This window comes from Streptomyces sp. MMG1533 (assembly GCF_001279775.1).
GTDB lineage: Bacteria > Actinomycetota > Actinomycetes > Streptomycetales > Streptomycetaceae > Streptomyces.
The window spans coordinates 1-57,671 of sequence record NZ_LGDG01000226.1; the positions used below are offsets into that span (position 1 = coordinate 1).

Below are 57,671 nucleotides of genomic sequence, written 5' to 3' on the forward strand. Positions count from 1 at the left end.
GGCGCCCCGCCCCGCCCCGCACGACCCGCACGACCCGCATCACCGACGCCCCGCCCCTCCCGCCCCGCACGACCACCATCACCCGCACCCCGCCCTTCCCGCTCCCACGCCCCGGCCGACCTGGACTCTCGCGTATGCCCCCGCGCGGTTCGGGCATGGTTCGTGGGTCTGGGCGGGGATTCACTTGGGGTGACGGGTGGTGCCGGGCGGGAGTTCGGCCGGATGCGGGAGTTGGTGTCGGGATGATCGAGGGACCGTATTTTGTACTGACCGTGCTGGGTGTGCTGGGGACCGGGCTGGTGGCCGGGGTCTTCTGCGGGTTCTCGACGTTCGTGATGCGTGGGCTCGCCGCGCTGCCGCCCGCGCAGGGCGTCGCCGCGATGAACGCGATCAATGTGAGCGCGGTGCGGCCGGCGTTCATGGTCGTGTTCGCCGGGACGGCGGTGCTGAGCGCGGTGATCGCGGTGGTGACGTTCGTGCTGTGGCCGGACGAGGGGACGGTGGAGCTGTTGGTGGGCAGCGCGCTGTACCTGTTCGGCGTCTTCGGGCTGACCATGGTGGCGAACGTGCCGCGCAACGACGCGCTCGCGAAGCTGGATCCGGGCACCCGGGAGGCGGCGGCGTACTGGCCGACGTACGTCCGCGAGTGGACGCTGTGGAACCACGTCCGCATGGTCGCCTCGGCCGCCTCGGCGGTGGCGTACATGCTGGCCCTCACCTGACGGCGGGCCCCTTGCCGGACGGGTACCGGTCGGCGAGAAAGCGCTGTCAGCCCCTCTGCGCGAGTGACCGATGGGACGTATCGTGGCCGAAAGACGTTCGTAAGAGTGCCGCCCGATGACGCACGGCCACGTCGGACGCGCACGCGTAAGCGTCGCACGCGCAAGCAAGGAAGACGCCCATGGCCGATCCCAAGGGATTCATGACCACGCCTCGCCAGGACTGGCCGCGCAGGCCGGTCGAGGAGCGGGTCCGGGACTGGGACGAGGTGTACGTCCCCGGGGCGCTGCTGCCCATCATCAGCAAACAGGCGGACCGCTGCATGGACTGCGGCATCCCCTTCTGCCACGACGCCTGTCCGCTCGGCAACCTGATACCCGAGTGGAACGACCTGGTGTCCCGGGACGACTGGCGTGCGGCCGCCGACCGACTGCACGCCACCAACAACTTCCCGGAGTTCACGGGCCGGTTGTGCCCGGCGCCCTGCGAGGCGGGGTGTGTGCTGGCCATCAACCAGCCGGCGGTCACCATCAAGAACGTCGAGGTCGCCATCGCCGACCGGGCGTGGGAGCTCGGATTCGCGCCGCCGCGGCCGCCGGAGCGGTTGTCCGGGCGGACGGTCGCGGTGATCGGATCGGGGCCCAGCGGGCTTGCCGCGGCACAGCAGTTGACCCGCGCCGGGCACACGGTCGCCGTGTACGAGAAGGACGACCGGCTCGGCGGTCTGATGCGGTACGGCATCCCCGAGTTCAAGATGGAGAAGCACCATCTGGAGCGGCGGATCGAGCAGATGCGGGCGGAGGGCACGAAGTTCCGTACGTCGACCGCGGTCGGGCGGGACATCGGCGCCGCGGAACTGCGTTCGCGCTACGACGCCGTGGTGATCGCCACCGGTGCGACGGCATGGCGTGAACTGGACGTACCGGGACGGGAGTTGACCGGTATCCAGCAGGCGATGGAGTACCTGCCGCTGGCCAACCGGGTGCGCGAGGGGGACCTGGAGGTCTCGCCGATGTCCGCCGCCGGGAAGCACGTCGTCATCGTCGGCGGCGGCGACACGGGGGCGGACTGCCTGGGCACGGCGGTGCGGGAAGGCGCCGCGTCCGTCACGCAGTTGGACATCTACACGCAGCCCGGTGGCGAGCGGGACGAGGACACCGATCCCTGGCCGACGTACCCGAAGATCTACCGGCTGTCGGCGGCGCACCAGGAGGCCGGCGAGCTGCGGACGGCCCCGGCTGCGAACGCCGACGCACGGCTGTTCGCGGCGTCCACGCTCCGTTTCACCGGGGACGCCGACGGGCACGTACGGTCGCTCCACCTCGTCGAGGTCGACGCGCGGCGGCGGCCCGTGCCGGACACCGGGCGGACCCTGCCCGCCGACCTCGTGCTCCTCGCCCTCGGCTTCTCGGGCCCCGACAAGGAGGACGGGCTCGTCGACCAGTTGGGGCTGGGGCTGGATCCCCGCGGGACGCTCACGCGGGACGCCGGCTTCGCGACGAACGTCCCCGGCGTGTTCGCCGCCGGTGATGCCGCGCGCGGGCAGTCGCTCATCGTGTGGGCCATCGCCGAGGGGCGGGCGGTGGCGGCGGCCGTCGACCGCCATCTGACGGGGACTTCGCGACTGCCGGCGCCGATCGGGCCGTACGACCGCCCCATGGCCGTTTAGAGCAGGAACGACTGCCCGGGCCGCCAGAGAACGGCTGTCGGGGCCGCCAGGGAACGACTAGCGGCGCTCGTCCGTCCCCGCCACCTTCCCCGTCGCCAGTGCCACCCGGTTCCACGTGTTGATCGTGAGGATCAGGGCGAGGACATGGGCCAGTTCCTCCTCGTCGAAGTGGGCTGCGGCGCGGGCGTAGACCTCGTCGGGGACACCGCCGTCGGCCACCAGGGTCACCGCCTCCGTGAGGGCGAGGGCCGCCTGTTCCTTCTCGGTGAAGAAGTGGCGGGCCTCGCGCCACACGGCGACCATGTGCAGCCGGTCCTCGCTCTCGCCGGCCTTGCGCGCATCGCCCGTGTGCATGTGCAGGCAGTACGCGCAGTGGTTGAGGTGCGAGGCACGGATCTGGATCAGCTCGACGAGGGCGGGGTCGAGGCCCTGGCGGGCGGCGGCGTCGAAGCCGACGAGGGCGCGGAAGACCTTCGGGGCGGACTTCGCGAAGTCCAGGCGGGTCCGCCGGGCCTCCGCCCCGGCGATCACGGCAGTGGGGTCAGCGGTCGTGGTGCCGACGGTCGTGGTGCCGGCGGTCGTGGTGTCGATCGTGTTCGTCGTCATGTGCACCAACCTACGAGCCGGATAGACCCGCTGTAGGGTGCATTTCCATGGACAAAACGTGGGTCAATTCCGCGGAGCGGATCGGCGCCGACCTGCATCTGGAGCTGTCCGGGCCGGGCGGGCGGCGGGCGGCCCTCATCCGGGCGCTGCGTGAGGCCGTGCGCAGCGGGCGGCTTGCTCCCGGCACCCGGCTGCCGCCGTACCGCTCGCTCGCCGCCGACCTCGGTGTCGCCCGCAACACGGTGGCCGACGCGTACGCGGAGCTCGTCGCGGAGGGCTGGCTCACCGCCCGGCAGGGCTCGGGCACGCGGGTCGCGGACCGTGCCGAGCCGCTGCGACACGCCGCGCGGGTGCCCCGGAAGGCACCTCCACGCGCGCGTGGACCACGGCACGACCTGCGTCAGGGGTCCCCGGACGCGTCCTCCTTCCCGCGTGCGGCGTGGCTCGCCTCCTATCGGCGGGCCCTGCAGCGGGCACCCAACGAGGTGTTCGGGCCGGGCGACCCCGCCGGGCGCGTCGAGCTGCGGGAGGCGCTCACGGAATACCTGGCACGCGTGCGCGGCGTACGCACCGAGCCGGGCCGGATCGTGATCTGCTCCGGCTTCGCGCACGCGCTGCGGCTGCTGTTCGGCCAGGACAGAGGCGGGGGCGGCGGGGTGCTGCGCGGCCCGCTGGCGGTGGAGGCGTACGGGCTGGGATTCCACCGGGGACTGCTCGACGCCGCGGGTGTGCGGACCGTACCGCTCCCGCTGGACGAACACGGCGCGCAGGTCGAGCGGTTGGGCCGCGAGCGGGCCGTGCTGCTCACGCCCGCGCATCAGTTTCCGACCGGCGGGCCGCTGGATCCCGCGCGCCGGGCCGCGGTGGTCGACTGGGCACGCGCGCGTGCAGGCGTGATCGTCGAGGACGACTACGACGGGGAGTTCCGCTACGACCGCAAGCCGGTCGGCGCGGTCCAGGGACTCGATCCCGAGCGCGTGATCTTCGTCGGCTCGGTCAGCAAGAGCCTGTCCCCGGCGGTACGGCTGGGGTGGATGGTCCTTCCGGAGCGGTATGTCGACGACGTGCTCGCGGCCAAGGGCGAGCGGGAGGCCTGGGCGAGCGTCCTGGATCAGCTGAGCCTCGCCGACTTCATCTCGCGTGGGTCCTACGACCGTCACGTGCGGCGTATGCGGCAGCGGTACCGGAGCCGCCGGGACCGTCTCGCCGCGACGCTCGCCGCCCACGCGCCGCACGTCGAGGTCACCGGTGTCGCGGCCGGGCTGCACGCCGTTCTGCGACTGCCTCCCGGCACCGAGCGCTCCACGGTCAAGGCCGCCGCCTGGCAGGGGATCGCCCTGGACGGCCTCGCCGAGTTCCGACACCCGGACACCGGCATGGCGGCCCGCGACGGCCTGGTCGTGGGGTACGCGACGCCCTCGGAGCACGCGTACGGAGCGGCGCTGGACGCGCTGTGCGGGGTGCTGCCACCGGGTGAGTGAGCCCCGGTCTCCTCGGTCTCCTCGGGGCGACGGGCAGACGCCGAAGCCCGAGCAGGTGCAGCGCTTCCTCGACGTGGTCGCCAAGTCGACCGGGCCGGTGTTCGTGCACTGCGGCGCCGGAGTCGGCCGTACGGGCGCGATGGCGGCCGCGTATCTCGTGCAGACCGGGGAGCAGTCGTCGGCGGCGGCGGTCCGGCGCAACCTCGCGGTCGGACCACCGTCGATCGAGCAGATCTACTACGGGCTGAACCTCAGCCCCGGCGAGGCGGAGCAGCCGCCGCTCCCGGTGGTGGTCGTGAGCCGTCTCGTGGACGCCCCCCGGCGGATCTGGTCCTCGCTGTAAGACCCCGCGAGGCTGTAAGACCCTACGCGGCCGTAGGGCCCCGCGAGGCTGCAAGCGCCCCGCGGTGGTCAGGGCTTGCGCCCCACCGCCCCGTACCCGGGAATGACCCCGTCGCCCTGACCGGGGACGGGCTCACCCAGCTCGGGATGCCACCGGTGCGGCACCTCGACGCCCGGCTCGACGAGTTCCAGGCCGTCGAAGAAGCGGCTGAACTCCTCGCGGGAGCGCAGCGCCAGGGTGACACCGGCGGCCTTGAGCTTCTCGGTGGCCGCCTTCGACTCCTCGGGCGTGAAGTCGGCGGTCGCGTGACTGACCACCAGGTAGCTGCCCGAGGGCAGTTCGGACAGCAGTCGGCCGACCAGTTCGTGCGCGCCGTCCTCGTCGGAGACGAAGTGCAGCAGCGCGACGAGCGAGAGGGCGATCGGCCTGCCGAAGTCCAGGACCTTCTTCGCGCCTTCGATGATGGCGTCGGAATCCCGCACGTCCGCCTGGAGGTACTCGGTCACCCCCTGGTCCGTGCCGCGCAGCAGGGCGGCCGCGTGGGCCAGGACGATCGGGTCGTTGTCGCAGTAGACGACACGCGCGTCGGGCGCGGCCCGCTGGGCGATCTGGTGGAGGTTCGGCTCGGTGGGGATTCCGGTGCCGATGTCCAGGAACTGGCGTACGCCGTGCTCGGCGAGCCAGCGTGTGGAGCGGTGCATGAACGCCCGGTTGACGCGTGCCATCACGGGCACCCGCGGGTCGAGGGCGAGCATCTGCCGGCCCATGGCCTCGTCGACGGGGTAGTTGTCCTTGCCGCCGAGGTACCAGTCGTACATCCGCGCGGGGTGCGGTCTGCCGGTGTCGATCTCAACCATTAATCCAGTACCCATCAATATCCATCAATTCAGTACCAACACAAGTAAGTTGACTGAGAGTCAGCAATCACGTCACGACAGGAGAAAGTCGGCCTCCCCCGCTTTCGCGCCTTCGATGAACGCGGTCATCTCGGCCGGGCTGTAGATCAGCGCCGGACCGTCCGGGTCGGTGGACTGCCGGACGGCGATCCGGCCGTCGGCGAGCTTCATCGCCTCCAGGCAGTTCCCTCCGTTGCCGCCGCTCCACGGCTTGTGCCAGCCTTCGCTGCCCAAGTCCCGCGCGGGCATACCGTTGTAGACCTGTATGCGCGGCTTGATGCGATCCATTCACAGCTCCTTGCGGAGATCCCTGAGGATCTCCTTCGTGCGATGTGCCGTAGCGGCCTGCGCCGCCATGCGGTCCATGACCTCGAGGTGGGTCGCCACCTCGGCTCGCGCGTCCAGATAGACGGCGCCGGTCAGGTACTCGCTGTAAACCATGTCCGGGAGTTCCGGCACGGCGAATCGGAACAGCACGAAGGGCCCGTACGTGCCGGGGTGCGGCCCGTTGGCGAACGGGGCGACCTGCAGCGTGACGTTGGGCAGCTTCGTGGCGTCGAGCAGTTTGTCGATCTGGGCACGCATCACCTCCGGGCCGCCGACGGGGCGGCGCAGCACGGTCTCGTCCATCACGACCCACAGCCGCGGGGCCTCCTGACGGGTGAGCAGTTCCTGGCGTTGCATGCGCAGGGCGACATGGCGCTCGATGTCGTCGGGGCTGGTCTGGCCGATGGCACCGGACCGCAGGACACCACGCGCGTAGTCCTCGGTCTGGAGCAGGCCGGGCACGAAGTGCGGCTCGTACTGGCGGATGAGGGCGGCCGCGCCCTCCAGGCTGACGTGCATCGAGAACCAGCCGGGCAGGACGTCGTGGAACCGCTGCCACCACCCGGGCTGGTTGGCCTCCTCGGCCAGTTGAACGAAGCCCTCGGCCTCCAGGTCGGAAACCCCATAGGCCTTCAGGAGAAGTTGGAGGTACGGGATCTTGAGCCCGACCTCGGCCATCTCCATACGCCGGACCGTGGCGGGGGCGACGCGGAGAATGCGGGCGGCCTCCTCGCGCTTGAGGCCGGCGCGTTCCCGCAGGTCCAGCAAGCGCCGACCGAGGACGACCTGGCCGACCGTCGGCGCGGACCGCGGTTCGCTCACCCTCCACCTCCACAAATCGGGCCGGCCACAAAAACATGCTGACAGCCCTGCGGCGCCATTCGAAGACCCATTCGAAGATCCGTACGAATCTCCGTTGATCCCAACTGGCGCCGCTCGACGTGCTGTTGCGAGCAGTGTGCCACGGCACTTCACCGCGTCATACAGCACTCTGCATTTTTCAGAGTGACACTTGCCAAGTGTTCACGGCGGGGCGATAGTGGCAAGCGTGATTCCGTCCCCGCCCTTAGGAACAGACGCCGCTGCGGACCGCCCCACCGGTCTCGGCGCTGCCACGGGAGTGAGCCCCGCCAGGGCCGCTGCCGCGCGCCGGTTCCGATTCGAGCTGGCCGCCCATCCGGGTTCTCCCGCGCAGGCCAGACAGCTGACACGGGCGCGGCTGACCCACTGGTCGGTCGGCGAGGACACCTGCGACTCGGCGGCCCTGGTGGTCTCCGAGCTGGTCACCAACGCCATCGTGCACACCGCGAGCAGCCGTGTCGTCTGCGAGCTGCACGACGGTGACGACCTGGTGCGCATAGCCGTACGTGACGAGGGCTGCGCGCCGGGTGAGCCGCACCCGTCCCCGCAGCGGGCCGAGGAGGAGCACGGGAGGGGACTGCTCCTCGTCGACGCTCTGTGTCACAGCTGGGGTGCCCACGAGCACGGCCCCGGCCTGCTGGTCTGGGCGGAGCTGCCGCGCAAGGGCGACACCCCCCGCAACGACGCGGCCGTCCCGCGCAACGACCTGGGCTGGGGAGCCCGCCCGAAGCCCGGGCCGTCCGGCGGTTCGGGCGAGGAGGACGAGGCGGAGGCGCACCACCGAGCGGCAGGCCCGGCACACGCAGAAACGGCACACCAGCACGCGGCACCCGCAGGGACAGCACACCACCACGCGGCACCCGCAGAAACGGCACACCACCGCCTGGCACCCGCAGAAACAGCACACAACCACCCGGCGCCAGCAGAAACGACACATCACCGAGCAGCGCCCGACGCGGACGCACGTCATCACGAGACGGGGACCCTGAGGGTCCCCCCGATCGAGCGGAACCGAGATCGGGGGAGGGCGTGAGGGCCGGCTCCGGTGGCGGCCAGGTCCTGAGCCTGGACACTCTGGTCCGCCTCCGGCGCGGGCTGCGGACAACGGGAACCCCGCGGCCTCTGGCCCTGCCCGAGGGCATGACGGCCCCGCTGGGCTGTGACGCGGTGGCGGTGCCCGCCCGGTTCGGCCCGCTGCTGATGCCCCGGCTGCGGCAGGTGGGGTGCGTCTACGCCGACGAGACGCACTGGTGGTGGATCGTTCCGTCCGACTCGGACTACGCCCTGGAGTGGCCCGCCCCCGCGCGGTACGTCACCGGGGCGATGGCCCCCGAGGCGCCGACCGCCCCCGACCTGATCCACAAGCCGGACGGCACGCTTCCGTACACCCCGCCGATACCGTTCTTCCTGGCTCTGTGCCGGCTCACCGGCACGACTCCCACCTGGTCCCGGCCGGTCAGCGCGTAAGACACCGGTCGTGCGCCCGCGCGCTCCCGTCTCTTCGGCATGCGCCCTGCCCGCACTGATGCCCGCCCCGCGATAGTGGCCGTTCGTCCAGGTTCGCGGGAGGTCGACGGTGGGAACGAGGCGCGACGAGGGCGACACGGACAAGCCCGAGGTCTCCGAGTCGGAGCAGCTGCTCTTCGGCGGCCCGTTGCGCTACGACATGGGCTGGAACTCGCACGCGGACGCCTTCCTGGAGCTGAACTTCCGGGCCATGCTCACCCGCCTCCCGTCCCTGCTGACGGCCAGCTTCCGGCTCGCCTGGCAGGCCGACCGACGGGCCGCCCGGACCGTGGTGGCCGCCGAGGTGGGCCGGGGCCTGGCGCAGGCGGTGAGTCTGCTCGCGGTCAACAGCGTGCTGGGCCGGCTGATCGGCGGCGGCACCCTGGAGGACCGGCTGCGCGGCGCCGTGCCCGCCCTGGTCGTGATGGCCGCCGTGATGCTGGTCGGGGCGCTGCTGCGGGCCGCGTCGACGTACGCCACCGGGCGCCTGGAGCCCAAGGTGGAGCGGGTGGCGACCGAGCGGTATCTGGAGCGGGCGGCGACCGTGGAGCTGTCCGCGATCGAGGACCACGCCTTCCACAAGCTGCTGGACACCGCGCAGTACGGCGCCACGTCCGCCCGGCGGATGATCTCGTACGCCACGCGCGTGGTGAACGCGATGATCTCGCTGATCGCGGCGGCGAGCGTACTGACCGTGCTGCACCCGGCGCTGCTGCCGCTGCTGGTGACCATGACCCTGCCGAGCGCCTGGAGCGCGCTGACCAACGCGCGGCGCCGATACGAGTCCTTCCACACCTGGGTGCAGCACGCGCGCGCGGGACGACTGCTCGGCGCCCTGCTGATCGAACCCGAGGCGGCTCCCGAGATCCGCGTGCACGGTGTGGGCCCGTTCCTGCTCCGCCATTTCCGCGAGATGTCCGAGACGGCGGAGGCGGAGCAGGCCCGCCTGGCCCGGCTGGCGGCCCGTACGGGCCTGATCGCGGCCGCCTGGACGGGCCTCGCGACGGCGGCGACGTACGCGACGCTGGGCGGGCTGCTGCTGGCGGGCGCGATGGCACTGTCGGTCGCGGGGACGGCCGTGATCGCCATCCGCACCGGCTCGCAGAGTCTCGCCACACTGGTCGTGGAGATGAACGCCCTGCACGAGGAGGCGCTGTTCGTCGGCGACCTCCAGCGGCTCTACGTGGAGGCGGCCGAGCGGGCGATCCCGGTGGGCGGAGCGGCCCTGCCGGACGATCCGCGCGAGATCAGATTCGAGAACGTCACCTTCACCTATCCGGGGGACGCGGCCCGCCCCGCCCTCGACGACGTGACGCTCACCGTCCCGCTCGGCAGGATCGTCGCGCTGGTCGGCGAGAACGGCTCCGGCAAGACCACGCTGGTGAAGCTGCTGGCCGGGCTGTACGCCCCCGACCGGGGCCGGATCCTGTGGGACGACGTGGACGCGGCGGGCGCGGACCGGCATCTGCTCGCGGAGCGCGTCGCGATGGTGGCCCAGGACTTCAAGCGATGGCCGTTCACGGCCCGCGTCAACGTGGCGGTCGGCCGCTCCTCTTCGCCGCTCACCGACGAACGCGTGGCCGGGGCGGTCGGGGAGGCCGGGGCCGAGGACGTGCTGGCGGACCTGCCGCGCGGCCTGGACACCCTGCTGGCCCGCAACTTCAGCGGGGGGCACGAGCTGTCGGGCGGTCAGTGGCAGCGGCTGGGGATCGCCCGGGCCGCGTACCGGCGCGGCCGCATCCTGATCGTGGACGAGCCGACGGCGGCCCTGGACGCCCGGGCCGAGCTGGAGGTGTTCGAGAAGATCCGTGCCCTGGCCGGCACCGGGCAGACGGTCATCCTCATCACCCACCGGCTGGCGTCCGTACGCCACGCGGACCTGGTGCACGTCCTGGACCAGGGGCGCCTTGTGGAGTCCGGCACGCCCGACGAGCTGCTGGCGACGGGCGGGGTCTATGCGGAGCTGTACTCGCTCCAGGCGGAGCAGTTCACGGCGAAGGTGCCCGCTTCCCGCAAGACGGCGAAGGTGCCCGCCCCGAAGGCGGGCTGACCTCACGCGACAGCGTCGACCGCCGCCTCCCCGCTACGCACGATCACCAGGAACGTGTCCGTCGCGAGGTCCATCACGACCTCCGCGGGCATGCCTTCAAGTCGTCGCGCCTGCGCGAACTCCTCCGCCGGCCACGAGCCTCGCGGCCCACCTGCGGGAAAGCGTTCGAGCACGGTTCGCCCGTTCACCACCCTGCACCTCCAGAAAGCGTCGTACTTGTAGGAGTTAACGCCTTCCGGGGGCCTGACGCCTCGCTCAGTTGCGGGACTGAGACGTAGTTGACACGCATTCAGCGCGCAGCGTGAGGAAGTGGTTACCGAACGGTCATTTTCACTACTGTTCGTGTCATTCCTCGTACTCATCGTGATATCGGACGCGCTCGCTGCCCGCGGGCGCCCCGAGAGACGACGCGCGCCCCTTGGGTTCCTCCCACTCCTCCTGTCGTCCCAGCGCGGTGAGGTCCAGCAGGCTGGTGGTCGAGCCGAGCCCGTCGAGACCGCGTTCGTACGTCGAGTAGGTGTGGAAGACCCTCCCCCGGTCCCGCAGGAAGCAGCTGACGCCCGGCCGCTCGACCAGCTCCCCCGCATGTTTCAGGGTCACCTCGAAGTCGTAATTGAAATCGCTCGCGTACGACGAGTACCAGGGCACCGTCCACCCCATCCGCGCCTTGAACGGCAGGATCTTCGTGTACGGCGCTCTCGACACGGCGACGAACGTCGTGCCGCGTGCGTTCAGATGCGCGAGGTGCCCGATCTGGTCCAGGAAGCCCGAGCAGCTGCGGCAGCCGGCGTCCCACTCGGGCGCGAACATGAAGTGGTGGACGACGAGTTGGCCGCGTCCCTCGAAGAGGTCGAGCAGCGTGGCCTTGCCGTCGCCGCCCTCGAAGACGTACTCCGTGTCGATCTCGACCATCGGCAGTCCGCGCCGTTCGGCGTTGAGCGCGTCCCGCGCGCGCGTGAGGACCTTCTCCTTCAGCAGTAACTCCGCACGCGCCGCGCGCCACTCGGCACGCGGGACGATCTCCGGAAGCGACATGGCTCCTCCTGGGCAACGGTCCGTTCCGAGTGGTGACCGACGGGAGGGTCGGAACTCATCGCCGCCCCGGGGATTTTCCTTCCGGTCCTGCTCAGGTGTCGTAGTCCTGGATCCGCTTGCCGTGGCTCCGGTCGACCAGTGCGGGCAGCCGCTCCCCCAGCTCCGACACCACCGCGGGGACGTCGATCGTCAGCAGCTCGCGGTCGCGCATGAGGATCCGGCCGTCGACGATGGTCGTGCAGACGTCGGAGGAGCGGGCGCTGTGCACGAGGGTCGCGGCGAGGTCGTGGACGGGCTGGGTGTGCGGGCCGGTGAGGTCGACGAGGACGAGGTCGGCCCGCCGTCCGGGCGCGACGGTGCCGACGGCCTCGCCGAGCCCGACGGCCCGGGCGCTCTGCAGCGTGGCGTGGTGCAGGGCCTGACGGGACGTCAGCCAACGCGGGTCGCCCGTCGTGGACTTCTGGATCAGGGCGGTGAGCGCCATCGACTCCCACACGTCGAGGGAGTTGTTGGAGGCGGCGCCGTCGGTGGCGAGTCCGACGGGGATGCCGATGCCGTGCAGGGCGCGCACCGGTGTGGTGGTGGGCCAGGCGAACTTGAGATATCCGCGGGGTGCGGTGGCGACGGCCGTACGGCCCGTGGCGCCTTCCAGGACGGGCAGGTCGCGCTCGACGATGCCGCTGCCGTGCGCGAGCAGGACGTCCGTGTCGAGGATCCCGGTGCGCCCCAGGACCTCGATCGGGGTGACGCCGTGCCGGGCGAGGCTGGTGTCGGTCTGGTCGCGGTTCTCGGCGGCGTGGATGTGCACGGGGAGGCCGTACTCGCGGGCGAGTTCGGCGGTGGCGGCGAGGTCGGCGTCGTCCACGGTGTAGGGGGCGTGCGGGGCGAGAGCGGTGGTGATGCGGCCGTCGGCGGCACCCCGGTGTCGTAGGGCGAACTCCAGGGACTTCTCCCGCCCCTGGGGACCCTGCGAGGAGAAGTACGCCTCGCCGAGATGGGCCCGCATCCCGCACTCGGCGACGACCGAGGCGACCGCGTCCATGGTGAAGTAGTGGTCCGCGAAGCAGGTGACCCCGCCGCGGATCATCTCGGCGCAGGCGAGCCAGGCCCCCAACTCCACGTCTCTGCCGGTGAGATTGGACTCCACGGGCCAGACCACGTCGTTGAACCACTCCTCGGTGGGAAGGTCCTCGGCGAGGCCGCGCAGGGCGACCATGGGCGCGTGGGTGTGACAGTTGATCAGCCCGGGCAGGGCGACCTGGCCACGCGCGTCGATGCGCTCGGCGGCGGCGCGGTCCCGGACGGCGGCGGCGGTCGTGACGGCCTCGACGACGCCGTCCCGTACGACGATCGCGGCGTCCTCCTCGAAACCGATCCGCTCCTGCTCGTCGTGCACGAGGACGGTGCAGCCGGTGATGACGAGATCGGCGGGTTCGCCAAGGGCGGTGTGCTCGGCGGGAGAGTCACTCATTGCGCCAACGTACGACGGCGTACTCGCCCCGCGTGAGCCGAACCGCGCATCCCGTCGGGGCACTGTCCCAGGGCGCCCCTGGCGGGCACCCTGACGTCACCACCACCCGCCGCCCGACGGCTTCTGGAAGGGGCCCGGCATGCTCCTCGGCACCTGGAACCTGGAGAACCTCTACCGTCCCGGCGGGCCGTTCGGTCCCAAGGACAAGGCGGCGTACGAGACGAAGCTCGCCGCGCTGGCCGCCGTGATCATGGAGCTGGACCCGGCGCTGCTGGGCCTGCAGGAGGTCGGCGAGCCCGAGGCGCTGCGGGACCTGGCCGGGATGCTGGACGGCGAGTGGCATCTCGCGCTCTCCCGGCGCCCGGACAGCCGGGGCATCCGGGTCGGCTTCATCGGCCGTACGCCGTTCGAGGTGCTGTCCGACACGAGCGCGTTCCCGGCGAAGCTGCGGCCCGTGCAGGCGGACGACGAGGGCGTGTCGGTGACGGAGGCGGGCCGCGGCTTCCTGGCGGTGGAGGCGGCGACCGGGGACGGGCCGCTGCGGGTGGCGGTCGCCCATCTCAAGTCGAAGCTGCTGTCGTATCCCGGCGGGCGGTTCCAGCCGCGTGACGAGGGCGAGCGGGCACGGTACGGCGCGTACGCCCTGTACCGGCGGGCGGCCGAGGCGGCGACGCTGCGCGCGCTGGCCGACGAGTTGCTCTCCGGTGAAGGGCGCGAGCGGGACGTGGCCGTCCTCGGCGACCTGAACGACGAGGTGCAGGCGGCCACCACCCAGATGCTGCTCGGCCCGCCCGGATCCGAGATCGGCACGCCCGGCTACGAGGTGGCCGACAAGGGCGACGCGACCCGCCTGTGGAACGTGGCCCCCCTCATCCCCGCCGAGCAGCGCCACTCCCGCATCAACTCCGGGCGCCGCGAGCTCATCGACCACATCCTGGTCAGCCACCGTCTGGTCCACCGCGTGACGGACGCGGGGACGGGCCTCCCCGGTGACGGCACGCTGCGACTGCCGTCGGTGGGTCCGGATCCGGCGGAGCGGCGGGGCGCCCCGGGTTCGGATCATGCGCCGGTGTGGGTGCGGGTGGGGATGGGGGCGCGGGTGGAGTAGCAGCCGCTGCAGCGGACGGACCGCCTGTCACACGGCGAGCGGAATGTCCGGCGACCGCAGCCCCAACCGCTCCCGGTGTCCGGCGAGTTCGTCGAGCAGGGCGACCAGGCGCTCGGCGTGCTCGGGCGTGAGCCGCCCGGTGTCGTCGAGGTACACGGCGCAGGCGGTGGTCGTGTCGACGAGCCGTTCGAGGGTGTCCGCGGCCTCGTCCGCGCCCTCGGCGTGCCGGGCGAGCGCGGGGAGTTCGGCGGCGGCGAGGGAGATGGCCGTACGGGCGTCGGCGAGCGTGCGGTAGGCCTCGCGGCGGAGGGTCCAGCGGCGGGCACGGGCGTCGGTGGTGCGGGCGGTGTCGGCCCGGGCGAACTTGGTCAGGGCCGTGTTGGTGCGGGCGGCCTTGGTGAGGGCGCGAGCCTGGGCGTTGCCCGCAAGGTGCGCGTCGGACTCGCACAGGACGTGCGCCAGGTACGCGTGCGCCGCGGCCCCCGCCCGCGCGAGCCGCGCACGTACCCCGCCGGCCCGCTGGCCCGGCATCGGCAGGTGACCCACGATCAGCACGATCGCGCAGGCCAGCAGGGTCTCGCCGATCCGCCCGGCGGACGCCTGCGGCTCGCCGCCCACCATCACGAGCGACAGCACGAGCACGGTGACGACGGCGGTCTGCGCGGCGAAGTGCCGTGTGGCGACGGGAATCAGGGCGCCGCTGAGGGCGACCAGCGCGATGAGTCCTTCCGGCCGGGGCAGCACCGCGGCGAACCCGGCGAAGACGAGGGCCCCCAGCACGGTCCCGGCCGCACGGCACAGCACACGGGAGACGAGCGGCCCGAGGTCGGGCTTGACGAGGAAGACGGTGGTGGCGGGCAGCCAGTACCAGTGCGGGTGATCGCCGTACCAGCGGGCGTGGTGCAGCGCCTGCGCCACGCCGACGCTGGTCCCGAAGCAGAGCGCGACCCGCAGCCCGTACTCCCGGCCGCCGGCCCCGAAGGCGGTGCGCAGCACGTCCCCGACCCCACGCCGACGCGTGTGCAGGTCACTCCCCTTGCCCCGGTCGAAGGCCTCGGCGGCGTGCAGGAGGGCGTCGTCGAGCGCGCGCAGCCCCGGCGCCGAGCGGGAGGGCGCGGGCAGCGGCCCGGTGTGCGTGTTGTCCCGTACGGCGGCGGCGAGGCGCCGGGGCCCTTCGGAGGCCCGCCCGGGCACGGCCTCCCCGGTCCAGGCCAGCGCGGTCGCGGCCTCGGCGAGCGGCAGCGCGGCGGCGTACTGCGCGTGCAGCCGCCGCTCGGTCGCGGAGCTGGCGTACCGCCGCAGCCGGGGCCCGGCGAGGGCGTCCTGCGCGTGATCGAGCGCCGCGGTCAGCCCGGCCCGCCGCGCCCCGGCATCCGCCGTGCCCACCGCGTCGAGAAGCCCGGCCACGGCGTCGTACACGGCGGCGACGGCCTCCCGCTCCCCGTCGAACCGGAAGTCCCCGGCGAGCGCGCCGGGCGTGGGGAGAACGAGCCGCAGCCCGAGCAGCCACCCGGCCCCCGCGAGGTACGCGAGCGCCCGCAGCCAACCCTCCTCGGGCACCGGCATCCCGGCCCCGATGGCGGAGGCCACGAGCAACTGCGTCCCGGCCGCGGAGGCGACGGGCCCTATGGCACTGACGCTGCCGGCGACCAGCCCGACGAGCGTGAGGAGCACGGTCAGCGCCACAGCCCCGACCTGCTCCCCGGCATACGTCCCCGCGAGCAGCCCCGCGGCCCCCGCGAGCGCGGGCATCCCGAGCCGCTTCACCGAGGTCCGCCGGCTGCCGGGCCGGTCGTTGATCCCGGCCAGCATGGCGGCGATGGCCGCGACCACCCCGAGAGACGCCCGACCGCCGACAACGGCCGCGAGCAGCAGCGGCCCGGAGGCCAGCGCACCCCGCACCACCGCGTTCCAGGGCACGGGTCCCCGCTGCGCACGAAGGGCGTGGGCGAGCCAGGGCGGAAGGGGCAGTGCGGCGGGGCGGGACACGGGGCTCCTGTCGTCTGGGCGAGGCGGGGGTGTGCCTTCGGGCGACGGTGGCCGGGCTGTGGACTGTGGTGTCCACGGTAAATCGCGTTGTTGGAGGAGATGGGACCGTCGTATTTCGGGGATGTGACGATCGGCCGGAGACGCGGTTTCTTTATGTACTCAATTCCCGTCAGGCTGGGCGCCACATGCCGCGGAGCCGAACGCTCGGTCAGCCACTCGGCTCACGCAGCTGGCCCGCCACGAAGGTGATGTGCTGGACGTGCCCCTTCTCTACCCACACTTCGGGATTCCCCGGGCTGACAGGCATGTCCGGATCAGCCTGGTCCTGGAGCCAGAGCTCACCCGCACTGGACCCCCTGCGGAATTCGGGGTCGCCGACGATACGTGCCGCGAGTTGCTGCATCCGGCTCTCTTCCCCGCTTCCCCATAGCCTTCCCTTGCCGACCAGGAAGTTCTCGGCCGTCGTGTAGCGAGGCTTCTCGTAGATTCTGGGCCACCGCGTAGGCGGCGCGTCACCACTCAACGGGTGGATGGTCGAGTAGTCCCCGTACACGACACGGCTGTCGCCTCCGAGACGGTGACGCACTTCTCGCCACACCTCCCACTCCGCACGCGGCACCACCGTCAGGTCGTGATCCTTGAGCTGCTTGGCGCCCCACGGGAAGGAACCACCGAGCAGCACCACGGTGCGCCATGCGGCGAGCGTGCCGATTTCTCGCCAGGCACGGAGGGCGCGTGCCACTCCCTCATCGGCACTGCCGACCTCGTACAAGTCCAGGAGAAGGTCCAGTTCCTCATGGTCACCGCCCACCCGGACAAGCATGCGTCGGCACTGGTCACGCAAATCGTCTCCCCCTCCGGGAACGCGAACGCCTAGACCGTTGCCCCACTCCCGGGCGGCCTCGGCCGCGGCACCCTGCTGCATCGGGTCGCGCTCAGGGCCGGTGACCGGCCGCAGCTCGCACCCGAGGAGCCCTGAGCAGATCTCTCGCCAGACATGCTCCACGACGAGTTCCAGCGCGTCCTCCGCATTCCGGGCGTCGACCCAACCAGGGTGGAGTCCGTGCTTGGTGCGGATGTCTCCCGCGGTTTTCGCCAGGTACCGGGCCAACAGCACCGCGTCGTCCGGTACGGCATCTCCCCCGCCGTCCGTCGACTCCTTCCGTTCGACGCGCGGCGGAATCGTCCACAACGCTGAACCCGCTGCTTCTCGCGTATGTCCGCCCGCTGAAGCGCGTTGTATGCAGCTCGCTTCGCGGGCAGCCCCGGCACGTACAAAGGTGTCGCCATACCCACCCCCGGTGTCCGTTTCCTGACGAAACGGTGACAACAGGAGGGCATACGCGAAAGAACACCTATTCGGTCACGACCGGTTTACGTTCAACGATGACCGCTTCGCAGCGGCTCCAGAAAGCGACTCGGCTCCCCGTGCCAGGAGATGGCGAGAGCGTCCCGGGCCCGGGTCGCCGCGACGAACAGCAGCGAGCGAGCGCGCTGCAGTTCGCGCCGGTGGCGTGGCGGGTCGGTGCGCTCCCATGCGTCGACGGACGATCGGGGCACCCGGCCTTCTGAAACCCCGGCGATGATCATGCAGCGGTATTCGAGTCCCTTGAAGCGGTACATCGTGCCGATGTGCACACCCTCGTCGCTCCTCGGACCGTCCCGGGTGATCTCGGTCGCGACAATGCCCCTGCGGCCGAGCCGCTGCACGACGTCGCCGACCATCTCGTTGGTCGGTACGCAGATCGCGACGGATTCCCGGGGTACGTCACTCCAGGTGTTCAACTGCTCGACGACGAGGTCGAGTTCTTCGTCCCAGCTCTCGGCCTCTCGCAGTGTCGGGCGGAGCCCGTGCAGCACGGAGCGGTAGCCGCCCAGTGTGTCCTGGTCGCCGTCGAGGTCGTCGTAGTCGACGCCCTCCAGGACTCCCATCGCGGAGCGGAGGATCTCCCAGGTGGTTCGGTAGCTGAGCGTGAGGCGCGCCGACCTGCCGCGGATGTTGACGCCGAGGCTGCCGAGGGTGACCTGATGGTCGTAGATCCTCTGGTGGGTGTCGCCGACCAGGAAGATGTCGTTGGGCCCCGCCGGGACCATCGCGCGCAGCATCTTCCAGTGCGCGGCGCTGAGGTCCTGGGCCTCGTCGACCACGATGTGCCGGTAGCGGTAGCGCAGAAAGGCCCCTGATCCGGACTCCACGTGAATGTTTCCGATTCCGCCGCGGTCGTCCTTCTGCTGCTGCCTGTTGTCGATCTTGATCTTGCGGTCGATCTCCAGACGGGCGGCGCGCTCGGCCACCTGTCGGTGCGTCTCCAGTCCCTTGAGTTCCAGCCGCTGGGTGAAGCGTTCGGCGAGCTGCCAGATCTCCGCCCGTTCGGCGCGGGTGACGCTGCGGCCACGGCCGGCCCTGCGCACCTTGAAGTAGTCGGACCGGGAGTGGACGGCCTGCCCCAGGATGACCTGGTTCCACTCGTCGCTCAGGAACTCCGCGTCCCAGCGGTTCTCGCCCGCCTCGACCAGCAGCTGGCGCCATTCGCGCAGGGCTTGGGAGTCCTCGATGCGTCGCTTGGCGTTGCCGGGGTCCGACTCCCGCACGACGCGGGTCGCCAGCTGGTCGACGTGCACGATGTCGACGCGGGCCAGGGTCTCCGGCCCGCCGAGCGACAGCAGCCGCGCTCGCAGGTCGGCGGCGAGGTTCTTGTTGAACGTGGTCAGCAGCACCGGCTTGGTGTGACCGGGAGGGAGCCGGTCCACCAGGTGCTTGACCCGGTGGAGCGCCACGATGGTCTTCCCGGTTCCCGGTCCGCCGCTCACCCTGGCGGGGCCGGAGTACTCCCGGCGCACGAGTTTCTCCTGGGTGGGGTGCAGGAAGACCTTCCAGCGGCCGAAGTCGCCTTCCTCGATGATGCTCTGCAGTGTCTCGTCGTCGGTGATGACAACGGCTTGGGAGCGGTCCGCGGCCGACTGCCAGTCGTCGGCGTCGAGTTCCTCCGGCTTCTCGACGGCGACAGGCTCGGTGACCTGTTCCTTGACCTGCGCGAACGAGAATCCGTCCCGCAGCCGCAGCAGCACCTCACCGGTGTGACGGGGCGCGTACTCGGCGAGGCCGAGCAGTTCGTCGTCCGTGGTGAGCTTGAGGACGATCGGGATGAGCGGCTCGGCGACGCCGAGTTCGGCGAGCTGGTCCGCGCTGTACTGCGCGAACAGCGGCTGTTCCACCGGCTGTTGGGGAACAGCGGGAACCGCCGCTTCGGGAGCCCGGCGCAGCACGTCCTCTTCGACGACCTGGAGGTCGACGTAGTCGATGGCCCCGGTGATCTGGTTGATGCCGTAGGAGAGCCGGTCCAGGTTCTGGTGGACATGGCCCCGATGCTTGACCGAAACGAGCAGCCAGTCGTTGCCGCCGAGATGCAGGAGCAGCGCGCGGTACTCGCGGTTGACGCGGGCAGACCAGAGACGGCCGTCGCCCTTGAGCTGCTTGAGGTCGAATCCCCCGGCGTTCGGGTTCTTCCGGAAATCGTGCTGGAACTTGTAGACCGCCCCGACGATCGCCCGGTCCAGCTTGACGATTTCCTTGTCGGCCTTGTCCAGCAGGCGCAGAGTGGCCCCCGTGCTCGGCGCGGCAGGACTGGTCATCCGTCGTGCTCCTCGTCGTTTTCGTCACCACTGAGCAACGCGGCCAGCTCCGCCGCGTCCCACTCCTTTGCCGTGCGCACCTGCCAGCCCGCCTCGGCGTAGGCCTTGTCACGGGCCTCGGCGTCACTGTCCGGTGTGCCGTCGGCATGCTGCTCGTGGGCCAGTACGACGCCTAGGCGCCGGTCCGGCCAGGCCAGTTCGGCGGACCAGGCCGCGTCGCCCAGTTCGTAGCCAGCCCCGGGTGCCGGCGCTCCCAGGTCTGCCAGGGCCACGGCGAGTTCGGCCAGGCCGGGTTCCTCCACCAGGTACTCGATGACCTCGTCCCAGGCGGGATCGCGCACCGCGGCAGCGGGTTTGACCCCCGTGTCAGGGGCTGCCACCCGCCGCTGCGAGGTCAGCCAGCCCACTCCACCGGTGACGGCCAGCTCCGCGGCGTCGAACCCGGAGAGCAGACTCGCCGTCAACTGAACACCGTCCCCCTCACCCTCGTTGAGGAACTGCAGGAGATTCGTCCAGAACAGCCAGGCCTGCCAGCGCCGCCGGTGCGCGGGCTCGTCGGCACTGATCAGGGCCGGGCTGTCCTCCAGCACGGTGAGCGCCGACCAGACGGCACCCGACTGCCCCTTGCGCAGGTCCAGAGTGATGGTCAGCGGGCACCCGCTCGCGTCCTTCGTCGTCATCACCTGTACGGCTCCCTGCCCGCCGGACAGCCGCTCGCCCCGCAGCGCTTCAGTGAGGCGTACGGCGATCGCCGGACCGTCGGCGAGCGCCCGGCTGGTCGCGGACACGGTGGCGAAACCGGCGAGCGCGCTCTGCGTGCGGCGCCGCCACAACTCCGGCTCCGGGCGAGTCAGATAGCCGATCAGCGTGTCGACGGGGTTGGCCCAGACGAAGCGCGGCAGATCCCGGGTGTCCCCGGCGTGCAGTCGCCGGTGGATGTCGAGCGCGGTCTTCTGCGCGGTGTTCTGGTATGGCATCCAGACCGGATCGGCGACGGGCCTGCGGCGTCCCGTCCATGCCTCGACGTCGTCCCACGTCAGCTGGAAGACCTGCCAGCCGGAGGCGCGCAGCCGGGTGCGCTTGGCCGCGTCGTCGGCCGCCCGGTTGCACTCGGGGCTCGCGTGGTAGCGGTATCCGTCGAGATAGACGGCGACCCTCAGCTCCTCCGCGTCGAGCCTGCGGAAGACCACGTCCGGGCGGGTGAAGCCCAGGTCGGTCTGTGTCTCCATCTGCCAGCGTGCGACGGAGCCGTCGGGCGCGGTCAGGCGGAGTTCTGTACTGCGTTCACCGTCCGGGGTGAGGGCCGTGCGGACGCTGGCCTCGTCGACGTCGTCGCGGTTCGCCCAGTCCAGCAGGCCCTGCCGGAACAGTGCTTCGAGCTCGCTCTCGACCTGCGGCGCGAGGTTGATGTCCCGCGTGGTGCCGACGGGCTCGGCGCCCCAGTTCTCGCCCTCGGTGCCGAACAGTTCCCCGAGCATGTCCAGGGCGTGCTCGCGCGAGACCAGTTCGTACTCGCTGTCGGTGACGTGCCGCAGCAGGCAGCGGTGGCAGGCGGGCCGTCCCTCCTCGACGCAGGAGCACTCCTCGATGATCCGACGGGCCGCGGCCAGCACCTCCCGCAGGCCGCCCGGTCCGGCGAGCCGCTGCAGATAACCGGTGCCGCGGGGCAGCGTGTCGTAGAGGACGAGGAAGTGCCGGCGTACGTCCGGGTCGCCGCTGTCCGGGTCGGGCATGGAGTCGGTGACGACGGCCAGGTGGTCGGGGTCGCCGCCGTAGTTCTGGGCGATGCCCGCGAGCAGGGCGGCCTTGAAGGAGACCAGCCGTTCCTGGGTGTGGGCGGTGACGGCCGGGATGAGGATGCGCAGCGCCTCGGTCTCCAGCACATGGGCCAGCAGCACCTTCACGCCCGTCTGCTGGGCCTTCGACTCGGTCAGGCCGGTCCGCACCTTGGGGCACCAGGGCCGGTGGTACTGGGTGGCCTTCACCTGTACCAGGGCGTCCTGGTGCAGGACGGGCCCGCCGTCCGCGTCGGCCTGTCCGCAGGAGTCGCAGACCCAGAAGGGGTTGAGTCGTACGCGACGGCCCGCGAAGGCGTCGTCCGCGACGGCGTCCACGCGCGAGGCACCGACGTTGATGTGCCGGACGGTGGCCTGCCGGGTGAACTCCCAGCCGAAGGTGACTCGCCGGCCTCCGGGCAGGCCCGGCGTGTGACGCCAGGCCTCGACCACGCTGTCGTGGGGGATGTCCACGGCGGGTACGACGGTGTAGTGCCGCCGCTCGCGCTCGTCGGTGTCGTCCCGTACCCGGGCGTCGTCGCGCTGGTCCCTGGAGTGGACGCGGTGCGGCACGAGCACCTTGTGCAGGCAGCCGACGTCGCCGATGGCGGCGGAGTGGCAGCGCGGGCAGGCGGAGGAGTCCTGCTGGGCACGGTGGGTACGGACGTGACCGCAGTCGGGGCAGACCCGCCACCAAAGCCAGGCCGGACGGCCGGGGCTGCCGATGTCGAGACCACTGATCCGGTGCTTGTAGCCCTGGATGTAGAAGTGGTTTCCGGGTGCGAGGTCCTGCAGGGCGAGGCGTGCGGACCGCTCGTACCGGAGGACTTTGCTGTGGTGTCCGATCTCGCCGTCGGCTGCCTCCTCCCGCCAGGTGAGGGTGGCTTCCAGCTCGGTGGTCGAGTCGACGAGGCTGTAGTTGGGCAGCAGTCCGAGATCGACGAGTGCCGCGTGCGCGGTGCCACGGCTGATCTCGCCGGCGCTGCGGGCGACGGCCCGCCGCTCGGCCCGCAGTTCGCGCCCCTGCCGTTCGTGCTCGGGGTCACCGGAGACGAGCCGTCCGATCGCGTCGTCGATGGCGACGATGCGCCGCTGCAGCTCTCCCCGGCGGCTCTCCCACTCCCTGCTCGCGTCCGCGAGGGATGCGGCGATCCCCTCGACGGCGAACTTCCGCAGCGCGTCGGCGGCTTCCGCGCTGACGCCGGTGCCACGCTTCTCGTCGTACGGCGGGAAGAGCCGGAGGAAGTCCGTGACCAGTTCGGCCCCGTTCTCCAGTGCGGCAGCCGTGAAGTCGGACAGCCAGCCGGACGGCCCGAACAGAGCGGTCGCCAGGCGCGGCAGGGCGAGTACGGGAGTTCCGTCCGGCGACGTCAGCCGTCCGGCTCCGGCGAGGTCCAACAGGTGGGCCAGGTACTGGCGTTGGAGGATCTCGACGGCGGAGAGGAAGCAGCCCGGCGGCTGGATGTCACCCGCGATCATCCGCAGCGGATCTTCCAGGTAGTACCGGTCGCGCGGGCCTCGGTCGACCATGGTGAGCAGATAGGCGTTGCCGGTCGTCCGCCCCGCCCGGCCCACCCGCTGAACGTAGTTGGCCGGACCCTTGGGCAGCGAGGCGAGCACCACGGCCGACAGGTCGCCGATGTCGATGCCGAGTTCGAGAGTCGGCGTGCAGGACAGGACCTGTGGGTTGGCGTAGTGGACGTCGGTGCCGTCCCGGAACGCCTTCTCGACGGCTTCCCGCTTGCGCCGGTCGAGGGTGCCCGTGTGCTCGGCGGTGTTGATGGTGAAGACTCCGGCGTCGCGGTACATCCGCCGGTAGAAGTCGTCGGTGAAGTCCCGTCGGCGCAGGCTGCCTTCGCCGTCGCGGCCCGCCTGGAGATGGCCCTTGCACCGGTAGCGCGGACAGGGCTGGCCGTGCCACTGGTGGGCGAGCTCTGGGTGGACGGTCTGCTGCCAGGAGCAGTCCGGGCAGCGCACACCGGCGTCCGCGACGACCTCGTCCGCGAGCTTGCGCACCTGTACATGGCCGGGCTGGAGCCCGTACAGGCGCGTGGCCCCGTCCTTGGCGGTGCGGACCGAGACCACACCGGCCTCGGCGAGGGCCGGGAACAGCCGGACGAGGAAGGCGTTCGCCGCGTCGGGCTGTCGCAGGCCGAGGCTGCGGCGCGTCCAGTCCTGGTACCAGCCGAGGCGTCCGGTCAGTACGTCGAAGTCGTCGCTGCCCTTCTTGGGACTGCCGAGGAGGAAGGCCGGGGCGGAGACACCGGGCGGGAAGGCGGGCATGCCCTCCTTCCGGCCGCCCCAGATCAGCCAGCGCCGCACGCCCGCCTGATCGAGCCAGGGGTCCAGCCAGGCGTGTCGGATCGCGCCCCGCGTCCGCATCCGTTCCAGCAGCCCGCGCACATAGCCGACGAACCGGTCCGGCCCCGGCACGGAACCGTCCGGCAGGGCGATGTCCCCGGGCGTGGTGTGCAACAGCTCGCGCACCAACTCGGCGACACCGTCAGGGTCTTCGAGGGGTACGTCCGCGGCGACCGTCCGCGTCAGCTCCAGGGTGCGGCCCTGCCGGGACCTGAGCCCGAACTCCATGACCGCCGCGAAGGCCAGCCGTTGCGCGATCAGCTCCCAGGTCCGCTTGGAGCCGTGACTGCGCCCGCTGAGCAGGATGTCGACCCCACGGAGCACATGCAGATCCGGCGGGATGACCGCGACCTGCACCTTCCGGCTGTCCACGACCTCCTCGACGATGTCGGCGGCCAGGTCGCTCAGCGCGATCGGGGTGTCCTCGTCGACGCGGCTGGCGAGCAGGGAGCGGAAGGAGAAGGTGTACGAGCGGCTGGCGACGTATCCGGCGCGGTGAGCGGCGTCCTGGACGGAGTCGTTGAAGAGGAGGGTCTTGTTCTCCTTGAGTTTCTCGTCGAGCTCACCCCCGGTGAACAGCTGGGTGATGGAGGCGGCGGCGAGGGCGGCAAGACCGGTACCGAGGTAGCGGATGGCGTTGAAGGTGCGGCAGGCCGGGCACTGGTCGGTCTCCGCCGCCCGGTCGTTGGTGAGGTCGACGACGACGAACGCGGAACCGCGCGGCGTCTTCGTCACGCTCGGCCCTGCTCCGTCCCGCGGCTTCTCGAAGTCCCTCTCGGGCGAGAGCGGCCTGAGGCGCCCGCTGTCCCCGTCGAGCACCATCACCGTGGGCCCGCTGCGCACGGGTTCCTTCGCGAAGGCGGCGTCGTGGGCCTCGGACACGGTCGCCGCGATCATGTTCCGGACCCGGCGCTTGTCCCGCCCGACCGACGCCCGGCGGATCTTGGTGGCGTTCAGTTCGAGCTCTGCCGCGTCGGACTCCGGGGACAGCGCGGCCCACCCTGAGCGCCCGCACTCGCGGCAGAACACGGCGGGCAGGAACACCTCGGCGGGCGAGGGCGCGCTGTCGTCGGCGGGGACGGCGGCCACCTCCTCGTCCCCGGGGCTCGTGGTCTTGTCCCCCGGTGTCTTGTGGACGAGCCGCCCGCCGGAGGCCACCCGTTCGTCGTCCCAGCGGAACTCGGCCCGCGCGGGCGTGATCCCGCGCAGCACTCGGGAGACGGACCGCACCCAGTGGTGGATCTCGACGGCCAGCAGTGGCCGTCCGGGATGGCCCGGATCGCGGGCCGTCGACAGCAGGGCGACATAGCGGGCCAGCGCCTGGGCGGCGACGGTCGGTTTCTGCTGCGCGGCCATGCCCCAGTGGTAGGCGTACCGCGGCAGGACCTCCATGAGTTCCGCGAGCGTCCGAGGGTTGCCGTCGAGGATCTCCAGGACGGCCGCGGTCAGCCGGTGCTGCCGCAGCCTGGCCCCGAGTTCCTCGGGCGAGAGCCCTTCCTCACCGGTGAAGGCCGTCGCGAGCCGGTCCAGGGCGCCCTCGTCCCGGGTCGGGTCCCCGAGGAGTACGACCTCCTGCGGCGCCGGGAACGGCAGGCTGAAGTCGCTGTCGCCGGCGAACTCCTGCACGCTGCGCCGGGACTCACCGATCACCGAATCGGCCGGGAAGGGCACACCGAAGACCTGCTCGGCGACCTCCAGCATGGAGGACCCGCCCGACCCGGACCCGCCCGACCCGGACTCGCCGAGTGTCGCCGAGGTGGCGACCGGGCAGACGGACCCGAGCGGCCGCCCGTCGCGGGCCAGCCCGGTCACGGACCCGAGCCGCCGCAGCAGCATCGCCACGTCCGTGCCCTGGGCGCCGTCGTAGGTGTGGAACTCGTCCAGGACGACGTAGGCGAGGGGCGAGTTCTCCCACAACTTCTGGTCCTCGGGCCGCTGGAGGAGCAGGTCGAGCATCTTGTAGTTGGTGATCAGGATGTCCGGCCGGGTGCGCCGGATCTCCTCGCGTTCCACCGCGACCTTGCGGACGGAGTCCTTGAACTCCCGGGACGGCTTGTCACCGATGTACAGCGCGGCCCGGACCCGCTCCAGCCGGGTGTCCTTCTCCAGGTAGTCGTTGATGCGCTGCGCCTGGTCGGTCGCGAGCGCGTTCATCGGATACAGCAGGACGGCTTTCACCCCGCCTCGCCCGGCCTCGCGCTCGCGACGGCAGTGGTCGAGCAGCGGGACGAGGAAGGACTCGGTCTTGCCGGATCCGGTGCCGGTGGTGACGAGAGTCGGCTGGGCCGGCCCGTGCAGGGTGGAGAGCCGCTCCCAGGCCCGCGCCTGGTGCCGGTGCGGGTGGAAGGGGGCGCGCGGCCACCACTGGAGGTGCCGCTGCCAGTCGTCGTTCTCGGCGGCCCGGAAGGGGGTTCGGATCCGCAGGTACGGCCCCCGGAAGATGCCGTCGTCGGCGTCGCCGAGGAACTGCTCCAGGGCCCGCCGCGTCGACTCGTCCGCCAGGGCGTACGTCGTCGACAGGTACTGGCTCAGGCTGGCCCGTACCTGGTCGGCGGCGAGAGTCGGACGCACGCGCGGTCCCCCTTCAGCGCTGGATCATGGTTCGCACACCCACCGTAAGGGACGGCGGGATGTACGGGACCCCTCAGACCCCGAGCTTGCGGCCCACGTAGGCGATGCGGACGGTCCGGTCCTCCGACACGAGCCTGAAGTGGATCCGCCCGGGCTTGGGCGGGTAGTCGGTGTGCAGGTAGAAGAGCTGCCGCTCGCCGTCGAGGTCGGTGAACCAGCACAGGCGCTTGCGGGACTCGAACTCGCCACGCACGTCGCCGCCCCACGGCGGTCGGGGCTGGGTGTCCGGGTCCCAGGCGGAGACGGCCTCCTCCAGGTCGAGGAGGCGCCGGCGAACGACGGGGACGGACAGGGCGTCGAGGGAGCGCAGCTGGCTCTCCACCTCAGGCAGGAACTGAAGGCTGGGGCAGATCCTGTCGCGCTTCTCCCAAAGGTGGGCCCCGGTGGTGGCGGCGGTGTCGCGGGAGGCCTTGATCCACCGCAGATGCTCGTCCACGTGCGGTCGGGCCGAGGCGTGCCGAACTCTGACGAGGCTGACCTCCGTGCCGCTGCCGTCCTCGCTCTCGTCCTCCTCGACGAGCCGCTCGCGCTCCAGCATCAGCGTGGTGGCGTCCCAGCGGGCGTCGACCGGCAGCGAGACACCCAGTCCGTCGGCCATGTGGGCTGCGCCCAGGCCCTCGGCGACAACCCCGTCGTGACGGTATTCGACGTCGTAGCCGTCCACCCCGTCCGGGAACCCGGTGTTGAACGGCGACTTGGTCCGCAGCTTGAGCAGCAGAGTCCAGGCGGCCTGGTTCCTCGGATTCCCGAACCACTTGCCGATCGGATGCCCTTGCGCGATGTGGAGCTCGTTGAGCTTCGCTTCGGTCACCAACGTCGTCCCCACCGGGTCCGCACGCTGGATCGCCGCCGCGGTGCGGGCGAGCTCTGTCATGGCCCGCTCCGCCTGTAACGGCTCGCAGGCACTGCGGCACGACTCCTCGTTCAGGAACAGTTGCGGCACGCGTCCCCCTGGATCACGACGTCTTACGGGCGGTCAGCCGGGCTCAGTCGAGCAGTTGCACCAGCGTGTTCTCCAGCTCGTCGAAGAAGCCCTTGGGCCACTGATCGAGAGAGCCGTCGACGTCGATATGGGGAGTGATCACCTCGACGCCCGAGCCGTTGGTACTGCGGAAGAAGTGCACGACGGCCTGCTGTGGTGTGAGAAGCCCCTGCTTGACGGCGAGACGCATGCCGTTGAGTACGTGGTCGCTGTGGGTCTCGACGATCAGCTGGGCACCCTGGGCGGCGGCGCGGGCGCCGAGCTCAGCCATTTTGGTCTGCCCCTGCGGGTGGAGGTGTGCCTCCGGGTTCTCCAGGAGGACAAGCCCGCCGGGTTGTGCGGTGAGGCAGGCGACGACGATGGGGAGGGCGTACGTCAGACCGAAGCCGACGTTGGTGGGTCGGCGGCGGCGCGTGGCGGTGAGGGCGTCGCCGAAGCCGTAGGAGAGGCGGACGGTGTCCGTGCCCTCGATGGGGGCGGCCTCGATGTTCACGCCGGGGCACAACTCGCCCATCCAGGCGGCGGTTTGGTCGAGGAGGAGGGCGGAGTCCGCGCCGGGGTGGCGGAGCGGGCCTTCGGGGACCTCGTCGCGGGCGTGGTAAAGGAGGAAGTTGACCGCGTGTTCGCCGCGGACGCCGAGGAAACCGCGGCCGATGGCCGCCTGGTGGTCGCGGGGGTAGCGCTCGGCGGGAGTGATGCGGTCGGCGTGCAGGTACTGGAACCGGGCCCTGAAGTATTCCGGGTACAGCCCTTCCTGTCCCGCGGGCCGGTCAGGGCCCTCCTCGGTCGCGGGTACCTGGATCCGGGTCACCGGCAGCAGGTTCTGCTCGCGCTCGTACTCGGCTCCGTAGGTGTAGTGGAGAGCACCTTCGGCCACCGCCACCACGATGAGCTCGACTCCGACGAAGTCCTCGTGCAGGACGTCCTGTCCGGTCCCGAGGCCGACGAGCTCACCGTTGAGCAGGAATCCGCCTCCGCCCAACGGCCTGCGCTCGCTCCCATCGGTGACGAAGGGTGCTTTCAGGAAGCCGGCTTGGTACGACTGGTACAGCAACGCCAGCGCCTGGATCACCGTGCTCTTGCCCGACGAGTTCAGTCCGGTCAGCAGTGTGAGCGGGCCGAGGGGGATCTCCGCATGCTGGAACGCCTTGAAGTTGGTCAGCGTCAGCTGGTCAATCACCGCTCAGTACCCCCTGGACAACCTGCTTCACCACCCTGAACCGCGTCCGCACGTTCTCCGCGTTGCTGGTGTCGACGGAGAGCGCGCGCGCGAAGTTCCAGTCCACGTCGAGCTGGAACGCAAGATCGGCCTGGACCTTGTCACGGGACGTTACCAGCAGCTCACGCTGATGGTCCTCCAGGTCCGCGAGATTGACGGCCACGGCCTCGAACAGGGCTTTGTTGACAGGGGACTTGCGGCGGCGCCCGACCGACTTCCGGAACGCGTGCCTGCCGAAGACGTCATGCGCGCACTTCATCGCCTCACGGAACTGCCGTGCCTCCCACTCTCTTTGCTCGTCCGACAGTGCGTTGACGCGATGCATGGCTTCGTTAAGGAACTGCTCGAAGTCCTGCTGCCGGTACTCCTCCGGAGGGGACAGCCGGAAGGCCAGGTACCGCAGCACCATCTCCCGGTCGGTCATCCGCTCGTTCGACACGCCCCACCCGGTGGCCTCGCCGAAGGCGGGCTCTTCCGTCAGGTCGGCGAGGAAGTCACGAGCGGGGCCGGGGATCATCGCATGCCGGATCTCCTGGCGGGTCAGGGGCAGCCCGGCCGCGTTGATACGGGAGAACACGTTGAACTTCACGGCTTCCGGGGTGCCCAACCGGACGAGGTGCACGACGAGCCGCGTCTCACGCAGTCGGATGCGCAGCCGCCCGGGCAGTTCCTGGTAGCCCTTTCCCTCGAACTGCTCCAGGAAGTCCAGGCCGCGAAGAGCCAGCGGGGTCGCGTTGATGAGTCCTGGAGCCATGAACCGGACGAGGGCGGTGAGCCGTTGGGTGCCGTCGACGACGGACCAGTCGTCGTTCTCCTGCTGGGCCAGGAAGAAAGGTGGCAAGGGGATGCCCAGGAGCGACGACTCGATGAGGCGGCTCTGCTGCACCTCGCTCCACATGCTGGCCCGCCGCTGGAAGTCCGGCGCCAGGTCGAGCGCCCCACGGGTAAGCCGGTCCAGCAGCTCCTCGACCGTGACCTGCAGGATGTCGATGCTGACACTGTCCGGGTCGAAGGGCTCCGAGCCCCGCTCCGGCTCATCGGCGGGCAGCTCCAGTTCGACTCCGGTCGGCCGCCCGTTCGCGCCGATCTCGACGGGACTCTCGAACAACGACCCTCGCGCGTCGTTCTCGCCGTCCTCCAGCTCTGCCATGTCTCCTCTTAGCTCTTGCCGTCCTGGGACGCATCCGGGGATGCGTGGGGGGTGCGGTCCGTCGCCAGCTTATGGCGGGAGGGTGCAATCAGCGCGGAAGGTCCAGCTCGGCGCGGACGGTCTTGCCGAGCAGCGCCGCCCCCGACGACACCCGGTCGAGCACCTCCCACCGGTCGGCGAGGACGTCGACAAGGAACAGGCCACGGCCGGACTCGTCGAGGGGCGGCGGGGCTGCCAGGTCTTCGGGGCCGGACGGCCTGCTGTCCGTACGGGTGTCGGAGACCTCGATGCGGAGGAGGACGTCCGGGGTGTGGGCGAGGCGCAGTTCGAAGTCGCGGCCCGGCACGCGGCCGTGGGTCACGGCGTTCGCGGCGAGCTCGGCGACGATCACGCCGGCGGTGTCGGAGAGTGAGCTGCCGTGCGGAATGTCCCAGCTGTGGAGCTGGGTGAGGGCCAGGTGCCGGGCGAGCCGCGCGCCGAGCGGGGTGGAGCTGAACCGCTGAGTGAACACACGTACGGTAAGCGTGTGTTGGGGGGTAGGGGGTGGCGTCATGGGCCCAATGTGGCGCCCGAAGGGGGCCGTTCACCAGGTCAGCGACTCGTACGCTGAGTCAGCGTACGAGCACGAAGGGTGGACAGTACCCGTGACTGGTCGTGACCATGGGGGCGTTAGGAGTGTGCGGCGGGGCGAGTGCGCGGGAGGTGGCCTGGAATGGCGGACGACACGGGCGGTACGGGTGGAGGCGGCGGGGTGAGTGCGGTGGCGGGCGGGCCGTCGGGCGGGGGCGCGGGTGAGCCCGAGTCGTCGGACAGCCTGAAGACGTTCGGGGCGGTGGTCAAGGGGTTCCGCAAGCGGGCGGGCCTGACCCAGGAGGAACTGGCGGACCGGGTGCGGTACTCGCCGGGGACCGTGGCCTCCATCGAGCAGGGCAGGCGGTTTCCGCGGCCGGACTTCGTGACGCGGGCGGAGGAGGCGCTGGACGCGTTCGGGATCCTTCGGGAGGCGTCGCAGTTCGTAGCGCGGCAGCCGGGGTTGGCGAGCTGGTTCCGGCAATGGTGGCGGCTGGAGGCGGAGGCGATCAGCCTCTACACGTACGAATGCCGGGTGGTTCCGGGGCTGTTGCAGACGGAGGCGTACGCGCGGGCGGTGTCGTTGAACGTGCCACCGCGTCCGACCGAGGAGGAGATGGAGGAGCGGATCGCCGCGCGGCTTGCGCGGCAGGAGCTGCTGTCGGTGCGGAGGAAGCCGCCGACGGCGTTCACCTTCATCGTGGAGGAGGCAGTACTTGAGCGGCACACAGGTGGGGAGGACGTGACGCGGGAGTTGTTCGACCATCTGCTGGAAGTGACCGAGCGGCACTGGAACGTGGAGTTCCAGATCATGCCGCTACGGCAGCCGACGCATGCGGGCATGGACGGACCGCTCCAGCTGCTGGAGACGCCGGACAATGAATGGTTCGGCTACTCGGAGGGGCAGAAGAATGGGCGTCTCATCACTGACCGGAAGGAGATCAGCGTCCTCCAGCAGCGGTATGCGAAACTGCGCTCGCAGGCTCTGACCCCAGCAGACTCCCTGAGCCTGCTGAAGCGAATGCGAGGAGCGCTATGAGCACGTCCGAACTGGCCTGGTTCAAGAGCAGCTACAGCGGCTCCGAGGGCGACAGTTGCGTCGAGGTGGCCATCTCCTGGCAGCAGCCGGCCACCGTCGAGGCGGTACGTGTCCGGGACTCGAAGCAGCAGCGCGGCCCGCAGCTCGCCCTCTCCCCCGGCGCGTGGGGTGACTTCGTCTCGTACGCCGCGCAGGTCTGACCCGTACGGCAGAGCGTCCCGCACTGGAGTGGCAACTCCGGTGCGGGGCCCTTGCGTTCACTTGCCCTTGGCTCGGGCGGCCTTGAGCCGCTTCTCGAAGTGGGCGTGCGCGGTGCGCATCTCCTCTTCGCGGTTGGCCTTGTAGAAGGGGGCGGTGTAGCCCTCGGGGGGCTCGGGGCGCTCCTTGTTCTGCCAGGCCTGGAACTGCTCGTAGTGTTCCTTGGTCTGGCCGTGGCCGTAGGTGTGGTGGCTCGCGGCCAGCTTGCGGCCCTTGGCATCGAAGTACATCCCCGCGTCCCTCTGGGCCAAGATGTAGTAACGAGAGCGATAGATGGCAATCAGTTCCTCTGCGCTCATGCCCAGCCATACGGCGACCACGGCGTCCAGCTCGACGAGCGCGGCCCGCCGTTCATACTCGGTTCGCAGTGGAGTGCCGTACTCCCAGACCGACTTGAGGTGCCCGGCGAGCGGCGTGAGTCCGGGCCAATCCACGGCCCAGTCCTCGTAGCCGGGCCAGGTCATGTCGTAGAGCTCAGTCCACAAAGGCGCGTAAGCCTCGGTAAGGCAGTTGAGGCGCAGGGTGCGCAGAAGGAGCGATCCAGCGAGCGGGTGCGCAGGATCTGCGTACGGCATCTTGTGAGCTTCGGCCACGCGGAGGTCCGAGCGGCTGGCGATCCGCAGGAGATAGTCCAACGGCAGGCCAGCCCACAAGCCTGAGTTGAGTGCAGTGGTGCGATTGTCAACCAGAGCCATTGAGTTGACAGCGTCGACGTGGGCCGGGCCCGGCGGAATCAGCGCTGCAAACAGGCTTCGCTCTGTGTCGAAAGGGATCATTCGTCGCCAGGTCAACCGGTAGAACTCCGTGTACGGGCGAAAAAGCCACAACCGCTGCCGAAGCAGTTCCCGTTGCTCATCGGTTGCGAGCTTCAGCTCTTCCTCCGCCAACGCGGTTCCGCGCTCCTCCCACTCCTTACCGGACAGCTCCCATCCTGTCCCCAACCGGGAATGATCGAGCCAGCGGTCCTGCTCGGCTCTGTAGCTCTCGACAGTGCACGAGTCCGGCCGGACGTAGCTGGTGCGCGGCACAGCGTCAGCGGACAGCGAGGTCAGGTCCCAGTCTGTGTAATCATTCCGATTCCTGAGCGGAACGTTGGGCTGCTTCTCAAACGGCGTCGCGATTCCGAAGTGAGGCCCCTGCAAGACGACGTCCTCCAGTCTGCCCGGGGCCGTGGCATGCCACTGGATGAAGCCGTTCTCCTTGCCCATTTTTTCGTGGTACCCCGCGCTGATTCGCGGGTCATGCATGCCCACACGATCATTCACCGCGGCCAAGGCAGCTATTGCGTCCTGTTCGGCCGCGGTCACAGGGTAAAGCAATGCTGCCTGACGCACCGGCCCGCCTTCATCGCCGGACAGGCGACGCCACTGCAACAACAGCTCCTCATTGACCCTCACCAGGCGCGCGCTATGAGGTCGTACGTCCCACTCTCCGTCCTGCTTGATGCCCGGCAACTCCCCGTTCCCATTGTGTACCAGGGAGGCCACGAGTACAGCTGGCGTGAACAGCCAACTGATGTGCGGGAAATCAATCCGCTTGGGCCTGCCATACACATTAACCGAGAATTGCCGGGTTTCCTTGATCTCCGGAAACACATGCAGCTGGTTCCAGAAATGGGCGTGGAACCGCAGTCGCTCATAGGCTGCTTCTCGGAGCCTTCCCTCCCGCGCCCCTCCGAAGTGCGAGTCCGGGTGGATCAGACCTGCCAGGCCAGCCCCGCCAAGGTTATTCCACGCCCGGCACATGAACGCTCGATACAGGTCCGGCTGCGTCCCGGTGAGTAGAGGATAGGTAACCGGCGAACCAAGGACTTGCTGTAGCCCCACATTTGAGGACAACTCACGGAGGAAAAACTCCAGTGCCCCCGGACGCGCCAGTACTCCGGTCTTGCGCTCACGCCATGCCGTCACTCCCGGCTTTTCCGCCAGCATGAACCACGGCTCCAGCTCGGCAAGGACAACATCCTCTGCCCACCGCGGCCGAACCCAAGGCGGATTCCCCACCTGAAGATCAAACCCCCCGCTTACCCCCCGAAACACATGCGCAAAGTGCAGCTCCCAGTGGAAGAACCCGTGCCCGTCCTCCGCCTTTATGTCCTTCTCGGTCGTACCGGCGATGTCCTCCACCGTGTGAAGCCACGGGAACCGCAATCGCAGGTTGAACGCGTGGTCCATGCCCAGCGCGACATGCATGTCCCGCTCGAAGTCCTCCAGAATCGGCAACGCCTCATCAACAGGGAGGTCATCGAGACCGTCCAGGAAGGACCCGTCCGCATCCTTCGTGCCGAGGGTCAGCTCAAGGAAGTCCAGCCAGTCCTCGAACGTCTTCAGGGGAATGACCTCGCGCCAAGGATCCTCACCGATCTGCGCCTCGCGACCACCCCGCCCCCCGGCCAGCGAGGCCTTGGTCCGCAGCCCCTTCTCGCCGTCGGCGACAAGCCCGGCGTCCCCCAACTCCCCCTGCTCACCGGCAGGATCGTCGAACAGCCCCGCGGCCCGCCAGACGAGATCACCCGGCGCGGGCCCCGAAGCCTCTGCCGGAACGGACGAGTCGACCCCACCGTCACCCCCGGCCAGCAGCTCCGCCAGATCCTCCCCACGGACCACACCCCCGCCGGCCGCATAGTCCGCGCTCGTACCGTCCAGCTCGGCCACCTTGTCCAACGGCCAGAACCACAGCGCACACCACGCGTCCATCACGGTCTTCAGCCGCCAGTAGGGCGTACCGAGCGCGGTCAGATCATCCAGCACCTTCCGCCGGGCATCCATGTCCACCTCGGCCGACGGCGTCAACCAGTCCGCGCCCCACACATCGATCCGCCGGGACACCTTCCGCTCGGACAGCTCAAGCCGCTTGGCGACGAGGCTCCACAGGAACTCCGCCCGCCGCGCGACCCGCTGGAGCCGCCACAGCTCGGTCTTCTCCCGAGCCTTGGCCCACCGGTCGTACCGCTTCTGCCGCTGTTCCTTCCCCTCGCCCTCCTTCTCCTCGAAGGGCTTGTATGCCTTCGGCGCGCGCAGAACCCCCTTGCGCCACCGCCCGAGCGCCTTCGCCTCTTCCTCGGCGAGCTTCTTGGCCTCCGCCTCACCCGCGACCGCGCCCCACCCCACCGCGGGCAACAGGAAGTGATGCACAGCCCCCTCGGGCAACTCCCCTTCCCGGAAGGGAAGTTCACGCGGCGGCAACGGAGCGGACTTCGCCAGCCACCCACCCCCCGGCAGGTCACCGGCGCCGTACACCTTCCGCCCCGCCCCGATGAGCGAGTTCCCGCGCCGCAGATGGAGCCCGAACCACGGAGCCTGCATCCCGGGATGCATGGTGTTGAGCCACAGCGAGACCTCCGCCAGCTCCACCGCCGTCGCGTTCAGGTCGACGCCGTACGCGTTGTGCAGCGCGATGTACGCCTTCACCTTCTGCAGCTCGATCTGCCGCAGCTCGGTGTCGACCCGCCCGCCCAACTCGACCTCGCGGCGCCGCAGATACTCCTCGGCCACCTGGTCGATGGCCTCGTTCAGGAACGCGCCCGAACCCAGCGCGGGCTCGCAGATCTTCCACTCCAGCAGCTCCCGCGCCGGCGTGGTCGTACCACCCTGGTCGAGCCGATGCCTCAGCGCCAGCTCGACCGTGACCGCCGTCAGGCTCTTCGGCGTGTAGTACGACGCGGACGTCTGCCGGTCGCGCCCCGCGAGGCGGTACACGAACGAGCCCTCCGGGTGCACCACCCGCTGCGACAGGCCCGTCTCCTCGTCCACCCGCTGGACGAACACGTCGTCCGGGTAGTCCTGCACCTTCGACGCCGGAATCATCCAGCTGCCGCCGGACGGGTCCCCGCCCTTGGCGACCTCGTACAGGTCCTCCTCGGCGATGAATCCGGTGTAGGACATCAACCCTTCGTATACCGCGCCGAGTTGGTTGATGCCGAGCTGCGCGTACGAGATGAAGCCGCCGCGCTCCCGCCCCTTGCCCTTGGTGAGCATGAGGCGGCGCAGTACCCGGTGCAGGGTGGCGTTGCGCAGGCTGGTGTCCAGGAACTCGGGTTTCTCCGAGCCGACGCCGTCCTCGCCCTCGCCCTCGTACAACGGGTTGTCCAGCCGTCGGCCGATCAGCCGGATCGCCTCTTCCTTGAACAGCTCGGACCGCAGCGGCTCGAACCGCAGCCCGGCGCTCGCGCTCAGCGCGGCCGCACGCCGAACCCGCCCCGCCTCGCGGACCCGCTCGTCGTGCTCGGCCTGCGTGATGTCACCTGCGGCCAGCAGGTCGGCCGCCTCTGCCTCCGCCGCGCTCGCCTCCCGGTCGGCGGCCTCGGCGGCCAGGTCCTCGGGCTCGCTGCCGTACCGGCGGTGCCCCTTCTCGACCATGCGGAAAAGCAGTTCGAGGGAGTCGTAGAGGTGGGTGCCCCGCCGGGACTTCTCGCCGATCAGGTCGCGTACGACGAGGTCTCCGAGGCGCTGGAGGCCGTACCCCTGCGCGTACTCCGGATAGTCCGACGGCAGGATGCCCAGCGTCGGCTGTGCCTCCGCGTACAGCAGGAACAGGATCCGATACAGGTAGCGCAGTGACTCCCGGCTCAACTGCTTGGCGAGGCGCGCCGGGTCGTCCAACTGGTCCGGGGTGACGCCCTGCTCGCGCAGGCGCTCCAGCACCTCGTTGGCGATCCACTCGACCGACAGCCGCAGGCCTTCCCGCAGCTCCGTCGAGACCCCGACCGCGTGCTTGCCCGACTTGTCGACAAAGTCGGCGAGCGGTGCCGTACCGCCCTCCTCGGGGACGCGCATCGCGTCTGCGCTGAACAGGGCGGTGATGGTGTCGAGTTCGCCGCCGCTCCGGTCGTCGCGGCGGTTGAGGGCGGTGTCGAGGCTGACGGCGAGGTAGCGGCCCTCGTGCCAGGCCATGCGGTCCGCCAGGACCAGGACACCGCCGACGAGCAGCAGGACGTACCGCGAGGGCTGGTCGCACTCGAAGAGGAAGTCGGTGATCGCCTTGCCGTCCGTCAGGCGGGCCGAGCCCTCCAGGGCGACCGGGTGGAGGAGGGCCCCGGGGCCGTCCGGGTCGAGGGCCGCGTCCGGCTGAGTCGTCCAGCCGCAGGCGACGGCCGTGACGAGGCCGGGCTCGTGGTGGAGGACGTCGACGGCGTACTCGTGGCCGGACCGGTGCACGGTCACCGTCTGTTCGTGCGCCTCGCCGAAGCCGAGCGCGCGCAGGGTGGTGAGGTGGAGATCGGTGAGGCGCTTCCCCCAGTCCGCCGGAGTGGGGCGCTCCGGGTCCGCGGCGGCCTCCGCGTCCTGCGCGAAGGCCGCGCGACCGGCGAAGTACGGGCCGTGCAGGGCGCGCAGCCCTTCGCGCGGGGTGCGGGCGCGCGGCGGCACGGTGTCCGGGTCGGCGCCCTGCCGCTTGGCCTCGGCGACCGCGTCCGCGTACCGGCGGCGTTCCTCCTCCTCGGCCGCCGCCCAGCGGGCCAGCAGGCCGTCCTTGGCCTTGAGGTCCTTGGGGAGGATCTCGGCCAGATAGTGGGCGGAGAGGTAGTCGCCGTGGTTGACCAGCGAGTCGTACGTCATCTCTCAGCTCTCCGCCGGGTCGTCATCGGTGGTCTCGGTGGACGCGGGCCTGTCCAGGACGGCCAGGACACGCAGCAGGGGGCGGCCGGTCGTCTGCAACTGGTCGAGGAGGTGGGCCTGTTCGTCGGCCGTCTCCTCGATCTGGCGTCGACGGCGGCTCGTCCGCTCGGGCAGCAGGGAGTCCTGACGCCACTGCGCGAGCTGCTTGCGGTACTTGGCGAGCGGCTCGCTGATCTGGTCGGCCCACTCTTCCTTCGTACGCTCAAGGTGGTCGCGTGCTGCCGAAACGGCGGCCGGGACAAGGGACTTGAGATGGTCGATGTCGCGTGGGCCGCCGGTGACCGCCAGGCGCGGGCCGACCCGGGCGGCTTCCAGGGCCTCGGACATGGAGGCGACGGCCGGGGTGCCGGGCAGGCCCGAGACGGCCATCCACTTCACGACCGTGGGGCGGCCGAGGGCGTTGGAGTAGATGCCCTGGATGAGGAAGGTCGGGTCGGTGACGTGCGGGGAGGTGATGACCGGCGCCTCCTGGCGGCCGAACTGCACGAGCACCTTGTCGGTCAGCCACTCCGCCACCGGGTGGATGTCGGTGAGGAAGGAGACGTTCGGCCACATCGTGTCCGTGGCCTCGCGGGCGTCGACGAGCTTGCGCTCGGCGAGGGCGCGGTCGAAGGTCACGAGCATCCGCTCGGCCACGCCCTGCTCCTTGAGGTAGGAGGGCGGGAGGGCCTTGAGCCGGTGCAGGAGGTCGGGTGCCTTGGCGGGAGACAGGGAGAGGTAGCCGCCGCCCTTGGGGTCCTCGCCCCGGGACAGGCCGATCAGGTCCTCGGCCCGTTCCTCGTACAGGTCGGCGAGGGCCGCCTCGACGAAGGCGGCCGTGTCGCCCTCGAAGAGGCTCGGGACCTCGGCGCGCGGCGGGAGTTCCTGCTCGGTGATGCTGTCGACCTGACCGAAGAGGTCGGCGAGCATGCCGTCGTCCGCGGCGGGGGCCGAGTCGAGGAACTCCTCGACGGTTTTGCCCTCGACCAGTTCGCGGATCAGCCGGCGCTCCTCCTCCTCCGCTCGGTAGTAGCCGGTCACTGCCTCGGCCGTGCCGTCCAGCTTGTGGGCCTCCTCCTCGCGCCTGAGCAGCTTCTCGGCGACCGTGCGGTCGTCCTTGGCGCCGGGCGTGGCGGAGTTGAGGATCAGGGCGCGGAACTGGGGCTGGTGGCGCTGTCCGTAGCGGTCGATGCGGCCGTTGCGCTGCTCGATACGGATCAGCGACCACGGGATGTCGTAGTGGATCAGGTGGTGGCACTGGCGGTGCAGGTTGACACCCTCGGAGGCGACGTCGCCGGTGAAGAGGAGTCGGACCGGGTTCTCGGCCAGGCCGAAATCGCCGAGGACCTTCTGCTGTTCCTCGTCGCTGAGGCCGCCGTGCATGACACGGACGGCCTTCGAGCTGCCGTCTGCGGCGGTGGGGAACCCGAGCCGTGGCGGCACGACCTGCGCGAGCCACTTGAGGGTGGGCACGCGCTCGGAGAAGACGACGGCCCGGGTACTGCTGCGCGGGCCCACGCCGATCTGCTTCAACTGCTCGACGAGCACGTCGAGTTTGGCCGAGTCACCGGGGGCGCTGCCGTCCCCCATGGAGTCGGTGATCGCGCGCAGGCGGGCGACGGCCTCCTGTTCCCGGTCGATGGCCCGGTCGTGCTTCCTGCCGTCCTTCGCTGCCCTGCCCACACGGTCGGAGAGGCTCTGGGCGCGGGCGGCGAGTGTTTCGGCCAGGGCCCGGTGCGAGGACAGAAAGGACTTCAGGAGGTTGTAGGCGAACAGCGGGTCGGTGCTGACGGACTGCCGGTCCTGGTCGGCCGAGCCGAACTCCGTGCCGGTCGGCTTGGCCGGCAGCCAGTGCTCGGTCAGCTCGGCGAAGATCCGTTCCTCGGCTTCGTTTGCCGCACAGTGCAGAGAGACGGTGGGGCCGCGGTCGGCCCACTCGGTTCCCATCTGGTCGCGGACCTCGGGGCTGATCTTCGTACGCCTGATGAAGAGGTGACCGAGGTCCTCTTCGGGGTCGTAGTGGTTCGGGTCGGCGATGGCCGCCGGGTCGAGAAGCGAGACGAGATCGGCGAAGGACTGCTTGTCGCCGTTGTGGGGGGTGGCGCTGGCCAGTAGCAGGGCGTCGGTGCGTGGGGCGAGGATCTCGGCGAGGGCGCGGCGCTGGCTGCCGGGGTTGATGAGGTTGTGGGACTCGTCGATGACGACGGCGTCCCACTGGATGCGCTCCAGGTGGTGGCGGTACTGGCCGATGTTCTTGAGCGTGTCGACCGAGATGATCACGCGCTTGTAGTGCGTGAACGGGTTGCGGCCGGCCGGGATCTCGCGCTGGATGCGCTGGATGCCGAGCGAGTCCAGGCGGACGAGCGGGATGGAGAAGCGGGTCCACAGCTCGTGCTGGAACTGCTCCAGGACACTCTGCGGCGTGACGACGAGGATCCGCTCGCCTCGGCCGCGGCGGATCAGTTCGGCGAGGGTGAGGCCGATCTCCAGCGTCTTGCCGAGGCCGACGACGTCCGCGATGAGGATGCGGGGCCGCAGGTTGCGCATGGAGAGCGCGAGCTCGGCAGGGCGCTGCTGGTACGTGAGCGGATCCAGGAGGAAACGGTCCGCGAGGGCCAGGCCGCGCTCGGACTGCGGGAGTGGCGTCTTGCGCAGGACGGCTTCGAGGAAGAGGCGGCTGCTGCGGAAGTAGGAGGAGGTGTCCGGGACGAGGCGGGTGTTCTCCGGCTCCAGGAGTTCGACGTCGTCGATCTTGGTGAAGAACACCGCCTCTTCGTCACGTACGAATTCCGACACCCCGACGGCTTCGATCTTGTCGCCGTCGTAGTCGGTCCGCGTGGCGTTCCTGACCAGCCACTCCTCGTCGCGCACCCAGATCTGTGCGCCCGGCGGATAGCGGGTCTCCCCCTGCTCTGGCACCCGGCGTTCCTCCGTCATCAGGGATGAAATATGCCGGCAAAGTCTTTCACGGGGTCGAGGCCACGGGGAGCGCGGTGTCAGAAACGGGCGTCGCGGGCGTAGGCGGCGCGGAGACGCTCGGCGATCTGCAAGGGGGCGGAGAGGCGGGCGAGGGAGTCGCGGGGGCGGGAGTGCGAGGCGGCGGGTTCGGGCTCGGCGTCCTCGGGCCGGGCGTCCTCGGGCTCTGGTTCCCGGTCGGCAGGGACGTCCTCGTCCTCCTGTGCGGCGGGGTCGGCGACGGCCGGGTCGTAGGGCTCGTGCTCGAGCTGTGCAGGCAGGTCGGGGAGCGGCGCGGCCGGGGTGCGGTCGGTGAGGCTGCGCTTTGCCTGGGCCGGGGTCAGCCCGCAGCTGCGGATGACCTGGACCAGCCGCTCCGTGACGTCTTCCAGCGCGGGGCGCGCCTCGGGATCGTACGCGAGCATCGCCTCGATCACCGGGCCCAGCTCGGGCGGAAGGCCGGAGAGGTCGGGCGACGTGGCCACGTCCTCGATCCGGAGGGCGACGGCCTGCCAGGTGGGCCCCGTGTAGGGGTAGTGGCCGGTGGCCGCGTACAGCAGGGCGGCGCCGAGGGCGTAGACGTCCGCGGCCGGGGACAGCTGGTGCTCGCCGCGCGCCTGCTCGGGCGGCATGCACAGCACGGAGCCGACCACGAAGCCGGTGGCCGTCAGCATGGAGCGGCGCTCCGCGAGCACGGCCAGCCCGAAGTCGATCAGCTTGGGCCCGTACTCGGCGAGGAGGATGTTCTGCGGCTTGAGGTCGCGGTGCAGCAGACCTGCCTCGTGGACGGTGTGCAGGCCTTCGGCGAGCAGCGCGCCGAGGCTGGCGGTCTCGGCGAGGGGCAGCGGGCCGTGCTCGGTGATGAACGTACGAAGATCGGGACCGGCGACGTACTCGACCGCGAGCCAAGGTTGTTCGGCGTACGCGTCGGCGGCGACGAAGGCCGCGACGAACGGGCCGTAGACCGTCTTGAGGCTGTCCACTTCCAGGACGAAGCGCGCCCTGGTGTCCTCGTCGAGCACCGAGGCCCTGATCACCTTCACGGCGACCTGGAGACCTGCGGCCGATTCGCCGAGATAGACCTGGCCCATCCCGCCGACACCGATACGGCCCCGCAGCGTGTACCCGCCGATGACCGCCGGGTCGTCGTCCTGCAGTGGTTCCACGGGCCGTCGGCCTCCCCCTTGTCAAGTTCTGCGCTCGCGTCACGCCTCATCGGGCAGTCTAGTGAGCTGCGTCCTCTCGTATCCGTCGCGTGTCCTGTCTGGAGTCCGCCGTTGAGCACCCCGCCCACCCTGCTGTCCCGCGCCAAGCCCCGTCTGCGGCGGGCGATGGAGATCCTCGTGGAGGAGAAGGACGGTCTGCACTTCAGCGAACTGTGGCAACGCGTCGTCGCCGAATACCCGCTCGACCCGGACGAGACCGAGCTCCGCAAAGCGACGAACGAGACCAAGGGCCAGAACACGTGGGTGTGGCAGACGTCCGACTGCGTCCTGGCGGGGATGCTCGTCAAGCGCAACGGCATCTGGTCGGCCACCCATCTCGCCAGGTATCAGCTGGCTGCCCGCCAGGATCCACTGGAGTTCTTCGACGTTCCGAAACGGGCCTTCGCGTACTGGCAGTCACACAAGGTCGGCTACGCCTATGCGGCCCGGCTCTGCGGCGCCGTCCGTCCCGGACACTGGGTCGCCCTCGGAGCGCTCGCCGCGGAGAGCGGACTGGCCCCGTCCCGGCTCGCACCCTGGTTGTGGGGAACGAGGCCCAAGGGGTGGTTCCGGGTGCTCGACGAGGACGGCCGGGTGCCGGAGGAGATCCACGCCGACGAGCAGGAGATCGCGGAGTACGCGGGCCACTTCCGGAGCACAGGGGCGGAGGCCGACACCGCCCAGGGTTGGGGCACCGAGGTCGGCGTCGCGGAGCTGAAGCACGTCCTGGCAGCCGAGGACGCGCGGCGAGGCAGCGGTCAGAACGCCTGGCTGATCAGCGTCGACACCTTGTGGGGTGCGGGGCAGATCCAGCGGTGGCTCGACGAGGGTTTTTGCTCCCTGCCCGCCGACCTGGACGAATTGCCCGGCGCCATCTCACCCGAGGAGTTGGCTCTCGTCGTCGAAAATCGATATGCGCGGACCGGCTCGAAGCAGCAACGGGCCCGCCTGGCCGAGAGCTTCGACCGGTTCCTCAACCTCATGCACCCGGACGACCACGTCGCGGTCGCCACCGGCGGCAAACTCTGGCTGGGCACGGTCACGGGTGACGCCGAACTCGAAAAGGGGCCCGATCGCAGTCGGCTACGACGCCCGGTGCAGTGGCTCACCGTCCCCATCGACGAGACGGCGCTGCCGGAAGAGCTGCAGGCCCAGCTCTCCAGCGAACACAAGGTCGTGGATCTGACCCACCTGCTCGACAGGATCCGAGCGCTCGCCGAGGCCGCCGACGTCGGTCCGGAGGAAGAGGTTCCCAAACCCCTGCCCGCCCCCGGCGTCATCCTCCCCCGGCCCACCGACACACTCGCCGAGGAACTCCTGGTGACCAAGGAGTGGCTGGACGAGGTGCGTGAACTCCTCACCGATCACAAGCAGTTGATCTTCTACGGTCCTCCCGGCACCGGAAAGACCCACCTCGCCCTGCACATCGCCGAGCACCTCGCGGGCGACCGACGTGCCGTGAAACTCGTGCAGTTCCATCCCTCGTACGCCTACGAGGACTTCATCCAGGGCTACCGTCCCGTACAGCGAGCCGTCGGCGAATCGGCACCGGGCGCGCTCGGCTTCGAACTGCGCAACGGCCCGTTCCTCAACCTGGTCGAGACGGCCAGGGCGAACCCGGACACGCCCCACTTCCTGATCATCGACGAGATCAACCGGGCCAACCTGGCGAAGGTCTTCGGGGAGCTGTACTTCGTGCTGGAGTACCGCAAGCGGCCGGTGGACCTCCAATACTCGGGCGAGTTCACGATGCCGTCCAACATCTTCGTCATCGGCACGATGAACACCGCGGACCGGTCCATCGCGCTCGTCGACGCCGCCATGCGTCGCCGTTTCGCCTTCCTCCCCCTCCACCCGGACGACGAGCCCACCCGCGGCCTGCTCGCGGCCTGGATCGCTCGTGAGCACCCGGACGCGGAGGAGGACGTCACGGCGCTGCACCAGGCCCTCAACTCCCGTATCGAGGACAAGGACTTCAAGATCGGGCCCTCGTATCTGATGCGGGACTCGGTCTACCGCGAAGGCGGCCTCGACCGGGTCTGGCGCACCGCGATCCTGCCGCTGCTCGAAGAGCACCACTACGGCGATGGCACGGATGTCGTGCGACGCTACGGCCTCCAGGCCATCCGCCGAACGGTCGCCGCCGACCGTACTCAGGCCGCCGGAGTTCCCGAGTGACCTTCACCCGGCGCCTCGACCTCACCGAGCACGGCGGCTGGTCGCCGGCCCGGCTGTCCCCGACCACGGGACAATCTCTGGCCGAGTCGGGCGTCGTCGAGGCGCGCACCGATCCCTACGACCCGACACACTGGGAGGTGCGAGCGCTCACCAAGGTCGGGATGGTGCGGATCGCCGGGGTGGAGGTGTCCGTCGCGCCGAAACTCCCCATCGAACGGCTCTTTTTCCTCGTCGGCTACACGGCCGACCCGACACGCGGCTGGCGTACCGACGAGGAACTCGTGGACATCGGATCGCACACAGGGATCGTGCCCGCCCTCGCCCACGCCTTCGAGCGGCTCGCGGACCGTGCCCTGCGGCAGGGCCTGCTCCAGGGATATCGCACAGTGGAGGACGCGATTCCCGTTGTACGAGGGCGGATCCGCACGACCGACCAGATGCAACGCCGGTACGGCGTCCCCCTGCCCGTTGAGGTGACGTACGACGAGTTCACCACTGACATCCCGGAGAACCAGTTGCTCCTCGCGGCAGCCGAACGTCTGCTGCGACTGCCGGAGATCCCCCGCGTCGTACGCCATCGGCTGGTGCGGCTGTGCACGAGACTCACCGAAGTCGGTCCACTGGTGCCTGGCCGTCCCCTCCCGCGCTGGCGGCCGAGTCGCCTCAATGCCCGGTATCAAGCTCCTTGCAGGTTCGCCGAGTTGATTTTGAACGGCACGTCCGTCGAGCACCAGCGCGGGGACGTACGCGTCGACGGTTTCCTCTTCGACCTTGCCAAGGTCTTCGAGGACTTCGTCTGCGCCGCCCTCACTCAGGCGCTGCGCCCCTACGGCGGCCGGTGCCGAGCGCAGGCCCGGCACCACCTGGACGAGGCCTCCGAGATCCTGATGAAGCCCGACCTGGTGCACTCCTCGGACGAGGGTGTTCCGAGAGCCGTCGCCGACGCCAAGTACAAGGCGGAGAGACCGGAGGGCTTCCCGCAGGCGGATCTGTACCAGATGCTTGCTTATTGCACGGCGCTCGGTCTGCCCGCCGGGCACCTGATCTACGCCAAGGGCAACGAGCCGCAGGCCCTCCACACGGTCCGCGGCACCGGCACGGCAATCATCCAGCACGCCCTGGAACTCGACGAGGAACCCTCGCGCATCCTGGCCGCGGTGGAACGCATCGCGGCCTGTATGGCCGTCGGTGACCAGCCGCATTCACATGGCCCGACGTGTGCGGGGATCATCCGGCAGCGGGCACCGGAGGTTTCCCGGACCAGACCTCACGCATGAGTGCTCGGCGCTCGCTCGATGCGGGCAGCCGGTGGAACCCGCCTGAGGACTCACGGTGGACGCAGTCGATGCCGTAACGGTGCAGCAGTTCGACGTCCTCCCGTTCCGGGAGCTCGGGGAAAAGGGCGGTGAGGAGTCGCGCAGGAGACGGGCTGTGGGGAGCGTAGTCGAGGAGCTGTGCCAGAGCCTGTCGCACGTGACTGTGGCCTGCGGCACTCTTCGCCTCGATCACTTCTGCTTCACCGGCTGCTTCGACATACATGTCGCTGATGCCGGACGGGCAGAAGAACCGTCTGGCCGTCAGGCCGCGAACGGCCAGGAAATCGCGGTACTCGCGGACGAGTCGGGCCTCCCGACGGTCAACGACGATCAGGCGCCGACTCCGCCGATAACCGGTTCGGTTGGTGCGCAACTCCTCAAGGGCCGCGATGCGCACGGGATCAGTGTCCCGGCCAGTGGGATCGATCGCTGGTGGCTCTTCCCCACTGGGGGTGATCATGAAGTCCTCGAGGACCGATCGCGCTCTATCGCCCCGAAGGACCATCTGCCCGGGGAAGTTGTGTGCAGGCTTGTACCCGATGGCCGCGTTGAGTTCGTCGTACGGAATGTCCGCCGGTACCAAGTCCACGAGACTGTAGATGGTGTGCCAACTCGTCCCGTCGGCCTTGGGCGGCCAGAGGAGATCGGCGAGTGCTCGGTTGCGGAAGATCGCTCCGACTTCCCCTATGGCGCGCACCTGGTTCTGGCCCGTGAACAGAACGACGTCACCGGTGATCACGTCGGTGAACTTCCTGTCATGTGCCGGCGCCGCGCCCCAGAACCTGGCTTGTCCTTCCGGATGAAGAATCCTGAGCTGCGCCCGTTGATCGACTGCGAGCAGACTGTCACAGCGCGACTGTGTGAAGTCCACCTGCCGCTCGACCGTGTCCGCCCAGTGGCGGCGCGTCTCAGGACTGCCGTACGACGGGGATATGAGCACCCGCACCATGTGTTTCCTTCTCGCCTAGAAGTTCGTGGCCCGTTCCCGGCTCGCCGTCTCGAAAATCACCTGGGCCTGAGTGATCGCCTGGGTCAGCGAGTCCGGGTCCGCCCCTGCGGACATTGACGCGATGACGCCGTCCACGGTTCGCAGCCCGGCCCGCTCCAGCAACCGCTTCTCGTTCGTCACCCACTCCCCGCGCGCCGCGAGCACACCGTGCCCGGCCTGCATGGCGGCCGTGGCGATCGCGCCGGCGACCTCCGCGAGCCGGCCCGCCGGGGCGTGGTTGGCCTTGGCGTACGCAAGGGTGGCGACGGCGGTGCCGTGCCAGCGCTCGGCGGCGGAGGTGCGGAGTTTCTCCGGGTAGGCAGCCGGCCGAGGCAGTTCGCCTCGCAGCACGCGATTGATCGCCAGTTCGGCGACGACCAAGTAACTCGGAATCCCCGCCAGATGGAACAGCAGGGGCTCCACCCGGAAGCGCCCCTCCTCCGCCTCCGCCAACTCGTGCTCCACCACGTCGAGATCGCGGTAGTGCACGTCCACGCGCCGCCCGTCGATCGTCAGCCACGCACCCCCGTTGAACACCCCGCCACCCCAGCCGCCGATCTCGGAGACCTCGCCCTCCCAACCAAGGGCGCGCAGGTCGTCGGGATCGAAGGCCCCGCGGTAGTAGACGGCCAGGTCCCAGTCGCTGTCGGGCTTGTGGGTGCCCTGGGCACGGGAGCCGCCGAGGGCCACGGCCCGGACTGTGGGGAGGGAGGGCATGGCCGCAGCGTACGTAGCTGCGCGCCGCGTCTCCACGCAATTGCGTGCCGGGCCTCAGCCCGTCGCCGCCACCCCGAAGTCGGCCCCCGAGATGCCGCCGAGCCCCTCGGCGATCCGCCGCAACGGATCCCGCAGCGCGGTCAGTTCGGCGCGCATCGCCTCCGCCTCCGGCCAGGCCGTCTCGTGGTCGAGCGGAGCGACGTCCGCCGGGCGGCGGGCCTCGTACGCGGCGAGACGGGGGTGCCAGGAAGTGGTGAAGGGCCGGATGACGTCGTTGATCAACGTGTACGCGAGGCTCTGGACCGTCGGCGCACCGCCGTCCGCCCCCTGCTCCAGACCGATGCTGTACGTGTGCAGCGTCGCGCGCGTGAAGTCGATCAGTGACTTCAGGGACGACAGGGCCTCGCGCAGGCTGCCCGTGCCCGGGGTCAGTTCCTGCACCCCGATCCGGGTGACAAGCTCGACCTGGATGTCGAAGGCGGCCATGCGTTCCGACTCGCTGGGTGCTGCCACGGGTGCCTCCCTCCGGCTTCCGGGAAAGTCCAGCGTAACCGGGTCGCGGCGGCCGCCGCACAGGGTACGCAGGGCGGTACGACGCAGGACTTCGGTGCGGGCGGGGGCCGGGTCGTGGTGATGCCAGGCGTGCAGGGTGACCGGGTGGAGCTGCCGGCCTCCGTCGGGACGGGTGCGAGCAGGCTGCGTACGCGGAGTTCGGCGACGCCGTTCTCGGCACGCCGGCGGGCGACGGCTCTGGCACCTGGTCGGCGGCGTTCGCCGTGTCCACGTCGTCAACCACGGAGCCCCGTCACTTCCTCGTCGGCGAGCGCGTCGAGCAGGTAGGTGCCGCGGGCGGGCAGACACTTCTCGTCGGTGAACACCTGGAGCCCGCCGACGCACAGCGCCCGCGCGAGCGGACGGACCTGCTCCGCATCTCCACGGCTGTAGCCGTGGAAGACGTCCCGGACGGCGACTTACCCTACTGTGGGTACCGGGGAGGCGATCATGAGACACAGGCAGCGCAGACGGCGGAGCCCTGGGGGCCCGGCGCAGGTCACGGCCAAGCTGACGATTCCCTTCGTCGGCGAGATCTCCGGTACGTGGGAACCGGCCGATGCGGAACGCAGTGCGGCCTGGGAGTTGTACCTGGAGCTGGTCACGCGTGTGTCGGTGGAGGAACTCGCCCCGGAGGAGGGGTTCCTGCGTGAGGCGCTGTCCTCCCTCTACACGTTCTTCACCACGACCCGCGAGATCCTCCGCCGCTACGGCCCGGAGGTCGCCCCGCCCCTGGCCCCCGGCCACGTGAGCTTCGGTGTCCTGGCCGTCACCGTCCTCAACCGCGTCCTGCGCCCTCTCCTCGCCTCCTGGCACCCACGCCTGACGGCCTACGAGTCCCAGCGCCCACCCGGCCGGGACCCCGTCGCGCACGAGCGTCAGTGGGAGCACGCGGAAGCGCTCCGCACCGAGATCGCTGCGGTACGGCAGACCTTGGTCTCCCTGGCCCGGACCCTCCAGGAAGTGGCAGGCGTCAGCGACCTGATCGACCTGCCGGCACCGCGGGCGCCCCGGCCTCCCGATGTGAGGCACCCCCCGGCAGCTCAGACGGGTCCTGCGCGTGGTGAAGGCCCTGAGGGTTCCGGCAGTTGAGAAGCAGTTGAGAACAACACCCTCGACCGGCGACGGATCGCTCTGACGGCCTGAGGCCACCTCCCCGGCGCGCCGGAAGGGCCCGTCACTCCGGATGCGCCGGGAGGACGTCGGCCATGAGCGCCGCGTACGCCTCCGCCGGCGTCCTCCCGCCGCCTGCCGCCCCGGGGTTGGCTTTCCAGAAGCGCATGCAGGGGACGTCCTGTTCGTCCCAGCCGTTCGGCAGGTCGTCCGGCGGACACGGGAACGCGAGCCAGGGACCCGGCTCGTAGGCGCCCCCGTACCGGGATTCGATGAGGGTCACGGGATGAAGGGGAGGCAGGGGGGTGTGGCCCGGGAGCAGTGCGGCCACGAAGGGTTCGTCGACGGCGATGTAGGCCTCGGGCCAGTCGGACTCCGTGACGGTGAGGAGATCGTCCGGCGAGGCCGCGGCGAGGTGGGCGACGACGCGCCGTGCGGCGTCGTTCACGTCGGCGGACATGGATCAGGCCTCCCGGAGGTCGCGGTGCCGATGGCGGGTCGGCGGCTGGTCGCAGGGGCCAGGCGGGCCGGGCGGGCCGGGCAGCCGAGCGCGCTGTGGGCGGGGTCGGTGCGGTGTCGGGCCGGGACGTGGTGGACCGTGCGCGACATGGCAGACCTCCGAGCCCATGGGAACTCAAGGGGCGAGGCCTGTCGAGCGGTTTGCGTCGAGCGGTTTGCGTCGACCGGTCGTCCTCCGCCCGCACGTCTGCCTCGGGTGATTGTCAGTGGGGCGCGCTTCAATGGGAGGTGTCGTCACGGAGCGTCATGAGGGGCCGCGGTCGAAGGGCTGTGCGTGCCACGGGGGAGGTAGCGATGGTGGGCTGCGGGATGCACGAGGAGGACGGGCGGCGGTACGTCTCGTTGGCCGGTCTGCGTCTGCGGGGGTGGACCGGCGGGTTGGTGCGCCGTCTGCTCGGGCCGCCGGACCGGCTCAGTCTCGATCCGCGGGTGAGGGGCGCGCCGCAGGTCCGGCTGTACCGCCTGGAGCGGGTCGAGGCGGCCGAGCGGATCGGGGAGTTGCAGCCGTGGGAGGAGGGTCACCAGCGCCCGTGGCGGGGATATTCGGATGCGCGCGCGGGCGAACGCCCGGATGATCGGCGGGTTGCCCGCGACCGGCCCAGGAGTGTCATGATCCAGCGCGTCACCTCCCCCGCCCTGTTCCCACCGCCGACCTACTCCCACGTCTCCGTCGTCGAGGCGGGCACGAGACTTGCCTTTCTCGCCGGGGCCGTACCTCTCGATGCCGACGGGGAGTTGGTGGGTGCGGGAGACCCGGTGCGGCAGGCCGAGCAGGTGATCGTGAATCTCGGTGAGCAACTGCGGGCCGTCGGGAGCGACCTCGGGGATGTGCTGGCGACCGACGTGTACGTCGTGAGCAGCGATCCCTCGGTGCTCTCCGCCGTCTGGGAGGTCGTCGAGGCATCGGGGCTGAGCGTCGGTCCGCATTCGTCGACCCTCGTCGGGGTGGCGTGTCTCGGATACACCGGGCAGTTGGTGGAGATCACGGCGACGGCCGTCGTCCCGGAAGGCCGCGAGCAGGAGATGGTACGGCCGTGAGCCGCCCCGAAGCCGTCGTCACCCTTCGCCGCGCCACCGCCCCGGACGCGGCCTCCGCAGCCGACGTCTGGCTGCGTTCCTTCGCCGCCGCTCTGCCGACGGTCGTCAGCCCCCGCTCCGGCGACGAGGTGCGCGCCCACTTCCGGGAGGTCGTGGTGCCGCTGCGCGAGACGTGGATAGCCGAGGCCGCGGACGGGGGTGGCACGGTGGGGGTGATGGTGCTCAACGGCAGCCTGCTGTCCCAGCTCTACCTCGACCCCGACTGGCGCGGACGCGGCATCGGCGACCGCTTCGTGGCCCTCGCCAAGGAGCGCAGCCCGGAGGGGCTGAGCCTGTGGACCTTCCAGGTCAACAAGCCCGCCCACCGGTTCTACGAGCGGCACGGCTTCGTCGCCGTCGAGTACACGGACGGCAGCGGGAACGAGGAGCGGGAGCCGGATGTGCGCTACGAGTGGCGTCCGTGAACGCCGCGGTGGGCGGCGCCCCGGGCGCGGCGCCCCGGGCGCGGCACCGCGGCGGCGCCGATGTCACACCGTCCCCCTCCCCCACACCCGCCTCTTCGGCACCGGCTTGGCATAGCTTCCCGCCCTGCTCGTCGTCAGCCCCAGCGCCACCAGCGACTCCGCCAGCCTCACCGCGGCCGCGACCCCGTCGACCACCGGAAGTCCCAGCTTCTCCCCCACCACCCGCTCCAGGCCTGTCATCCCGGCACAGCCCAGCACCAGAACCTCCGCCCCGGCCCGGCACGCCTGCTCTGCGGCCACGAGAAACGCCGCTTCCGTGCGCTGCCTGTCCCCGTCTTCGTCCCCGAGGTCGAGGACGCTGAGCCCCGTACCGACGACGGCGGCGCAGTTGCGGCCCACGCCGGCCAGCTCCAGGCTGTCCTTGATCTGACCGCATGATCGTTCCAACGTGGTGACGACCCCGTACCTGCGTCCCAGCAGGCAGGCCAGATGGGCCGCGGCCTCGGTGATGTCGACGACCGGCACGTCCACCAGCTCCCGCACGCCCTCACGCCCGTGCTCCCCGAAGCCGGCCATGACCACGGCGTCGTACCGCGGACCCTCGTACGTGCGCAGCAGGTCGATGACCGCCGCGGCCGATAGGTAGCTGTCGAGCCAGCCCTCCGCGGACTCGGGTCCCCAGGCCGGGGTCAGTCCGCTCACGGTGGTGCCCGGGCCTGCCGCGGCCCGGGCACCTCGTACGATCTCCTCGGTCATCTCCTGCGTGGTGTTGCAGTTGGTGACGACGATTCGCACGCTTCTCAGACCTCCACGGGCTTCTCGGACAGGACGCCGGCATCGGCGGCGCGCTCGGCGCGGCACAGCACCACGTACAGTCCGGCGGCCAGCGCCGTGCCGATGAACCAGGAGTACGGAGCGACATCGCTGAACGTCTTCACCAGCGCGAGCACCGCCGCGACCGCGGCCGCGGGCAGGAACGCCCACAGTGCCTTGGGGTTGACGCCCTTGCGGTAGTGGTAGCGGGAGCCGGGTCGGGCGTCGAACAGTTCGTCCACGTCGATGCGGCCGCGCTTGACCCAGTAGTAGTCGACCATGATCACACCGAACAGCGGGCCGAGGAAGGCGCCGAGTCCGCCGAGGAAGTAGTTGACGACCGTGGGGTTGGAGAAGAGGTTCCACGGGGTCACCAGCAGCGCCACCACCGTGCTGATCATGCCGCCGACCTTGAAGGTGATCTTCTGCGGCCAGACGTTGGCCAGGTCGTAGGCCGGTGAGACGAAGTTGGCGACGATGTTGACGCCCATCGTGGCGATGGCGAACGTCAGCGCGCCCAGCACCAGCACCCAGGTGTTGCCGATCTCGGCGACGAGATAGGCGGGGTCGGTGATCTCCTTGCCGAACACCTCGTACGCGCCCGCCGTGACGATGACCGACACGATCACGAAGGCCGTCGAGTTGACGGGCAGGCCCCAGAAGTTGCCGCGCCGGACCGTCTTGTAGCCGGGTGCGAAGCGGGAGAAGTCGCAGAAGTTGAGCATCAGTGTGCCGTAGGTGGCGAGGATCAGGCCGACCGCGCCGAACCACTGGCGCCACTGCTCGCCGACGGAGACCGGGTGCGGTGTGCTGGTGAGCGAGATGGTCCAGCCCGCCTTGGCCAGGATCCAGACCGCCAGCGCGATCATCACGACCCAGATGGCCGGGCCGCAGAAGTCCTGGAACTTCCGTATGGATTCCATGCCCTGGCTCATGATCGCCGCCTGGACCAGCCACAGCGCCACGAACGACACCCAGCCGAGCGCGTCGAGTCCGAGGAACGAGTTGTGCGTCCAGGACTCCAGGCCGGGCCAGGCCGCCAGCAGCATCACGTTGACGGCGACGGAGGCGAGGTAGGTCTGGATGCCGTACCACATGATGGCGATGATCGCCCTGATCAGAGCGGGGATGTTGGCACCCCAGACACCGAAGGCGATACGGCTGACGACCGGGAAGGGCACGCCGGTGCGCTGCCCGATGCGGCCCATCATGTTCATCCCGATGTAGATGATCACGAAGCCGACGAGCAGGGACGTGAAGATCTGCCAGACGTTCATGCCGAGGAAGAGCAGGCCGGCGGCGAACGTGTAGTTGCCGAGGTTGTGGACGTCGGACATCCACATGGCGAAGAGGTCGAAGACCTTCCAGTTGCGCTTGCCGGCGGGCGCGAGGTCTTCGTTGGTGAGCCGGGGGTCGGGGACGAACGCTGCTGTGCCGGTGGCTTCGGCACGGTCGGCGAGGGACACGGGGCCTCCATGAGGAGCCGGGGGACGGAGGAAGTGCGCTTTCCGGTGACAGGCTTCCGGTGGCTTGTTTCCGGCGGCTTGTTTCCGGTGACTTTGTTCCGGTCGCTTGCTTCCGGTCGCCTGGCGACGTGTTTGGTATACCAAACTGCCGACATAGTCCTCCCGTCAACCGTTCCGACCGATGTCGCTCCCGTTAACGCTCCGTAAAACACCCCCGGAGTCGGCGAAGATGGGCCCATGAGCTCCACGACGAAGATCGAACCCATCGGCGCGGTGCGCGAGCGTGTCCTGGCCACCCTGCGACAGGAGATCATCGCGGGCGGTCTCCGCCCCGGCGACCGCCTCGTCGAGCGTGAGCTGGCCGAACGCTTCGGGGTCTCCCGGGTGCCGGTCCGCGAGGCGATCCGGGCCCTGGTCGCCGAGGGGTTCGTCCACTTCGAGACCCCGCGCCGCACGGTCGTACGCCGTCTGACCCCGAACGACGTCAAGGAACTCTTCGAACTGCGCGAGGCCCTGGAGGTCTACGCGGCCGGACTCGCCGCGGCCCACGCCACTCCCGAGGACCTCGCCGAGGTCGAGGCGCTCCTCGGCCTCGCGGCCGACGCGACCGAGGCGGGCGACGCCGAGGCCATCACCGACATCAACAGCCGCCTCCACGACCGCATCGTGGCGATGGCGGGCAACAGCCTGCTGATCGAAGCCCTGGAACCGGTCGCCGGCCGCCTGCGCTGGATGACCCGACGGAACGAGGAGTGGCCCCAACTCCTCGTCGAGCACCGCGAGTTGTACGAGGCGATCGCCTCCGGCGACCCGGAGCGAGCGCGTGCGCACGCGCTCGCCCACGTGCGGACCAACTACCGCTCGACGGTACGGCAGCTGTTCGGAGACACGGAGACCGCCGAACTCCGTTAGGGCGTTTCGGCACTTGGCCAGTACATCCGAGCTCCGCTAGCGGGACGCGTACTTGTCCGTAGCCGCCACCAGCGCCTGGGCGATGTCCGGCGCACCCGCGTTGTGTCCCACATCGTCCACGACGACCAACTCGCTGCCCTGCCAGGCGTGATGGAGCCGCCACACGATGCCCAGGAGGTTGCCGAAGTCGAGGCTGCCCTGGACCAGGGTGCCGGGGACGTCCTTCAGGAGGGACGCGTCACGCAGGACCACACCCTCGTCGTTTCCCCCGCCCAGGAAGTGGTCGTTGCCGAAGTAGTGCGTCACGGTCCGCGCGAAGGCCATACGGAACGCCGGGTCCTCGAAGCGCGGGACCGACCGCGGCGGCGCGGGAATCGTCGCCGTCTCCCAGTCCGTCCAGGCGCGCGCGGCCCGCTCCCGCACCTCGGGGTCGGGCGACTCGATCAGCCGGTTGTAGGCGGCGGCGAGGTTGCCCGACCGCTCGCCCTCCGGCAGTCCGTCCAGGAACCTCTCGAACGCCTCCGGGAAGACCTGCCCAAGTCCTCTGGTCAGCAGGCCGACTTCGGCATTCGACCCCGTCGCGACCCCCGTCAGCACCAGCTCCGACACGACCCCCGGATGCGTCTGCGCGTACCGCAGTCCCAGCACCGACCCCCACGACACACCCCACACCAGCCACCGTTCGATCCCCAGGTGCCGCCGCAGCAGTTCCAGGTCGGCCAGGAGGTGAGCGGTCGTGTTGACGCTCATGTCGGTGTCGTACGCACTCGCATGCGGCGTCGAGCGCCCGCAGCCGCGCTGGTCGAGCAGCACGATCCGGTACTCGGCCGGATCGAACAGCCGCCGGAAGTACGGCGTGCAGCCGGATCCCGGCCCCCCGTGCAGCACCAGTGCGGGCTTGCCGTGCGGGTTCCCGCAGGTCTCCCAGTACACGCGATTGCCGTCACCGACGTCGAGCAGACCATGGTCGTAGGGTTCGATCTCCGGGTATCGGGCCATCCGGGCACCGTAACGGCGATACGGCGCCCTCGTCGCCTCATTTCCGTGGCGGCACCTGCGGCAGCCCCGCCGCCTCCGCCGCGGTGCGCAGCACGTCCCGCAGCATCAGGGGCGTGAGCCGGCCGGTGAAGGTGTTGCGCTGGCTGACGTGGAAGCAGCCGAAGAGTTCCAGACCGTCGAGCGACACGTGGGTGCCGTGGGCGAAGGGCGGGCGCGGCCGGGGCACGCTCCAGCCCGCCTCCGTGAACGCGGGCAGCGCGGCCTGCCAGCCGAAGGCGCCGAGTACGACCACGGCCCGCAGTGTCGGCCGCAGCAGGTTCAGCTCCTGGACGAGCCAGGGTCGGCAGGTGTCCCGTTCCTCGGGGGTGGGCTTGTTGGCGGGCGGGGCGCAGTGCACGGGCGAGGTGACGCGCACGCCGTGCAGTTCCAGGCCGTCGTCGGCCGAGACCGAGGTGGGTTGCGAGGCGAGCCCCACGTCGTACAGCGCCTCGTACAGGACGTCTCCGGAGCGGTCGCCGGTGAACATCCGGCCGGTCCGGTTGCCGCCGTGCGCGGCCGGGGCGAGACCGACGATCAGCAGCCGTGCGTCCGGCGGGCCGAAGCCGGGCACCGGCCGGCCCCAGTACGTCCGGTCGGCGAAGGCGGCGCGCTTGGTGCGGGCCACCTCCTCGCGCCAGTCGACCAGCCGCGGACAGGCCCGACAGCCCGTGATCCGCTCATCGAGGCCGGCGAGACCGGCGAGACCGCTGGTGTCCATCCCTCCACGGTACGGAAGCGGTGCGCCCGGCACCCGCCCCGGGCGCTGCACCTCGGCGCCCGCCCGTCGGAAAAGCCACCCGGCCCGCCCGGCACAGGAGGCTAAGGTCGGAGCATGGCTGCTGAGCACACGGACGAGAACAGGACGGGCGGGACGGGCGGCGCGGACAGGGCCGACGGTGCCACCGGCTCCGGCCGTTCCGGCGCGGGCGTCACCGGCGCGGGCGTCACCGGCGCGGGCGTCACCGGCGGCAAAGGGGCGGCAGGCCGAACGGCCGGCCCGAAGGACGTGGACGCCAGGGACACCGGCACGGGCCCGGGCCCGGACACGGACCCCAAGGACACGGACCCCAAGATCGCAGCCGCCGTGGCCGCCGCCGAGGCGGCCGGTCCGCAGCCCGGCGAGAGCGTGCGCATCGACAGCTGGATCTGGTCGGTCCGCCTGGTCAAGACGCGTTCCATGGGTGCCACCGCCTGCCGGGGCGGGCATGTCCGGGTGAACGGCGAGCGCGTGAAGCCCGCGCACTCCGTGCGGGTCGGCGACGAGGTGCGGGTACGCCAGGAGGGCTGGGAGCGGGTCGTCATCGTCAAGCGCCTGATCCGCAAGCGCGTCGGTGCCCCCGTGGCCGCCCAGTGCTACGTCGACAACAGCCCCCCGCCCCCGCCCCGCGAGGCCGTCGCCCCCGCCGGCATCCGCGACCGCGGCACCGGCCGCCCGACCAAGCGCGACCGGCGCGAGCTGGAACGCCTGCGCGGGATGCTGGGCGGCCCTCCGGAGGGACACGGACACTGACCGCGGACAGACCGGTGACGGCAGTGGCGCCCGGGGCGAAGAGCCGACCCGGGCACCACCGCCGTCACCGGCGCGGCGCAGCGCACACCCTCACGCCCGTCGCCGCACCAGCCGCAGCAGCTGCTCGTTGTGGCTGCGCCGGGCCCAGGCGATCAGGGCGAGCGGCACGATCAGGATCAGCGGTGTCGCCGCGTTCTCCCCGTTGAAGTACGTGAGCGTGACGACGAACGCGCCCACCATCAGCGCGCTCAGCGCCATGGCCGCGACCGACTGCAGCACCGGGATCAACAGCGCGATGCCGCCGGCCAGTTCGAGGACGCCAATGGTGTACATCCCGGCGCTGCCCCACCCCATCGTGTCGAAGGCCTCGGCGGCCGAGGAGTGCGCGATCAGCTTGGGGACCGCGCTCGCGATCACGAAGAAGAGGGCGAGGAACACCTGCAGTCCACGCAGGGCGATCCGGGCGCGGCGACCACGGGCGGTCGCGGACTCGGCGACGACGGGTTGGGACGCTGCGGCAGAGGCGGAGGGGGCAGCGGTGACGGGGACGCTGGTCTCGGACATCGGGGTCTCCTGTGTGAAGCGGTCCGTGGTGATTTCACAGAGGTAGACCGGCCTCCGCCCCAAAACTCATCGCCACACGGCGACTTGCCTTCCTCCGCCCAAGTCGCCGCCTAGGTCGCCGGAACGGCCCGTACCCAGATCCCGTCCTGAGTCAGATAGCTGTCCACCTCCAGGCCGGCCTCCGCCAGTGCCTCCTCGAACTGCTCCTTCGTCAGCGGCCGGGCCAGGAACGTCTGGGTCCATGTCGCGTCCGGGAACTCGTACTCCGCATGCACCGAGTTCACGCCGTCCCCGATCGGTTCCGAGGATGCGATGCGCAGGGTGAAGCCGCTGGGGTCGACCCGCTCGCGCGGCACGTTGGTGTGGTAGTCCTCGCCCTCGCGCTGGATGAGCACGCAGCCGTCCTTCGCGACGTGCCGAGCGCAGGTGCGCAGCAATGCCTGCCGCTCCTCGACATCGCCGGTGTGCACGAGGAACGAGGCGAGCAGCACCACGTCGAATCTCTCGCCCAGGTCGAGGTCCTCGATCGTGCTGCGTATCGTGCGCGCTCCGCGGACGTGCTCCAGCATCTCCGCGGACTCGTCGACCGCCGTGACCGTGAACCCCCGCTCCAGCAGCGGGTGGGTCATGCGCCCCACGCCGCTGCCGAGTTCCAGGATGCGCGCGCCCGCCGGCACGGCAGCGCTGATGACGTCCGGCGCGTCCCCCACAGGCAGCCGCGAGTAGAGCTCGACCGCACAGCCGTCGGGGGTGATCGCCCCCGGTCCTGTTCCCTGATGTCCCGCTCGCATTTTCAGCTCCATGCCCGTCCAACGGCCCGCATCCGCACGCCCGTTCCCGCCCGACATGCGTTCACCCGTTCGAGTTACAGCGGGAACCAGCCATGGCCGACGTACCAGTGGCCTCCGGCCCGCAGATGGTCCCCCACCGCCCGTTCCACGGAGGTGCGCCGCGGGAGAGCCTCGACTTCCAGCTCCGGGTTCCCGAACACGAACTGGACCGGCTCGGTGTCGGCCGGTTCCGTGTCCTCACGGGCGACCCGGAAGCGT

At 70.4% G+C, this 57,671-nt stretch carries 46 protein-coding genes (1 of these 46 running past the window's edge); 17 read left to right on the plus strand and 29 right to left on the minus strand.

All coding sequences use genetic code 11. The annotated features are described in order from the left end of the window. The first annotated feature begins 242 nt into the window (after window positions 1-242). On the plus strand, window positions 243-722 hold the full coding sequence (locus ADK57_RS27135) for a DUF1772 domain-containing protein (protein ID WP_053752211.1): 480 nt from the start codon (window positions 243-245) through the stop codon (window positions 720-722). A 179-nt stretch (window positions 723-901) separates the two neighbouring features. Then, a complete protein-coding gene (locus ADK57_RS27140; RefSeq protein WP_053752212.1) occupies window positions 902-2,389 on the plus strand; it encodes a glutamate synthase subunit beta in 1,488 nt (495 codons plus the stop codon). A gap of 57 nt (window positions 2,390-2,446) precedes the next feature. Here ADK57_RS27140 and ADK57_RS27145 read toward each other — a convergent pair whose 3' ends face one another. Continuing rightward, a complete protein-coding gene (locus tag ADK57_RS27145; RefSeq protein ID WP_053752263.1) occupies window positions 2,447-2,995 on the minus strand; it encodes a carboxymuconolactone decarboxylase family protein in 549 nt (182 codons plus the stop codon). Window positions 2,996-3,042: 47 nt separating this feature from the next. On the opposite strand from ADK57_RS27145, the gene ADK57_RS27150 reads away from it, so the two are divergent. Both ADK57_RS27150 and ADK57_RS27155 read left to right on the plus strand, forming a co-directional pair. After that, window positions 3,043-4,476, plus strand: coding sequence for a PLP-dependent aminotransferase family protein (locus ADK57_RS27150; RefSeq protein ID WP_053752213.1), 1,434 nt, complete (start codon window positions 3,043-3,045; stop codon window positions 4,474-4,476). Beyond that, window positions 4,469-4,819: a fused DSP-PTPase phosphatase/NAD kinase-like protein gene (locus ADK57_RS27155; protein ID WP_324612208.1), complete on the plus strand. Its 351-nt coding sequence runs from the start codon at window positions 4,469-4,471 to the stop codon at window positions 4,817-4,819. The genes ADK57_RS27150 and ADK57_RS27155 overlap by 8 nt, the downstream gene beginning before the upstream one ends. Before the next feature lie 68 nt (window positions 4,820-4,887). Here the strand turns inward: ADK57_RS27155 and ADK57_RS27160 are convergent, their stop codons facing one another. From ADK57_RS27160 to ADK57_RS27170, 3 genes are all read right to left on the minus strand, one after another. Beyond that, entirely contained in the window at window positions 4,888-5,676 is a 789-nt protein-coding gene (locus tag ADK57_RS27160; protein ID WP_234390432.1) for an SAM-dependent methyltransferase, read from the minus strand. A gap of 72 nt (window positions 5,677-5,748) precedes the next feature. After that, on the minus strand, window positions 5,749-6,003 hold the full coding sequence (locus ADK57_RS27165) for a DUF397 domain-containing protein (RefSeq protein WP_053752215.1): 255 nt from the start codon (window positions 6,001-6,003) through the stop codon (window positions 5,749-5,751). Continuing rightward, the gene (locus ADK57_RS27170) at window positions 6,004-6,864 is read right to left on the minus strand and encodes a helix-turn-helix domain-containing protein (RefSeq protein ID WP_053752216.1); all 861 of its coding nucleotides are present in this window, start codon (window positions 6,862-6,864) and stop codon (window positions 6,004-6,006) included. A 298-nt stretch (window positions 6,865-7,162) separates the two neighbouring features. Between ADK57_RS27170 and ADK57_RS27175 the strand changes: the two genes are divergently transcribed. From ADK57_RS27175 to ADK57_RS27185, 3 genes are all read left to right on the plus strand, one after another. Then, on the plus strand, window positions 7,163-7,936 hold the full coding sequence (locus ADK57_RS27175; RefSeq protein ID WP_420711901.1) for an ATP-binding protein: 774 nt from the start codon (window positions 7,163-7,165) through the stop codon (window positions 7,934-7,936). Then, the gene (locus ADK57_RS27180) at window positions 7,933-8,370 is read left to right on the plus strand and encodes a hypothetical protein (RefSeq protein ID WP_053752217.1); all 438 of its coding nucleotides are present in this window, start codon (window positions 7,933-7,935) and stop codon (window positions 8,368-8,370) included. The genes ADK57_RS27175 and ADK57_RS27180 overlap by 4 nt, the downstream gene beginning before the upstream one ends. Window positions 8,371-8,569: 199 nt before the next feature. Continuing rightward, a complete protein-coding gene (locus ADK57_RS27185; RefSeq protein ID WP_234390435.1) occupies window positions 8,570-10,459 on the plus strand; it encodes an ABC transporter ATP-binding protein in 1,890 nt (629 codons plus the stop codon). Between the two features lie 2 nt (window positions 10,460-10,461). On the opposite strand, the gene ADK57_RS27190 is transcribed toward ADK57_RS27185, so the two are convergent. From ADK57_RS27190 to ADK57_RS27200, 3 genes are all read right to left on the minus strand, one after another. Next, window positions 10,462-10,647: a hypothetical protein gene (locus ADK57_RS27190; protein ID WP_078973363.1), complete on the minus strand. Its 186-nt coding sequence runs from the start codon at window positions 10,645-10,647 to the stop codon at window positions 10,462-10,464. 157 nt (window positions 10,648-10,804) lie between these two features. Then, window positions 10,805-11,494 (minus strand): DUF899 domain-containing protein, encoded by a 690-nt coding sequence (locus ADK57_RS27195; protein WP_053752220.1) that lies wholly within the window; start codon window positions 11,492-11,494, stop codon window positions 10,805-10,807. Window positions 11,495-11,585: 91 nt separating this feature from the next. After that, window positions 11,586-12,965: an amidohydrolase gene (locus ADK57_RS27200; RefSeq protein ID WP_053752221.1), complete on the minus strand. Its 1,380-nt coding sequence runs from the start codon at window positions 12,963-12,965 to the stop codon at window positions 11,586-11,588. Window positions 12,966-13,104: 139 nt separating this feature from the next. Here ADK57_RS27200 and ADK57_RS27205 point away from each other — a divergent pair, with 139 nt between their 5' ends. Further along, window positions 13,105-14,073 (plus strand): endonuclease/exonuclease/phosphatase family protein, encoded by a 969-nt coding sequence (locus ADK57_RS27205; protein WP_053752222.1) that lies wholly within the window; start codon window positions 13,105-13,107, stop codon window positions 14,071-14,073. Between the two features lie 27 nt (window positions 14,074-14,100). Here the strand turns inward: ADK57_RS27205 and ADK57_RS27210 are convergent, their stop codons facing one another. The 8 genes from ADK57_RS27210 to ADK57_RS27245 form a co-directional block, all read right to left on the minus strand. Continuing rightward, window positions 14,101-16,062: an FUSC family protein gene (locus ADK57_RS27210; RefSeq protein WP_053752223.1), complete on the minus strand. Its 1,962-nt coding sequence runs from the start codon at window positions 16,060-16,062 to the stop codon at window positions 14,101-14,103. 208 nt (window positions 16,063-16,270) lie between these two features. Next, the gene (locus ADK57_RS27215; protein ID WP_053752224.1) at window positions 16,271-17,179 is read right to left on the minus strand and encodes a beta family protein; all 909 of its coding nucleotides are present in this window, start codon (window positions 17,177-17,179) and stop codon (window positions 16,271-16,273) included. Between the two features lie 263 nt (window positions 17,180-17,442). Next, window positions 17,443-19,695, minus strand: a complete 2,253-nt coding sequence (locus ADK57_RS27220) for a UvrD-helicase domain-containing protein (protein WP_053752225.1) — start codon at window positions 19,693-19,695, stop codon at window positions 17,443-17,445. Further along, the gene (locus ADK57_RS27225) at window positions 19,692-26,402 is read right to left on the minus strand and encodes a DEAD/DEAH box helicase (RefSeq protein WP_053752226.1); all 6,711 of its coding nucleotides are present in this window, start codon (window positions 26,400-26,402) and stop codon (window positions 19,692-19,694) included. Before ADK57_RS27225 ends, ADK57_RS27220 begins: the two co-directional genes overlap by 4 nt. Before the next feature lie 73 nt (window positions 26,403-26,475). After that, the gene (locus ADK57_RS27230; RefSeq protein ID WP_053752227.1) at window positions 26,476-27,336 is read right to left on the minus strand and encodes a hypothetical protein; all 861 of its coding nucleotides are present in this window, start codon (window positions 27,334-27,336) and stop codon (window positions 26,476-26,478) included. Between the two features lie 112 nt (window positions 27,337-27,448). Beyond that, window positions 27,449-28,624, minus strand: a complete 1,176-nt coding sequence (locus ADK57_RS27235; RefSeq protein WP_053752228.1) for an AAA family ATPase — start codon at window positions 28,622-28,624, stop codon at window positions 27,449-27,451. Further along, window positions 28,617-29,813: a DUF262 domain-containing protein gene (locus ADK57_RS27240; protein WP_053752229.1), complete on the minus strand. Its 1,197-nt coding sequence runs from the start codon at window positions 29,811-29,813 to the stop codon at window positions 28,617-28,619. Before ADK57_RS27240 ends, ADK57_RS27235 begins: the two co-directional genes overlap by 8 nt. Window positions 29,814-29,901: 88 nt before the next feature. Next, on the minus strand, window positions 29,902-30,366 hold the full coding sequence (locus ADK57_RS27245; RefSeq protein ID WP_053752230.1) for an ATP-binding protein: 465 nt from the start codon (window positions 30,364-30,366) through the stop codon (window positions 29,902-29,904). A gap of 159 nt (window positions 30,367-30,525) precedes the next feature. Here ADK57_RS27245 and ADK57_RS27250 point away from each other — a divergent pair, with 159 nt between their 5' ends. Together ADK57_RS27250 and ADK57_RS27255 are read left to right on the plus strand one after the other, a co-directional pair. Then, window positions 30,526-31,422 (plus strand): helix-turn-helix domain-containing protein, encoded by an 897-nt coding sequence (locus tag ADK57_RS27250; RefSeq protein WP_053752231.1) that lies wholly within the window; start codon window positions 30,526-30,528, stop codon window positions 31,420-31,422. Then, a complete protein-coding gene (locus ADK57_RS27255; protein WP_053752232.1) occupies window positions 31,419-31,622 on the plus strand; it encodes a DUF397 domain-containing protein in 204 nt (67 codons plus the stop codon). Before ADK57_RS27250 ends, ADK57_RS27255 begins: the two co-directional genes overlap by 4 nt. Before the next feature lie 57 nt (window positions 31,623-31,679). On the opposite strand, the gene ADK57_RS27260 is transcribed toward ADK57_RS27255, so the two are convergent. The 3 genes from ADK57_RS27260 to ADK57_RS27270 all read right to left on the minus strand — a co-directional run bounded on the left by ADK57_RS27260 (window position 31,680) and on the right by ADK57_RS27270 (window position 41,395). Further along, a complete protein-coding gene (locus tag ADK57_RS27260) occupies window positions 31,680-37,235 on the minus strand; it encodes a hypothetical protein (RefSeq protein ID WP_053752233.1) in 5,556 nt (1,851 codons plus the stop codon). 3 nt (window positions 37,236-37,238) lie between these two features. Then, a complete protein-coding gene (locus ADK57_RS27265) occupies window positions 37,239-40,193 on the minus strand; it encodes an SNF2-related protein (RefSeq protein WP_324612209.1) in 2,955 nt (984 codons plus the stop codon). 77 nt (window positions 40,194-40,270) lie between these two features. Beyond that, window positions 40,271-41,395 (minus strand): serine/threonine-protein kinase, encoded by a 1,125-nt coding sequence (locus ADK57_RS27270; RefSeq protein WP_053752235.1) that lies wholly within the window; start codon window positions 41,393-41,395, stop codon window positions 40,271-40,273. Window positions 41,396-41,506: 111 nt separating this feature from the next. Between ADK57_RS27270 and ADK57_RS51430 the strand changes: the two genes are divergently transcribed. Both ADK57_RS51430 and ADK57_RS27280 read left to right on the plus strand, forming a co-directional pair. Next, complete coding sequence (locus tag ADK57_RS51430; RefSeq protein WP_053752236.1) at window positions 41,507-43,612, plus strand: AAA family ATPase; 2,106 nt, start codon at window positions 41,507-41,509, stop codon at window positions 43,610-43,612. Continuing rightward, a complete protein-coding gene (locus ADK57_RS27280; protein ID WP_063786014.1) occupies window positions 43,609-44,889 on the plus strand; it encodes an McrC family protein in 1,281 nt (426 codons plus the stop codon). Before ADK57_RS51430 ends, ADK57_RS27280 begins: the two co-directional genes overlap by 4 nt. Here the strand turns inward: ADK57_RS27280 and ADK57_RS27285 are convergent. Genes ADK57_RS27285 through ADK57_RS47880 form a run of 3 tightly spaced genes read right to left on the minus strand, consistent with a single transcriptional unit; the run spans window position 44,840 to window position 47,146 of the window. Beyond that, a complete protein-coding gene (locus ADK57_RS27285) occupies window positions 44,840-45,877 on the minus strand; it encodes a hypothetical protein (RefSeq protein ID WP_053752237.1) in 1,038 nt (345 codons plus the stop codon). The genes ADK57_RS27280 and ADK57_RS27285 overlap by 50 nt on opposite strands. 15 nt (window positions 45,878-45,892) lie before the next feature. Then, window positions 45,893-46,633, minus strand: a complete 741-nt coding sequence (locus ADK57_RS27290) for a nucleotidyltransferase domain-containing protein (protein WP_053752238.1) — start codon at window positions 46,631-46,633, stop codon at window positions 45,893-45,895. 54 nt (window positions 46,634-46,687) lie between these two features. After that, the gene (locus tag ADK57_RS47880) at window positions 46,688-47,146 is read right to left on the minus strand and encodes a hypothetical protein (RefSeq protein ID WP_199830692.1); all 459 of its coding nucleotides are present in this window, start codon (window positions 47,144-47,146) and stop codon (window positions 46,688-46,690) included. Window positions 47,147-47,635: 489 nt separating this feature from the next. Here ADK57_RS47880 and ADK57_RS27300 point away from each other — a divergent pair, with 489 nt between their 5' ends. Beyond that, window positions 47,636-48,277, plus strand: coding sequence for a hypothetical protein (locus ADK57_RS27300; protein WP_234390433.1), 642 nt, complete (start codon window positions 47,636-47,638; stop codon window positions 48,275-48,277). Between the two features lie 85 nt (window positions 48,278-48,362). Here the strand turns inward: ADK57_RS27300 and ADK57_RS27305 are convergent, their stop codons facing one another. Continuing rightward, window positions 48,363-48,758 (minus strand): hypothetical protein, encoded by a 396-nt coding sequence (locus ADK57_RS27305; protein WP_053752239.1) that lies wholly within the window; start codon window positions 48,756-48,758, stop codon window positions 48,363-48,365. A 668-nt stretch (window positions 48,759-49,426) separates the two neighbouring features. On the opposite strand from ADK57_RS27305, the gene ADK57_RS27310 reads away from it, so the two are divergent. Both ADK57_RS27310 and ADK57_RS27315 read left to right on the plus strand, forming a co-directional pair. Then, on the plus strand, window positions 49,427-49,855 hold the full coding sequence (locus tag ADK57_RS27310; RefSeq protein WP_053752264.1) for a RidA family protein: 429 nt from the start codon (window positions 49,427-49,429) through the stop codon (window positions 49,853-49,855). After that, complete coding sequence (locus ADK57_RS27315; RefSeq protein ID WP_053752240.1) at window positions 49,852-50,319, plus strand: GNAT family N-acetyltransferase; 468 nt, start codon at window positions 49,852-49,854, stop codon at window positions 50,317-50,319. Before ADK57_RS27310 ends, ADK57_RS27315 begins: the two co-directional genes overlap by 4 nt. Window positions 50,320-50,382: 63 nt before the next feature. Here the strand turns inward: ADK57_RS27315 and ADK57_RS27320 are convergent, their stop codons facing one another. Both ADK57_RS27320 and ADK57_RS27325 read right to left on the minus strand, forming a co-directional pair. Next, window positions 50,383-51,114 (minus strand): aspartate/glutamate racemase family protein, encoded by a 732-nt coding sequence (locus ADK57_RS27320; RefSeq protein ID WP_053752241.1) that lies wholly within the window; start codon window positions 51,112-51,114, stop codon window positions 50,383-50,385. 5 nt (window positions 51,115-51,119) lie between these two features. After that, window positions 51,120-52,598, minus strand: coding sequence for an NCS1 family nucleobase:cation symporter-1 (locus ADK57_RS27325; RefSeq protein WP_053752242.1), 1,479 nt, complete (start codon window positions 52,596-52,598; stop codon window positions 51,120-51,122). 237 nt (window positions 52,599-52,835) lie between these two features. On the opposite strand from ADK57_RS27325, the gene ADK57_RS27330 reads away from it, so the two are divergent. Beyond that, window positions 52,836-53,510: a GntR family transcriptional regulator gene (locus tag ADK57_RS27330; RefSeq protein ID WP_053752243.1), complete on the plus strand. Its 675-nt coding sequence runs from the start codon at window positions 52,836-52,838 to the stop codon at window positions 53,508-53,510. A 36-nt stretch (window positions 53,511-53,546) separates the two neighbouring features. On the opposite strand, the gene pip is transcribed toward ADK57_RS27330, so the two are convergent. Both pip and ADK57_RS27340 read right to left on the minus strand, forming a co-directional pair. Beyond that, a complete protein-coding gene (gene pip, locus ADK57_RS27335) occupies window positions 53,547-54,509 on the minus strand; it encodes a prolyl aminopeptidase (RefSeq protein ID WP_053752244.1) in 963 nt (320 codons plus the stop codon). Window positions 54,510-54,546: 37 nt separating this feature from the next. Next, on the minus strand, window positions 54,547-55,266 hold the full coding sequence (locus ADK57_RS27340; RefSeq protein WP_053752245.1) for a uracil-DNA glycosylase: 720 nt from the start codon (window positions 55,264-55,266) through the stop codon (window positions 54,547-54,549). A gap of 288 nt (window positions 55,267-55,554) precedes the next feature. Between ADK57_RS27340 and ADK57_RS27345 the strand changes: the two genes are divergently transcribed. After that, window positions 55,555-56,058, plus strand: coding sequence for an RNA-binding S4 domain-containing protein (locus ADK57_RS27345; protein ID WP_053752265.1), 504 nt, complete (start codon window positions 55,555-55,557; stop codon window positions 56,056-56,058). A 90-nt stretch (window positions 56,059-56,148) separates the two neighbouring features. Here ADK57_RS27345 and ADK57_RS27350 read toward each other — a convergent pair whose 3' ends face one another. From ADK57_RS27350 to ADK57_RS27360, 3 genes are all read right to left on the minus strand, one after another. Next, window positions 56,149-56,622, minus strand: coding sequence for a DoxX family protein (locus ADK57_RS27350; protein ID WP_053752246.1), 474 nt, complete (start codon window positions 56,620-56,622; stop codon window positions 56,149-56,151). Window positions 56,623-56,732: 110 nt separating this feature from the next. Continuing rightward, a complete protein-coding gene (locus ADK57_RS27355) occupies window positions 56,733-57,413 on the minus strand; it encodes a class I SAM-dependent methyltransferase (RefSeq protein WP_053752247.1) in 681 nt (226 codons plus the stop codon). Window positions 57,414-57,487: 74 nt separating this feature from the next. Beyond that, on the minus strand, window positions 57,488-57,671 hold the 3' portion of the coding sequence (locus ADK57_RS27360) for an acyltransferase domain-containing protein (protein WP_053752248.1). 716 nt of this gene lie beyond the right edge of the window; the window shows 184 of its 900 coding nt (coding positions 717-900); the start codon falls outside the window, past its right edge — the gene reads right to left on this strand; it ends in the stop codon at window positions 57,488-57,490.

Coding starts and splice junctions, on each gene's coding strand:
- ADK57_RS27145 (WP_053752263.1), bottom strand. CDS start 2,995: ATGACGACGAACACGATCGACACCACGACCGCCGGCACCACGACCGTC.
- ADK57_RS27255 (WP_053752232.1), top strand. CDS start 31,419: ATGAGCACGTCCGAACTGGCCTGGTTCAAGAGCAGCTACAGCGGCTCC.
- ADK57_RS27305 (WP_053752239.1), bottom strand. CDS start 48,758: ATGTCCGCCGACGTGAACGACGCCGCACGGCGCGTCGTCGCCCACCTC.
- ADK57_RS27300 (WP_234390433.1), top strand. CDS start 47,636: ATGAGACACAGGCAGCGCAGACGGCGGAGCCCTGGGGGCCCGGCGCAG.
- ADK57_RS27185 (WP_234390435.1), top strand. CDS start 8,570: ATGGGCTGGAACTCGCACGCGGACGCCTTCCTGGAGCTGAACTTCCGG.
- ADK57_RS27140 (WP_053752212.1), top strand. CDS start 902: ATGGCCGATCCCAAGGGATTCATGACCACGCCTCGCCAGGACTGGCCG.
- ADK57_RS27200 (WP_053752221.1), bottom strand. CDS start 12,965: ATGAGTGACTCTCCCGCCGAGCACACCGCCCTTGGCGAACCCGCCGAT.
- ADK57_RS27245 (WP_053752230.1), bottom strand. CDS start 30,366: ATGACGCCACCCCCTACCCCCCAACACACGCTTACCGTACGTGTGTTC.
- ADK57_RS27310 (WP_053752264.1), top strand. CDS start 49,427: ATGATCCAGCGCGTCACCTCCCCCGCCCTGTTCCCACCGCCGACCTAC.
- ADK57_RS27350 (WP_053752246.1), bottom strand. CDS start 56,622: ATGTCCGAGACCAGCGTCCCCGTCACCGCTGCCCCCTCCGCCTCTGCC.
- ADK57_RS27220 (WP_053752225.1), bottom strand. CDS start 19,695: ATGACCAGTCCTGCCGCGCCGAGCACGGGGGCCACTCTGCGCCTGCTG.
- ADK57_RS27150 (WP_053752213.1), top strand. CDS start 3,043: ATGGACAAAACGTGGGTCAATTCCGCGGAGCGGATCGGCGCCGACCTG.
- ADK57_RS27355 (WP_053752247.1), bottom strand. CDS start 57,413: ATGCGAGCGGGACATCAGGGAACAGGACCGGGGGCGATCACCCCCGAC.
- ADK57_RS27290 (WP_053752238.1), bottom strand. CDS start 46,633: ATGCCCTCCCTCCCCACAGTCCGGGCCGTGGCCCTCGGCGGCTCCCGT.
- ADK57_RS27240 (WP_053752229.1), bottom strand. CDS start 29,813: ATGGCAGAGCTGGAGGACGGCGAGAACGACGCGCGAGGGTCGTTGTTC.
- ADK57_RS27160 (WP_234390432.1), bottom strand. CDS start 5,676: ATGGTTGAGATCGACACCGGCAGACCGCACCCCGCGCGGATGTACGAC.
- ADK57_RS27230 (WP_053752227.1), bottom strand. CDS start 27,336: ATGACAGAGCTCGCCCGCACCGCGGCGGCGATCCAGCGTGCGGACCCG.
- ADK57_RS27250 (WP_053752231.1), top strand. CDS start 30,526: ATGGCGGACGACACGGGCGGTACGGGTGGAGGCGGCGGGGTGAGTGCG.
- ADK57_RS27205 (WP_053752222.1), top strand. CDS start 13,105: ATGCTCCTCGGCACCTGGAACCTGGAGAACCTCTACCGTCCCGGCGGG.
- ADK57_RS27285 (WP_053752237.1), bottom strand. CDS start 45,877: ATGGTGCGGGTGCTCATATCCCCGTCGTACGGCAGTCCTGAGACGCGC.
- ADK57_RS27165 (WP_053752215.1), bottom strand. CDS start 6,003: ATGGATCGCATCAAGCCGCGCATACAGGTCTACAACGGTATGCCCGCG.
- ADK57_RS27135 (WP_053752211.1), top strand. CDS start 243: ATGATCGAGGGACCGTATTTTGTACTGACCGTGCTGGGTGTGCTGGGG.
- ADK57_RS27195 (WP_053752220.1), bottom strand. CDS start 11,494: ATGTCGCTTCCGGAGATCGTCCCGCGTGCCGAGTGGCGCGCGGCGCGT.
- ADK57_RS27260 (WP_053752233.1), bottom strand. CDS start 37,235: ATGACGTACGACTCGCTGGTCAACCACGGCGACTACCTCTCCGCCCAC.
- ADK57_RS27330 (WP_053752243.1), top strand. CDS start 52,836: ATGAGCTCCACGACGAAGATCGAACCCATCGGCGCGGTGCGCGAGCGT.
- ADK57_RS27340 (WP_053752245.1), bottom strand. CDS start 55,266: ATGGACACCAGCGGTCTCGCCGGTCTCGCCGGCCTCGATGAGCGGATC.
- pip (WP_053752244.1), bottom strand. CDS start 54,509: ATGGCCCGATACCCGGAGATCGAACCCTACGACCATGGTCTGCTCGAC.